The sequence below is a fragment of the Asticcacaulis endophyticus genome (assembly GCF_014652575.1).
GTDB lineage: Bacteria > Pseudomonadota > Alphaproteobacteria > Caulobacterales > Caulobacteraceae > Asticcacaulis > Asticcacaulis endophyticus.
The window spans coordinates 229,467-286,005 of record NZ_BMZB01000003.1 but is presented as its reverse complement, the minus strand read 5'-3'; the positions used below and the strand labels follow the sequence as shown (position 1 = coordinate 286,005).

At 53.7% G+C, this 56,539-nt stretch carries 55 protein-coding genes and 4 tRNA genes (2 of these 59 only partly in view); 20 read left to right on the top strand and 39 right to left on the bottom strand.

Annotated elements, in window-relative coordinates:
• The 3 genes from ntrX to dusB all read right to left on the bottom strand — a co-directional run.
• A protein-coding gene (ntrX, locus tag IE102_RS12435) for a nitrogen assimilation response regulator NtrX (protein WP_189487127.1) crosses the window boundary here: on the bottom strand, positions 1-365 show its beginning. 1,039 nt of this gene lie to the left of the window's left edge; 365 of the gene's 1,404 nt are visible here — the first part of the coding sequence; the start codon lies at positions 363-365; the stop codon falls past the left edge of the window.
• A complete protein-coding gene (locus IE102_RS12430; RefSeq protein ID WP_229807736.1) occupies positions 365-2,575 on the bottom strand; it encodes a sensor histidine kinase NtrY-like in 2,211 nt (736 codons plus the stop codon). Before IE102_RS12430 ends, ntrX begins: the two co-directional genes overlap by 1 nt.
• A gap of 210 nt (positions 2,576-2,785) precedes the next feature.
• A complete protein-coding gene (dusB, locus tag IE102_RS12425; protein WP_189487125.1) occupies positions 2,786-3,781 on the bottom strand; it encodes a tRNA dihydrouridine synthase DusB in 996 nt (331 codons plus the stop codon).
• Between the two features lie 97 nt (positions 3,782-3,878).
• Between dusB and IE102_RS12420 the strand changes: the two genes are divergently transcribed.
• The 4 genes from IE102_RS12420 (at position 3,879) to IE102_RS12405 (ending at position 6,864) form a co-directional block, all read left to right on the top strand.
• Positions 3,879-4,307 carry a GNAT family N-acetyltransferase gene (locus IE102_RS12420; RefSeq protein WP_189487122.1) on the top strand — a complete coding sequence of 143 codons (429 nt, stop codon included), beginning with the start codon at positions 3,879-3,881 and terminating at the stop codon, positions 4,305-4,307.
• A gap of 3 nt (positions 4,308-4,310) precedes the next feature.
• Entirely contained in the window at positions 4,311-5,459 is a 1,149-nt protein-coding gene (locus IE102_RS12415) for a bifunctional 2-C-methyl-D-erythritol 4-phosphate cytidylyltransferase/2-C-methyl-D-erythritol 2,4-cyclodiphosphate synthase (RefSeq protein ID WP_189487119.1), read from the top strand.
• Positions 5,460-5,612: 153 nt separating this feature from the next.
• Positions 5,613-6,224 (top strand): superoxide dismutase, encoded by a 612-nt coding sequence (locus tag IE102_RS12410; protein WP_189487117.1) that lies wholly within the window; start codon positions 5,613-5,615, stop codon positions 6,222-6,224.
• A gap of 112 nt (positions 6,225-6,336) precedes the next feature.
• Positions 6,337-6,864, top strand: a complete 528-nt coding sequence (locus IE102_RS12405; RefSeq protein ID WP_189487113.1) for a CinA family protein — start codon at positions 6,337-6,339, stop codon at positions 6,862-6,864.
• Between the two features lie 9 nt (positions 6,865-6,873).
• On the opposite strand, the gene IE102_RS12400 is transcribed toward IE102_RS12405, so the two are convergent.
• Both IE102_RS12400 and lipA read right to left on the bottom strand, forming a co-directional pair.
• Positions 6,874-7,341 carry a type II toxin-antitoxin system RatA family toxin gene (locus IE102_RS12400; RefSeq protein ID WP_189487110.1) on the bottom strand — a complete coding sequence of 156 codons (468 nt, stop codon included), beginning with the start codon at positions 7,339-7,341 and terminating at the stop codon, positions 6,874-6,876.
• Between the two features lie 10 nt (positions 7,342-7,351).
• Entirely contained in the window at positions 7,352-8,350 is a 999-nt protein-coding gene (lipA, locus tag IE102_RS12395) for a lipoyl synthase (protein WP_229807735.1), read from the bottom strand.
• A 258-nt stretch (positions 8,351-8,608) separates the two neighbouring features.
• Here lipA and IE102_RS12390 point away from each other — a divergent pair, with 258 nt between their 5' ends.
• From IE102_RS12390 to IE102_RS12370, 5 genes are all read left to right on the top strand, one after another.
• On the top strand, positions 8,609-9,544 hold the full coding sequence (locus IE102_RS12390; RefSeq protein WP_229807734.1) for an alpha/beta hydrolase: 936 nt from the start codon (positions 8,609-8,611) through the stop codon (positions 9,542-9,544).
• A gap of 97 nt (positions 9,545-9,641) precedes the next feature.
• Positions 9,642-11,201, top strand: a complete 1,560-nt coding sequence (locus tag IE102_RS12385) for an AMP-binding protein (protein WP_189487104.1) — start codon at positions 9,642-9,644, stop codon at positions 11,199-11,201.
• A gap of 65 nt (positions 11,202-11,266) precedes the next feature.
• A complete protein-coding gene (locus IE102_RS12380; RefSeq protein WP_189487101.1) occupies positions 11,267-11,689 on the top strand; it encodes a hypothetical protein in 423 nt (140 codons plus the stop codon).
• A gap of 63 nt (positions 11,690-11,752) precedes the next feature.
• Entirely contained in the window at positions 11,753-13,816 is a 2,064-nt protein-coding gene (locus IE102_RS12375) for a TonB-dependent receptor family protein (RefSeq protein WP_189487099.1), read from the top strand.
• Position 13,817: 1 nt separating this feature from the next.
• Positions 13,818-15,170: a PepSY-associated TM helix domain-containing protein gene (locus IE102_RS12370; protein ID WP_189487097.1), complete on the top strand. Its 1,353-nt coding sequence runs from the start codon at positions 13,818-13,820 to the stop codon at positions 15,168-15,170.
• 54 nt (positions 15,171-15,224) lie between these two features.
• On the opposite strand, the gene lpdA is transcribed toward IE102_RS12370, so the two are convergent.
• The 8 genes from lpdA to rpmF form a co-directional block, all read right to left on the bottom strand.
• Entirely contained in the window at positions 15,225-16,625 is a 1,401-nt protein-coding gene (lpdA, locus tag IE102_RS12365; protein ID WP_189487095.1) for a dihydrolipoyl dehydrogenase, read from the bottom strand.
• 105 nt (positions 16,626-16,730) lie between these two features.
• On the bottom strand, positions 16,731-18,002 hold the full coding sequence (locus IE102_RS12360; RefSeq protein ID WP_189487411.1) for a pyruvate dehydrogenase complex dihydrolipoamide acetyltransferase: 1,272 nt from the start codon (positions 18,000-18,002) through the stop codon (positions 16,731-16,733).
• 8 nt (positions 18,003-18,010) lie between these two features.
• Positions 18,011-19,360 (bottom strand): pyruvate dehydrogenase complex E1 component subunit beta, encoded by a 1,350-nt coding sequence (locus IE102_RS12355; protein ID WP_189487091.1) that lies wholly within the window; start codon positions 19,358-19,360, stop codon positions 18,011-18,013.
• Positions 19,361-19,371: 11 nt separating this feature from the next.
• The gene (gene pdhA / locus IE102_RS12350; RefSeq protein WP_189487089.1) at positions 19,372-20,400 is read right to left on the bottom strand and encodes a pyruvate dehydrogenase (acetyl-transferring) E1 component subunit alpha; all 1,029 of its coding nucleotides are present in this window, start codon (positions 20,398-20,400) and stop codon (positions 19,372-19,374) included.
• A 95-nt stretch (positions 20,401-20,495) separates the two neighbouring features.
• Positions 20,496-20,810 carry an FtsB family cell division protein gene (locus IE102_RS12345; RefSeq protein ID WP_189487087.1) on the bottom strand — a complete coding sequence of 105 codons (315 nt, stop codon included), beginning with the start codon at positions 20,808-20,810 and terminating at the stop codon, positions 20,496-20,498.
• Positions 20,811-21,114: 304 nt separating this feature from the next.
• The gene (gene eno / locus IE102_RS12340; RefSeq protein WP_189487085.1) at positions 21,115-22,392 is read right to left on the bottom strand and encodes a phosphopyruvate hydratase; all 1,278 of its coding nucleotides are present in this window, start codon (positions 22,390-22,392) and stop codon (positions 21,115-21,117) included.
• A gap of 85 nt (positions 22,393-22,477) precedes the next feature.
• Entirely contained in the window at positions 22,478-23,137 is a 660-nt protein-coding gene (locus IE102_RS12335; protein ID WP_189487084.1) for an HAD hydrolase-like protein, read from the bottom strand.
• A gap of 85 nt (positions 23,138-23,222) precedes the next feature.
• Positions 23,223-23,405: a 50S ribosomal protein L32 gene (gene rpmF, locus IE102_RS12330; protein WP_189487082.1), complete on the bottom strand. Its 183-nt coding sequence runs from the start codon at positions 23,403-23,405 to the stop codon at positions 23,223-23,225.
• A 433-nt stretch (positions 23,406-23,838) separates the two neighbouring features.
• On the opposite strand from rpmF, the gene IE102_RS12325 reads away from it, so the two are divergent.
• Entirely contained in the window at positions 23,839-24,306 is a 468-nt protein-coding gene (locus tag IE102_RS12325) for a glycine zipper 2TM domain-containing protein (RefSeq protein WP_189487080.1), read from the top strand.
• A gap of 57 nt (positions 24,307-24,363) precedes the next feature.
• On the opposite strand, the gene rplA is transcribed toward IE102_RS12325, so the two are convergent.
• The 11 genes from rplA to IE102_RS12270 form a co-directional block, all read right to left on the bottom strand.
• The gene (rplA, locus tag IE102_RS12320) at positions 24,364-25,053 is read right to left on the bottom strand and encodes a 50S ribosomal protein L1 (protein ID WP_189487078.1); all 690 of its coding nucleotides are present in this window, start codon (positions 25,051-25,053) and stop codon (positions 24,364-24,366) included.
• 11 nt (positions 25,054-25,064) lie between these two features.
• On the bottom strand, positions 25,065-25,493 hold the full coding sequence (gene rplK / locus IE102_RS12315; protein ID WP_189487076.1) for a 50S ribosomal protein L11: 429 nt from the start codon (positions 25,491-25,493) through the stop codon (positions 25,065-25,067).
• A gap of 220 nt (positions 25,494-25,713) precedes the next feature.
• Positions 25,714-26,286, bottom strand: coding sequence for a transcription termination/antitermination protein NusG (nusG, locus tag IE102_RS12310; RefSeq protein ID WP_189487074.1), 573 nt, complete (start codon positions 26,284-26,286; stop codon positions 25,714-25,716).
• Between the two features lie 12 nt (positions 26,287-26,298).
• Positions 26,299-26,625 carry a preprotein translocase subunit SecE gene (gene secE, locus IE102_RS12305; RefSeq protein WP_189487073.1) on the bottom strand — a complete coding sequence of 109 codons (327 nt, stop codon included), beginning with the start codon at positions 26,623-26,625 and terminating at the stop codon, positions 26,299-26,301.
• A 73-nt stretch (positions 26,626-26,698) separates the two neighbouring features.
• Positions 26,699-26,774 (bottom strand) — tRNA-Trp (locus IE102_RS12300).
• A 185-nt stretch (positions 26,775-26,959) separates the two neighbouring features.
• A complete protein-coding gene (locus IE102_RS12295) occupies positions 26,960-27,829 on the bottom strand; it encodes a GIN domain-containing protein (protein WP_189487071.1) in 870 nt (289 codons plus the stop codon).
• A 105-nt stretch (positions 27,830-27,934) separates the two neighbouring features.
• On the bottom strand, positions 27,935-30,142 hold the full coding sequence (locus IE102_RS12290; protein WP_189487070.1) for a S9 family peptidase: 2,208 nt from the start codon (positions 30,140-30,142) through the stop codon (positions 27,935-27,937).
• Between the two features lie 92 nt (positions 30,143-30,234).
• Entirely contained in the window at positions 30,235-31,389 is a 1,155-nt protein-coding gene (locus IE102_RS12285; protein ID WP_189487068.1) for a GNAT family N-acetyltransferase, read from the bottom strand.
• Positions 31,390-31,572: 183 nt separating this feature from the next.
• Positions 31,573-32,763: an elongation factor Tu gene (gene tuf, locus IE102_RS12280; RefSeq protein ID WP_189487066.1), complete on the bottom strand. Its 1,191-nt coding sequence runs from the start codon at positions 32,761-32,763 to the stop codon at positions 31,573-31,575.
• Positions 32,764-32,811: 48 nt separating this feature from the next.
• Positions 32,812-32,885, bottom strand: a tRNA-Gly gene (locus tag IE102_RS12275).
• A 103-nt stretch (positions 32,886-32,988) separates the two neighbouring features.
• Positions 32,989-33,072: transfer RNA gene (locus IE102_RS12270), tRNA-Tyr, on the bottom strand.
• Between the two features lie 184 nt (positions 33,073-33,256).
• On the opposite strand from IE102_RS12270, the gene rlmB reads away from it, so the two are divergent.
• Both rlmB and IE102_RS12260 read left to right on the top strand, forming a co-directional pair.
• Positions 33,257-34,135, top strand: coding sequence for a 23S rRNA (guanosine(2251)-2'-O)-methyltransferase RlmB (gene rlmB, locus IE102_RS12265; protein WP_189487065.1), 879 nt, complete (start codon positions 33,257-33,259; stop codon positions 34,133-34,135).
• A gap of 69 nt (positions 34,136-34,204) precedes the next feature.
• The gene (locus IE102_RS12260) at positions 34,205-34,978 is read left to right on the top strand and encodes a YjbE family putative metal transport protein (RefSeq protein WP_189487064.1); all 774 of its coding nucleotides are present in this window, start codon (positions 34,205-34,207) and stop codon (positions 34,976-34,978) included.
• 38 nt (positions 34,979-35,016) lie between these two features.
• Here IE102_RS12260 and IE102_RS12255 read toward each other — a convergent pair whose 3' ends face one another.
• From IE102_RS12255 to metG, 3 genes are all read right to left on the bottom strand, one after another.
• Positions 35,017-35,478, bottom strand: a complete 462-nt coding sequence (locus IE102_RS12255) for a DUF805 domain-containing protein (protein ID WP_189487063.1) — start codon at positions 35,476-35,478, stop codon at positions 35,017-35,019.
• 92 nt (positions 35,479-35,570) lie between these two features.
• Positions 35,571-35,978, bottom strand: a complete 408-nt coding sequence (locus IE102_RS12250; RefSeq protein ID WP_189487061.1) for a DUF805 domain-containing protein — start codon at positions 35,976-35,978, stop codon at positions 35,571-35,573.
• 67 nt (positions 35,979-36,045) lie between these two features.
• Positions 36,046-37,761 carry a methionine--tRNA ligase gene (gene metG / locus IE102_RS12245; RefSeq protein WP_189487059.1) on the bottom strand — a complete coding sequence of 572 codons (1,716 nt, stop codon included), beginning with the start codon at positions 37,759-37,761 and terminating at the stop codon, positions 36,046-36,048.
• A 176-nt stretch (positions 37,762-37,937) separates the two neighbouring features.
• Here metG and IE102_RS12240 point away from each other — a divergent pair.
• Positions 37,938-38,013: transfer RNA gene (locus IE102_RS12240), tRNA-Thr, on the top strand.
• A gap of 10 nt (positions 38,014-38,023) precedes the next feature.
• On the opposite strand, the gene IE102_RS12235 is transcribed toward IE102_RS12240, so the two are convergent.
• Positions 38,024-38,695 carry an energy transducer TonB gene (locus tag IE102_RS12235; RefSeq protein WP_189487056.1) on the bottom strand — a complete coding sequence of 224 codons (672 nt, stop codon included), beginning with the start codon at positions 38,693-38,695 and terminating at the stop codon, positions 38,024-38,026.
• A 78-nt stretch (positions 38,696-38,773) separates the two neighbouring features.
• Positions 38,774-40,927: a TonB-dependent receptor domain-containing protein gene (locus tag IE102_RS12230; protein WP_189487053.1), complete on the bottom strand. Its 2,154-nt coding sequence runs from the start codon at positions 40,925-40,927 to the stop codon at positions 38,774-38,776.
• A gap of 253 nt (positions 40,928-41,180) precedes the next feature.
• On the opposite strand from IE102_RS12230, the gene IE102_RS12225 reads away from it, so the two are divergent.
• From IE102_RS12225 to IE102_RS12215, 3 genes are all read left to right on the top strand, one after another.
• Complete coding sequence (locus tag IE102_RS12225) at positions 41,181-41,933, top strand: DUF4198 domain-containing protein (protein WP_229807733.1); 753 nt, start codon at positions 41,181-41,183, stop codon at positions 41,931-41,933.
• Positions 41,934-41,958: 25 nt separating this feature from the next.
• Positions 41,959-42,453: a hypothetical protein gene (locus tag IE102_RS12220; protein WP_189487049.1), complete on the top strand. Its 495-nt coding sequence runs from the start codon at positions 41,959-41,961 to the stop codon at positions 42,451-42,453.
• Between the two features lie 143 nt (positions 42,454-42,596).
• Positions 42,597-42,863 carry a hypothetical protein gene (locus IE102_RS12215; RefSeq protein WP_189487046.1) on the top strand — a complete coding sequence of 89 codons (267 nt, stop codon included), beginning with the start codon at positions 42,597-42,599 and terminating at the stop codon, positions 42,861-42,863.
• Between the two features lie 2 nt (positions 42,864-42,865).
• On the opposite strand, the gene IE102_RS17885 is transcribed toward IE102_RS12215, so the two are convergent.
• A complete protein-coding gene (locus IE102_RS17885; RefSeq protein ID WP_229807732.1) occupies positions 42,866-44,008 on the bottom strand; it encodes a VOC family protein in 1,143 nt (380 codons plus the stop codon).
• A 275-nt stretch (positions 44,009-44,283) separates the two neighbouring features.
• Between IE102_RS17885 and IE102_RS12200 the strand changes: the two genes are divergently transcribed.
• Entirely contained in the window at positions 44,284-44,736 is a 453-nt protein-coding gene (locus IE102_RS12200; protein WP_229807731.1) for a c-type cytochrome, read from the top strand.
• Here the strand turns inward: IE102_RS12200 and IE102_RS12195 are convergent, their stop codons facing one another.
• From IE102_RS12195 to IE102_RS12180, 4 genes are all read right to left on the bottom strand, one after another.
• The gene (locus IE102_RS12195) at positions 44,737-45,516 is read right to left on the bottom strand and encodes a hypothetical protein (RefSeq protein WP_189487040.1); all 780 of its coding nucleotides are present in this window, start codon (positions 45,514-45,516) and stop codon (positions 44,737-44,739) included. It lies immediately after the preceding gene.
• A 76-nt stretch (positions 45,517-45,592) separates the two neighbouring features.
• Complete coding sequence (locus tag IE102_RS12190) at positions 45,593-46,075, bottom strand: NfeD family protein (protein ID WP_189487038.1); 483 nt, start codon at positions 46,073-46,075, stop codon at positions 45,593-45,595.
• Positions 46,076-46,090: 15 nt separating this feature from the next.
• Entirely contained in the window at positions 46,091-47,020 is a 930-nt protein-coding gene (locus IE102_RS12185; protein ID WP_189487035.1) for an SPFH domain-containing protein, read from the bottom strand.
• A 66-nt stretch (positions 47,021-47,086) separates the two neighbouring features.
• Positions 47,087-47,530, bottom strand: a complete 444-nt coding sequence (locus IE102_RS12180; RefSeq protein WP_189487032.1) for an NUDIX hydrolase — start codon at positions 47,528-47,530, stop codon at positions 47,087-47,089.
• 77 nt (positions 47,531-47,607) lie between these two features.
• Between IE102_RS12180 and IE102_RS12175 the strand changes: the two genes are divergently transcribed.
• Entirely contained in the window at positions 47,608-49,041 is a 1,434-nt protein-coding gene (locus IE102_RS12175; protein ID WP_189487030.1) for an FAD-binding oxidoreductase, read from the top strand.
• An 83-nt stretch (positions 49,042-49,124) separates the two neighbouring features.
• On the opposite strand, the gene IE102_RS12170 is transcribed toward IE102_RS12175, so the two are convergent.
• On the bottom strand, positions 49,125-49,928 hold the full coding sequence (locus IE102_RS12170; RefSeq protein WP_189487027.1) for a response regulator: 804 nt from the start codon (positions 49,926-49,928) through the stop codon (positions 49,125-49,127).
• A 97-nt stretch (positions 49,929-50,025) separates the two neighbouring features.
• Positions 50,026-50,814: a response regulator gene (locus IE102_RS12165; RefSeq protein WP_189487024.1), complete on the bottom strand. Its 789-nt coding sequence runs from the start codon at positions 50,812-50,814 to the stop codon at positions 50,026-50,028.
• Between the two features lie 196 nt (positions 50,815-51,010).
• On the opposite strand from IE102_RS12165, the gene yaaA reads away from it, so the two are divergent.
• The gene (gene yaaA, locus IE102_RS12160; protein WP_189487021.1) at positions 51,011-51,784 is read left to right on the top strand and encodes a peroxide stress protein YaaA; all 774 of its coding nucleotides are present in this window, start codon (positions 51,011-51,013) and stop codon (positions 51,782-51,784) included.
• Here the strand turns inward: yaaA and IE102_RS12155 are convergent.
• Together IE102_RS12155 and IE102_RS12150 are read right to left on the bottom strand one after the other, a co-directional pair.
• Positions 51,781-52,698: an L-threonylcarbamoyladenylate synthase gene (locus tag IE102_RS12155; RefSeq protein WP_189487018.1), complete on the bottom strand. Its 918-nt coding sequence runs from the start codon at positions 52,696-52,698 to the stop codon at positions 51,781-51,783. The two genes, yaaA and IE102_RS12155, sit on opposite strands and share 4 nt — an antisense overlap.
• A 36-nt stretch (positions 52,699-52,734) precedes the next feature.
• Positions 52,735-54,018 carry a cytochrome b/b6 domain-containing protein gene (locus IE102_RS12150; RefSeq protein ID WP_189487015.1) on the bottom strand — a complete coding sequence of 428 codons (1,284 nt, stop codon included), beginning with the start codon at positions 54,016-54,018 and terminating at the stop codon, positions 52,735-52,737.
• Between the two features lie 216 nt (positions 54,019-54,234).
• On the opposite strand from IE102_RS12150, the gene IE102_RS12145 reads away from it, so the two are divergent.
• Entirely contained in the window at positions 54,235-56,001 is a 1,767-nt protein-coding gene (locus IE102_RS12145) for an acyl-CoA dehydrogenase family protein (protein ID WP_189487013.1), read from the top strand.
• A gap of 6 nt (positions 56,002-56,007) precedes the next feature.
• On the opposite strand, the gene IE102_RS12140 is transcribed toward IE102_RS12145, so the two are convergent.
• Positions 56,008-56,539 carry the 3' portion of a trypsin-like serine peptidase gene (locus tag IE102_RS12140; protein ID WP_189487010.1) on the bottom strand. It continues 377 nt past the right edge of the window, so only the last 532 of its 909 coding nucleotides appear in the window; its start codon lies off the right edge, out of view; the stop codon is at positions 56,008-56,010.

Sequence of the window (56,539 nt, the reverse complement as noted above, 5' to 3'; positions counted from 1 at the left end):
CTTTGAACAATCATGATCAGACGCTCAGTTTTAAAAGGCTTCTCTATAAAATCATAAGCCCCGCGTTTGATGGCCGACACGGCAGTCTCAATCGTGCCGTGGCCAGAAATCATAACTGCCGGAATATCAGGATCAAGCTCACGGATAACATCCAAAAGCTCTAGGCCATCAAGGCCACCACCCTGCATCCATATGTCGAGCACAACCAGCGAGGGCTTGCGTGCCTTCACTGCCCTCAGCGCCGCATTAGAATCGGAGGCGGTTCTGACCGAATATCCCTCATCCTCCAATATGCCCGCAATCAATTCGCGAATATCGGCCTCATCATCGACGACCAGAATATCAACACCCGAAGATACTTTCATCACAGCCTCACCATCTTATTGGTAGTGTCCTGCCTTGCCACAGTATCTGTGGCATCGGTCATAATTTGTGTATGCGGTAACCGCAGAGTCGCGCGCGCTCCGCTCAAATGCGTCGCATCGCTTAAACTGAAATCACCGCCGTGGTCCTCAACAATACGCTTGACGATCGCGAGCCCCAGTCCAGTGCCTTTGTCGCGCGTAGTCACATAGGGTTCAGTCAAGCGGTCGCGATCCTTATCGGGCAGACCGATGCCGTTATCCTCAATGTCGATGCGAACCACGCTATCGCTTATCGACATTTCAACCCGAAGACGCCCCTTGGTGGGCGCGGGCGCAACAAGGTCAGATTGTTCCGCAAGTTTTTGCGCCGCCAGTTGTCGCGATGCAATCGCCTCACCGCCGTTTTTAAGCACGTTCCCTAAGGCCTGAGCCAGAAGGCGTCCGTCACAGACAATTTTCGTGTCCGGTAGAGGCTCAATAATATCGATCTGTATGTCCGGATCGGCAACGCGACGAGCAAATACGGCATGCCGCACCAACTCAGCGGCATCTTCTTCGGCAAAATTTGGCACAGGCATACGGGCAAAGGCCGAAAATTCATCCACCATCCGCCCGATGTCACCGACCTGACGGATAATGGTGTCGGTCAGGCGATCAAAGACTTCCAGATCGCCGTCAATATGGTCACGGTATTTGCGCTTAATGCGCTCCGCCGACAATTGAATCGGGGTCAGAGGGTTCTTGATCTCATGAGCAATACGCTGGGCGACATCTTTCCAGGCCGCATTACGTTGGGCGGCCACCAAACGTGTAATGTCGTCAAAGGTGATAACGGCCCCGCCGGTTTCAAGCCCTGAGATGCGCACACGCAGACGCCGGGTCTCCCCCTTGCGGATAAGATCGACCTCTTGTTCCTCAACCTTTGAGACCGATACCTTATCAAGAAGATCAGCAATTTCAGGAACTAATTCGCGTATATTAAAGCCGATGGCATCCTCGCCTACAACGCTGAGAAAACTCGCGGCATGCCGGTTGATCGCGGATATATGCTCCAAAACATCTATACCTACGATGCCGGCGGAGATTTCCGACAGCACGGTTTCGATAAACCGCCGCCGCGCTTCGGCCTCTTCACCCGCAGACTTTAGGGCCGCCTGCTGACTTTGCAGGTCGCTGGTCATGCGGTTAAACGCTCGTGACAGCACAGCGATGTCTTCTGACTGATGACTGGTGACAACGCGCGCATCTAAATTGCCTGCCGCGACCTTATCGGCTGCCTGCACAAGCCGGGCAACCGGCACCGCAATCGCATCCGCAGCCGATACCCCGACCCAAACGGCACCAACCAGCACTAGAAGAACAGTCTCTATATAGGCGAGCGCAAAAACCCCTTGCACTCGATTAGAGTTTTCCGCAGCTTCGCGCAGATCAACCACAGCCCGCGACACGCTGGACAGACGCGTCATCATGCCCGGTTGCAGCAGCCTGACCCCATAAAGCTGTGCGCCGTCATACATAGTTAGGGGATAGACCACACGAACGGCATCGGGCCCTGAAAACAGCGCCACCCGCGCCTCCCCTCCGGAGACTTCTGAAATAGTATCGCGGGGTGGGGCCAGATAAACCGGCGCATCTTCACTTTCGGCCCGTGCCAGAACCTGTCCGCTTCGATCAATCAGATAAATCGCCGCCAACCCGCCCCGCGATGCCGCCAAATCCTGCAAAGCCATGGCAAACGCCAGACGATTGGGGAAAAGGGCCCGCCCCTCTTCATGGTCGATGCTACGGGCGATGTCTTCAACGGTATCGAGCGCAATCTTCTGTTGTTCATCAACAAATAGCTCGGCAATCTTGGCCCCGTTTTCGACCGAAGACTGAACACGGGCACTAAACCAGGTTTCCACGCCACGGTTGACCAACACGCCAAAGAACAAGGCCACCACAAAGGCTGGTGTGACCGCCGCCAGCGCAAACAGGGTGACAAATCTAAGGTGCAGCCGTGCTCCCGCATCGGCGCCGCGCGATTGCGCAATCTGATAGATTCTGCGAACAACGAAAAAACAAAGCCCCAGCAGTAGCAACAGGTTGAGGCATACCAGAATGAACAAGACACGACTGGCCGGGCCGATAGGGCCTGTCCCCGGCGTAGCAATAATCATCCAGATGATGAACGCGGTAATCAGCGCCGACAAAACATAGGCGGCGGCCATACTAAGGCCCGCAGGACTTGCGTTACGCAGCCCCCTGGACGCCCGCATCAGCGTCAGACCTATTCGTCGTTTTGCCGCTGTGTCCTTCAAGACCCAATTCCGAAATGCCAAAATTTAGCCGTGGCATTTGCGCACTACTGTGTCCATATATCAACATGAATGTTGCTTTAAAGCGTCTATTTTTTCGCTTTTCATCGCTTGTGATGAAACTCAAGCCGCTGAAAGCAAGATTTTCAATTCACGCTCGATGTCCTGTGGGGTTTCCAAGCGACAAATCCGCCCTTTGTCAGCCCGCCGTACAATCGGGTCAGGATTGTAATTTGCGGCTTCAATATACCAGCCAAGGTGCTTTTTAAACATGCGCAGCCCCAATGGCGCACCATAAAAAATGAGGCTATCCTGAAAATGCTCAAGGATAATGTCCAGGCGCTGCTCTAAAGTCGGTAAAGTCAGATGGGTTTGGGCGCTAACAGCATTATCAAGGTAGTTTGCCAGCCACGGCTGGCCATATATTCCGCGGCCGATCATAATTCCGTCGGCGCCTGAGTGGAGCAAAGCTTTACGGGCGCTATCAGGATCTACAATATCGCCATTGACGATGACGGGGATCGATACCGCCTCTTTCACACATTTTACTGCCTGCCAGTCAGCCTCACCTTTGTAAAATTGCTGACGGGTGCGACCATGAATCGTGACCGCTTGCACACCGATATCTTCGGCGCGTTTAGCCAATAGGGCTGCGTTACGCTGCTGGTCGTCCCACCCCAGCCGCATCTTGACGGTTACGGGACGTTTCGTTGCCTTGACCGCGGCCTCCATTAAGCGGGCCGCTTGATCTGGGTCACGCATCAGCGCAGACCCGCACAGCACACCGGTGACTTCTTTGGCAGGGCAGCCAAAATTAAGGTCAATAATGTCGGCGCCCGCCGCCTCAGCCAAAGCAGCTCCGCGGGCAATATAGGCGGGGTCGCGCCCAATAAGCTGGATGATTTTGAGGCCACTGTGCTCACCTAACTGAGCTTTGCGCACAATGTCCGGGCGGCCTTTTTCAAGCTCGGCGCAGGCGACCATTTCGGTGGCGGCGTAACAGGCACCCAGTTTGGTAGCTACTTTTCGAAACGGCAGGTCGGATACGCCCGTCATCGGCGCAATCAGCACCCGCCCGCCGATGTCGACATCACCAATTTTAAGACCTGCACTGAACATAGGGGGCACATACAGGAAATCCCTGCATTTGGAAACATCGTGCAATTGACCCCATTCATAAGCCGCTTTAAACGCTTAGTTAAAATGGGAGGGTCTTATGGCGATAGTCAAACTGGCGCAGAGCGACGATGATATCCGCAGGTGCTTTCCGGTGATGAAAGCTTTGCGACCGCACCTGCAGGACGATGAGGATTTACTGGAGCGCGCCCGCCGCCAAATGTCAGAGAGTGGCTGGAGACTGGCCTATGTCGAAGATGACGGGCAGGTCGTTGCCTGCGCCGGGTTTCGCATCCATGAATGGTTGGTATCGGGCAAAATTCTCTATGTCGATGATCTGGTCAGCGCTCAGGACCAGCGCTCCAGAGGATACGGCAAAGCTTTGCTTGATTGGTTGAAAACACTGGCAAAGTCCGAGGGGTGCACCCAGTTACGCCTGGATAGCGGCACGCATCGCACCCAGGCCCATCGTTTTTACTTCCGGGAAGGGCTGGTCATCAGCTCCTTTCATTTTGAAACCACGCTCTGAGCCATGACATTTAAAGCCATAATAGTTGCGGGCGGCTCTGGCACACGCTCAGGCGGACGGAAGCAATGGATGCCGCTCGCCGGTAAGTCAGTTCTGAGCTGGTCGTTGGAAGCTTTTGAAAATACAAGCGCTTCGCAAGTTGTCATCGTTGTCCCCGAAGACGATGTGGCCAAAGCGCGAGCTAAGTTTCCCAATGCCACGGTGACCCCGGGGGGCGGCACACGCGCCCAATCTGTTCAGGCCGGATTGAAGGCTCTGAACGCCGCGGGTGATGACATTGTGATGATCCATGACGCGGCTCGGCCATTGCTAACGGCACCGATTATTGAGTCTTTGCTGTCGCGTATGCAAACCGCAAGGGCCGTCATATTGGCTTTGCCGTTAACGGACTCGCTGAAAAAGACCGAGCAGAAAATCATCATAGACGCCCCGTCTCGCGAGCATCTCTGGCGCGCCCAGACGCCACAGGTCTTTCGCTACGGCGATATCGTCCGGGCGTATCAGACATGGCCTTCTGATCAGGAACCCACGGATGACGCCATTGTGGCCGATCACGCAGGCATAAGGGTTGAGGTGATCGAAGGCTCTATGCGCCTCCACAAACTCACCTACAAAGAAGATTTTGAGTTATTGGAGGCGTTGATCATGTCTGAAACCCAAACCCAGATGCGTGTCGGTCAGGGCTTTGATGCGCATCGCTGGGGGGACGGCGAAAGCGTGTGGTTGTGCGGGGTGGAAATCCCGCATGACAAAACCCTTATTGGACATTCGGATGCCGATGCCGGACTTCACGCTCTGACCGATGCCATTCTAGGGGCTGTGGGGCTAGGCGATATCGGCGATCATTTCCCCCCCACTGATCCGCAGTGGAAAGGCGCATCATCTGATGTGTTTCTGAAACATGCCGCCACCCTTGTTCGTCAAAAAGGTGGGCGGCTGGTGAATGTTGATGTCACTTTAATCTGCGAACGCCCGAAGGTGAAGCCTCACCGCAAAGCCATGCGCGCCCGTCTGTCCGAAATCCTGTCGCTGCCGATAGATTGCATTAGTGTCAAAGCGACCACAACCGAAAAAATGGGGTTTACAGGCCGCGAAGAAGGGCTCGCGGCTCAGGCGATCTGCCTTATTGAAATGCCTGTTGTTCGGGCTTGATAATTTATAGCGGGTGGTTCTTGCTACCCATTGAATTTATAAGGGTATTATTGAGAAACATTCTCACTAGATAATACCTTGAATTCAAATTTTCCCCTCAATATATGTGTGGGGATATTAGCGTTTTATCCCAACATTTGAAAGCAGGTCGTCATGGCATTCGAACTCCCCCCTCTTCCCTACGCGGCTGATGCGCTTGAGCCTTATATGACGGCCAACACCTTCAGCTTCCACCACGCCAAACACCATAAGGCCTATGTTGATAACCTGAACAAGCTGATCGCGGGCACGCCATTTGAAGGCAAGTCTTTGGTCGATATCGTCAAGGAATCCGAAGGCACCAATGCTGGCGTGTTCAACAACTCGGCTCAGGTATGGAACCACACCTTTTTCTGGTCATCCATGACCCCTAACGGTGGCGGCAAGCCAACCGGCAAGATCGCTGAAAAGATCGACGCTGATTTTGGTGGATATGAGGCTTTTGCCGAAGCGTTTAAAACCGCAGGTGCCACTCAGTTTGGTTCCGGCTGGGCCTGGCTGGTTCTGGGCGCCGAGGGCAAGCTTAAAATCGTGAAGACGGGCAATGCCGAAACGCCGTTCACCAAGGGCGATAAGCCCTTGCTGACGCTGGACGTATGGGAACATGCCTATTACCTCGATTATCAGAACCTGCGTCCTAAGTTCATTGAGACCTTCCTCGATAAGCTGGTGAACTGGGAATTTGCCAACGCCAATCTGGATGCACCGCTGCATCCCGGTGTGTAATCCCTTAAGCACACAATATCTTTACGAGAGCGGGGCCAAAACCCCGCTCTTTTTCGTTGATGGCTGTGGTATGTCTCTAAGATAGCCCAAAGATATCTAAGGATATTTTACGATGACCGAAAATCTGTCTCCGCTCTATAATCTGGCTGGTGATGTGGTGGCCGAAGCCAAGCTTAAGCGTAAGGTGCTGACAACGGCTGAAAGCTGCACCGGCGGGCTTATTGCCGGTGCGATCACCTCAATACCAGGGGCATCCGATATATATAACGAAGGCTATGTGACCTATTCCAACGTCGCCAAAACCAAGCTTTTAGGGGTATTGCCAAAAATTCTGGATACGCATGGGGCGGTCAGTTTAGAGACCGCCTACGCTATGGCCGAAGGCGCATTGAAACACGCCAATGCGGACATAGCGATAAGTGTGACAGGCATCGCAGGCCCTGCGGGCGGGACAGTCTTAAAACCCGTTGGGATGGTGTGTTTTGGCCTAAGCTTCAAAGGTACGGACGGTGAGCCGCAAACCATGAGCCATGTCCATTATTTTGAGGATAAGGGCCGCCATTATATTCGCGAAGAAAGCGTACAATTTGCTTTAAAATGGGCCTATGATCATTTGAAAACACTGGATTTACCGGCGTAAGTCGTAACCTTAAACGGTAGGATACAGCGCTTGGGCGCGGCCTTCAAAACACGCCATCAGCTTAGACACAGCTTTATCAAAGTTGGCCCGCAAAAAACCATCCAGGAATGGGTTTTTAAACTCGAAGTCGATATTGAAATCGATCGCGGCCCCCACCTTGCCATTGCTCATAGCATGGTCTGCAAATTTCCAGGTGCAGTGCAGCCGCTTAAAGGGCCCTTTGAGCAGTACGATATCAATCGTCTTATTTTCACTAAAGCGCGTCACGCGGGTGGTAAAGCGCTCCGTCAGGAAGCTAAAACCCACGGCCACATCTGCATCAAACCGGGTGATGTCGTCGCTGGGACGCGACACATTGAACGTCCGCAGGCTGTTTATCCACGGTACGAACTCAGGATAACGCTCAACATCTCCGACCATCTCAAACAATTTGTCGGCAGAAAAAGGTAAAACGCGGTTTAGATGAAACTTTGCCACTGAAACGTCCTTAGCGACCGGCCAAGGCCGCACGCGCGGTTCTTAGACGTTCGAAATCTTCGCCTGCGTGGTGTGAAGACCGGGTTAACGGGCTTGATGACACCATAAGGAAGCCCTTGGCGCGCGCGATCGATTCATAGGCCTTAAATTCATCCGGCGACACGAAGCGGTCAATGGCGGCGTGTTTACGGGTTGGCTGAAGATACTGGCCGATGGTGATGAAATCGACGCCGGCCGAGCGCATGTCATCCATAACCTGCATGACCTCTTCCTTGGATTCACCAAGGCCAACCATAATGCCGGACTTAGTGAACTGCTGAGGATCGCGTTCCTTCACCCGCTCCAGCAAACGAAGGGAATGATAATAGCGCGCACCAGGCCGGATTTTCAGATAATTGCGCGGCACAGTCTCTAAATTATGATTGAAAACGTCCGGTTTAGCGTCGATGACGATTTCAGCCGCGCCGTCTTTACGAAGGAAATCAGGCGTCAGAATCTCAATCGTCGTTTTTGGCGATTGCAGGCGGATCTGACGGATGACTTCGGCAAAATGCTGCGCGCCCCCATCGCTAAGGTCATCACGATCGACAGAGGTAATAACAACGTGAGACAGGCCCATCTTGGCCACGGTCATACCGACACGGTTCGGCTCATCATGATCAAGCGCCGCAGGCATGCCGGTTTTGACGTTACAGAAGGCGCAGGCCCGCGTACAGGTATCGCCCATAATCATTAGGGTGGCGTGGTTTTTGGTCCAGCATTCACCGATATTCGGACAGGCCGCCTCTTCACACACGGTCACCAGCTTGGCATCGCGCACGATCTTGCGGGTTTCGTTATAACCCGCCGAGCCCGGTGCCTTGACCCGCAGCCAGTCCGGTTTTTTCAGAATCGGTGATTCCGGGCGATTCTGTTTTTCAGGGTGACGCAATTCCCGTACCGCGGGGGCGGCTTCGGTATCCGGAGCGCTTACGGCAGCATTGCCGAGCCGGTTGATGATCGTGACCATTTCGCTCTACACAAACCTTAAGCGGCCACGACACATCTGCGGCCAGTTCATGTTTCTAATTGGTCTTTTTGCTGATCAATATCAAGTCAAATAAGCCTTAAGATAACAGTCATCCGCGATTTGGGATCAAAATGCGTGACAGGATAAAACACTCCGTAACAAACGGGTAGCTTCCCCGGCAGAGTCATGGCTATGATCTAAAGCGGGCAAGGACGCATCATGACATTAATTCAATGCCATCGATATCTGAGGTGGAGCATGGTCATCGCCTTGGCCGTAATGGTCACTGCCTGCTCAAAAAAATCCGATTTTAAAACGACAAGCGCCGCCAGCGAGGTCGTTACCGAAAGCCACATTCCCCCAGGCTTGCCCCCTCAGTATTTTCCGCCACAAGGCTTTGTCTGGAGCGGCTTCAAAAGCGGAAATCTGCCGGTAGCCAGATACGGCGTAGCCGCGCCGCCAAGTAATCCCAAGGCAAACATCCTAATTCTGGCCGATGCCGCCTTTCCGGCCGAGGTGTATTTTGAATTAGCGAACCATTTGATTTCCAGACACTACATAGTTTGGATTTTTGAAGCCCCCGGACAGGGCGGATCAGGGCGTTACCTTATGCAAGGCGACAAAATTCACACTCCCGACTATCACCACAGCGCGCGCACCGCACAGGCTCTAATTGAAACCGTCATAAGACCAGAAACAAACAAGCCGCTCTATCTGGTCGCCAACGGTACAAGTGCAATTACAGCGACCTCCATAGATGTTGCTGCCGCGCATATTTCCGGTGTCATTCTAAATGCCCCCTACCTTACGGCATCGCCTTATCCTGTTGAAGTTTGGCAAAGTGAAGATGTCCCTGACGGTGAAATGGCGCGAATCGGCCATAAGTGGCAGAAAGCCAATCCAGACTTGCGTCTGAGAGCTGTAAGTCAGGCCTGGCAAAATGAAATGGATAAAGCGGCGCGGTCCCTAGTGGCCAATGACCTTACACCCATTGGGGATAAGCGCGAAACCGTCAGAATGTTGGTGATTGCAACGGATTCTTCTCCCCAGACAACCGCATCAATTTGCCGAAAATTTGAAACCTGTAAAATAAATACTACTATTAATAACAATCAATTATATCAATATATTGATGATTTTATTCGACTTGATGCACCGAAACCTGCAGACCCATCTGCCGCACGCGCGTCATAAATCTTTACCCGTGGTGAGGAATGGGGTTAAATCCTTGAAATTACAAGCTGTGCCGCTTAGCGGCATAGGAAAACGACTTTCACGGGAGTTATCGCGCATGGAGCGCAGCTTTAATGCGGAAGAAGCCTCCGCCTCCTTGTTTGATGTCCTGACCAAAGTGAAATCTGTCATGGGCGCGGACCGGGTCATACTCGAAGATCAAGAACGCAAACCCATCTCCTACAAAGAGTTTTTTCAGCGGACTTTCGCATTAGCGCGTCTTATCAAAAAACATATTGGGATTGAGCCCAGAACAGGGCTCATGCTGCCGACCAGCATTGGCGGTGTCATTTCGTTTTTCGCGCTTCATGCCAACGGCACCACGCCGGTGATGATAAATTTTACGGCAGGCCAGGCCAATATTCGTTCGGCAGCTAAACTGACGCGTCTGAAAACCGTCCTGACGTCACGCCGATTCATTGAGCAGGCCAAGCTTGAAGATCTTGTCGAGTCCATGGCCGATTATGTGAATATCATCTACCTGGATGACCTGCGTAAGCATTTGAGCCTTGATGTCAAAGCCTATGCTCTGTGGGGCTCACTGTTCCCAAAACTGGCGGCCCACAAGGCACAACCCACAGATGCCGGGGTTATATTGTTTACATCGGGCTCCTTCGGCACCCCCCGCGGTGTGGTCTTGAGCCAGAGCAACCTAACGTCCAATGTTGCACAACTGGATAAGCATATTAACATCAAACGTGAGTGGATCGCTTTCAACCCTTTGCCTATTTTCCACTCATTAGGACTAACCGGCGGGGTATTGCTGCCGCTTTTGTTGGGCTTGAGGTCGTTTCAATACCCCTCACCGCTGCATGTGAAGCAGATCCCAGCCTTGATCAAGGACACCAAGGCCTCGCTGTTTTTCTCGACGGATACCTTTCTTAATCAATATGCGCGTAGTGCCGAACCGGACTCATTTACGTCGCTGGATTTTATCGTCTGCGGTGCTGAAAAGGTGCGCGAAGAAACGCATCAACTGTTCACAACTCAGTTTGGGGGTGCTGAGATCCTTGAAGGGTACGGCGTGACCGAAGCGTCTCCGGTTGTTGCGGTCAACAATCCTGAATATAATCGTCACGGTACGGTCGGCCGGCTATTGCCAGGCTTGAGCTACCGCCTTGATCCGGTAGAGGGCATCGCTGTTGGCGGGCGTTTGTTCATCAAGGGGCCCAATGTCATGGCGGGTTATCTTGATGAAGCCAATCCCGATGTAGTAGATGCCCCGACTGACGGCTGGCACGATACCGGTGATATCGTAAATATTGACGATGAGGGCTGCGTCCATATTTTGGGACGAGCAAAGCGCTTTGCCAAGATTGCCGGAGAGATGGTCTCATTAACAGCCGTTGAGCGGATTGCCGAAGAGGTTTGGCCGCAAAGCCGTCACGCCGTTGTCGCCGTATCTGACGATAAAAAAGGCGAACGTCTGGTGCTGATCACCGACAACTCGACCGCAGACGTGACGACCCTGACCGACTGGGCCAAGGAAAACGGCGCGCCCATCTTAGCGATTCCGAAAAAGATCTTGAAAGTCAACGAAGTCCCCGTTCTCGGTTCCGGTAAAACGGACTATGTCACCTTGCAAAGATTAGCCGATATTGAGGTGCGTGCGGCGTAAGGTCACAGTGGCAATCGGACCATGTCCGTCTTGACACCGACACCAGACCCTGCCTAAACGCGGTTATGGCCAGATCACGACTACATCGCGGAGCTAATACCGCCTCAGATACCCGTTTCTGGGCGTCTTTCGGTGTGGCGATCGCTCTGTTTTTGCAAGTCGTGTTCCCCACCCATGTGATGGCCATGTCGCGGGGCGGCGAAACCGTTTTCGTGATGTGTTCCGGCGATGGGGTCAATGCGCAACCGGTTGTTGATTACAACCTTACCGCCACACTTAAGGCCGAAGTCTCAACTAAGACCCAAGGGCTGAAATGTCCGGATTGCGTTTTGGCGAGCCTAACCGCCATAGTGCCTGACACGACACGTTATGAGGTCGTTCAGTATCCGCCTATTGCGGCCATCGTTCCGTTAAACCTGGAGCATGAGCGACCACAGTCTCAGGCCCCGCCCCGCCCTCACTCCTGCGGGCCACCCCACCACATCTGAAATCCATAACCTGCGTCCGGTCTTGACCGCGCGCGCCTATTCCCGTTTCAGATGTGAAATCCCATGACAAAATTATCCTGTGCGCTGCTGGCCAGCGCATCCCTGCTTGCTCTGCCGGTCTATGTTCATGCCGCAGAGGCCGACACCGACATCCCGACCGTTATCGTCACCGCCAACGCTTCATCCGAAGACCCCAGTGTCGTCAAAACCACTCGTGAAAAGCTGGCGCGCACGCCTGGCGCCGTTTCGGTGGTTGCCAATGAGACCTATAGCAACAGCTATGCGATGGGCCTGTTCGATACCCTCAAAAATGTCTCCGGCGTGTTTGCCCAAAAGAAGTTCGGGGAAGATAGCCGCTTTTCAATCCGTGGCTCAGGCATCGGCAACAATACCCATAATCGCGGCACATGGCTGAGTGTTGACGGCATCCCACTCAATCAGGCCGACGGCTCCGGTGATTTTCAGGAAATCGATCCGTTATCCGCGCGCTACATCGAAGTTTACAAGGGCGGCAATGCTCTGCGCTTTGGGGGCTCTCAACTCGGCGGTGCGGTCAATTATGTCACCCCTACCAGCTATGACGCCGGATACCGTAGCCTGTTGCGTGTCGAAGGCGGCTCATTCGGCACGACCCGCGCCCATCTCGCCTATGCCGATGTCATTGGTGATTATGATCTTTATCTGGCGACAACGGTACTTCGGGCCGATGGCTGGCGCGACAATGCCGATCAGGAGGCCACGCGGCTGACCTTAAACCTCGGCCGCCGCTTTGGTGATAATCGGTCTGTACGATTTATCTTTCAGGGCAATGACCTTGATCAGCGTATTTCAGGTGCCCTTAGCCAGTCAGAGGCTCTGACGACACCGGAAATGACCAGCGCGCCCAACTACGCCGCCGTCAAATACGGTCGCAATGTTAAATCGGCGCGTAGTACCTTGCAAACTGACTGGCAGATCAATCAGGATTGGAGCTTTGAAGGCGGTATCTATGCGGCCTGGAAACACCTGATCCATCCGATTTCAATTCACATAGATCAGCAGTCCCAAAATTACGGGGCTTTTGGCCGCTTTGATGGCAAGGGCGAAATCGGGGGTAAGGCATACGACCTGTTTATCGGTGCCAACTACCGCAAAGGTCTGGTCGACAGCCACATGGCTACCAATGTGTTGGGCTCACCCGGCATAGTCACGGGCGAAGCGTTACAAAACGCCGATAGCTGGGATGTCTTTACTGAGGGCCGACTATTTGTCACCGATGAACTGGCGCTGATTACGGGTGGTTCTTACGGCTGGTCTAAGCGCGATTATGTCAACCATCTGAATAACGCTAACAATGCCACTAAGGATTTCGACTGGTTCGCACCGCGCATCGGATTTATCTGGCAAAATGCAACTGGCAATCAGGTATTTGCCAACATCACCAAATCGGTCGAAGCGCCCAACTATGGCGCTCTGGTGCAAAGCCCACTGCCGCAGTTTGTTGATGTGCAGCCGCAAGAGGCTGTCACCGCTGAAATCGGTACACGCGGACGCAGCGCACATTTCGTCTGGGATGTGTCGCTTTATCGCGCTGAAATTGATGGTGAAATGCTGACCTATATTCCGGTGGACGCGGGACTGCCTGCGGCAACCTTCAATGCGCAAAACACAATCCATCAGGGCCTTGAGACCGCACTGGACTGGAAAATCGGAACTATTGGCGGGTGGTCGACCGTCCTTCGCCAGACCTACACCTGGTCGGATTTCAAATTCGACGGCGATAAGGTTTATGGCGACAACCGGTTACCCGTCGTGCCTGAGCATTACTATCGTGGTGAGTTATCCTTCAGCCATAGTCATGGCTGGCGGGTCGCGCCGTCGGTCGAGTGGGTGCCCGAAGATGTGTGGGTTGATTTCGCCAATACCACTAAGGCGCCGGGCTACACAGTCTGGAACCTGTCGCTATCCAAACGCCTGAGCCCCTCGATCGAAGTTTATGCCGATGCCCGTAATCTTGGCGACGAACGCTATATCTCAAGCGTCAATTCCGTCACAGACTTTGCCAAGGTCGCCGCCTCTGCCCGGAGAGTCTTCTGGCCCGGCGAAGGTCGGGCAATCTTTGTCGGCATCAAACTGATGAGCCGATAGGATGGAACCGGCGGCAAACAACAAAGCGCGCCGCCGGATCATCGATTACCGGATGATCTGGAGGTGGCATTTTTATGCAGGTTTGTTCTGCATTCCGTTCATTATTATTCTGACGCTCACGGGCACCACCTATCTGTTTAAGCCGCAGATCGAGGCCGCTTTAGAGGCCAAATACAATAATCTGGCTTTCGACGGCGCTCCAAAACCTGTCAGTCAGCAAATCTATACGGCCATGCACGCGATGCATGGAGCCTCGCTCACTCAGGTTGAAATCAGGGATGATCCCCATGATGCCTTGAGAGTTACGCTGAATGATAATGGGGAGCTTTACCGTCTGTATGTCCATCCTCAGAGCTTGGACATCCTCAAGGCGCAGCCACTCGATGAACGTTTCATGGCCGTGATCAAAAACATCCACGGTGAACTAACTATAGGGGGTCTTGGTGAGGTCATTGTCGAACTGGCGGCCTCCTGGGCTATCGTCATGATCATGACCGGACTTTACCTGTGGTGGCCGCGTCAGGCATCGGGTTGGGCGGGCGTATTATGGCCACGCTTGAACGGCGGCACGCGGCTGTTCTGGCGGGATATTCATGCGGTGACTGGGATCTATATTTCCACGTTCGCATTAATACTCCTGCTCTCAGGGCTGCCGTGGACTTCGGTGTGGGGCACAGGCTTCAAGGCGGTGGTGGCCGCCACCAAGCCCGCCGCCGCCAAGGCCGAATGGAGCAGTAGCCGCGCCGAAGACAAACAGCAGACAAAAGACGACCACGCTCATCATGGTCAAGGAGCCCCCGCAACGGGCATGGGGGCTGATATGGGCACTGATCTGACTGGTATAGATGCTCTACTGCCGGCTGTGCGGGCGCTTGACCTGCCGACCCCAGTCGTCATCAAACCTGATGGAGATCGTCTCTGGCAGGCAGGCTCCACTACACAAAACTTGACCGCCCGTCGCACGGTGACCTTAAGCGCGGATACTGGCGAAGTCGTCAAACAAACCGGATTTACCGAAAAAGCCGTTATGGACAAAATCGTGCTGACCGCGATTTCATTGCATGAAGGCCATTTGTTCGGTTGGTTCAATCAATTATTGGGACTTCTTACCGCATTAGGTCTGCTGACCTTAAGCGTCAGCGCCGTCATCATGTGGTGGTCTAAGCGCCCGGCTGACCGGCTAGGGGCACCTGTCAAATTTGACGGAAAAACTAGCCGTGGTCTACTACCCATTATAGTGTTCACGGCAGTTTTCCTGCCGGTAATGGGCATAAGCCTTATCCTCATCGCCCTGCTGGAACGGTTTGTTTTGAGGCGCATTGCCCCGGTCAAGGACTATTTGGGACTTAACTGAAAACAAAAAAAGCCCGGCAGATTTGCCGGGCTTTTCGTCTCGTTTAAATGTCGTTTAGGTGTTGATGACCCGACCATCGGCATCTAGCGAGGCTTCGAGAATAGCTTCCGACATGGTCGGGTGCGGGAACACCGTGCCCTGCAAGTCTTCTTCGGTGGCTTCCATGGTGATCGCCAGACAAAAGCCCTGCACCATTTCGGTCACGTTTGCACCGATCATGTGCGCCCCTAAAAGCGCGCCAGTCTTCTTCTCAAAAATGACCTTCACAAAACCAAGCGTTTCAGACGACGCCACCGCCCGGCCATTGGCGCGGAAGGGGAAGCGTCCGATTTTAACGTCAAGCTTTTGTTCCTTGGCCGCCTGCTCGGTGATACCGACAGAGGCGACTTCGGGGGTGGCGTAGGTGCAGCCCGGAATCGGCGGATTGAGATTGGACAGCTTGCGACCGGCCATATAATCCGCTGCGTGCACCGCTTCGTGAGACGCCTTGTGCGCTAACCAAGGCGGCCCGGCGCAGTCACCAATGGCATAAAGACCTTTGACGTTGGTCTTGCCGTGGCTGTCGTTTTTGACATGGCCGCGGTCCATGACCACACCCAGCTTTTCAAGGCCGATGCCGTCAGTATTAGCCACGATACCCACTGCGACAATGCAGCCTTCGGCGGTCAGAACTTCTGACTTTCCAGCCACTTCGACATGAACCGCCACGCCCTTGGCGGGCTTTTCGATCTTGGTGACCTTGGCGCCGACGCGGAAATTGATGCCACGCTTTTTGAAAGCTTTAAGCGCCTCCGCCGACACTTCATGATCTTCGACCGGCAGGATGCGGTCCATGGCCTCAACGACCGTAACCTCAGTCCCCAGCGCCTGATAGAAGCTGGCAAATTCGATCCCAATAGCGCCTGAACCAATGATAATCAGCGACTTAGGCTGAGACTTTGGTGCCAAAGCGTTACGATAGGTCCAGATACGTTCACCGTCGGAGACCGCACCGATGGCCGGAATTTCCCGTGCACGCGCGCCGACGGCCAGCATGACGTTCTTGGCTTCAACCGTCTGGGTGCCTCCAGCTTTGAGCGTCACAACAACCTTGGGTGAATCTTTACCGGGCTCTAATACCGCTGAGCCTTCAATGACGTCGATTTTGTTTTTCTTCATGAGATAGGCGACACCGCCGCTCATGGTCTTGGTCACGCCGCGCGAACGCTGAATGACCTTTTCAAAATCATAGCCCGGATTAGAGGCCGACAGACCGTAATCCTCAAGATGATGAAGCTTATCATAGACTTCGGCCGATTTAAGCAGCGCTTTGGCCGGAATACAGCCCCAGTTCAGGCAAATACCGCCCAAGGCTTCACGCTCGACAATCGCGACCTTAAGGCCATTCTGAGAGGCACGGATGGCACCTTCGTAACCGCCTGGGCCGGAACCGATAACAACGAGATCATAAGACATGGAGAGAGTTCCTCCTAAGCATCGCCCGAAACATGTTTAGCGGTTTTCGGATCAGCGATGCGACAAATAAAATGTAAAAACAGGCGCACCATCGTGCGCCCGTTTTTATGCCAGCATCTTAATCGGATCTTGCAACAGATCCTTCAGAGCTGTGATGTACTTAGCACCGATCGAACCATCGACCACGCGGTGATCGCAGGTCAGTGTCACCGTCATGACGGTGGCTACCGCCAACTGACCACCCTTGACGACCGGGCGCTGTTCGCCAGCCCCGACAGACAGGATGCAGCCTTGTGGTTCGTTGATGATCGAGGCGAATTGCTTGATTCCAAACATACCAAGATTGGACACAGAGAAGGTCCCACCCTGGAATTCTTCGGGTTTCAGCTTGCGATCACGGGCACGCCCCGCCAGATCCTTGGTTTCTTTGGCGATCTGAGCCAGAGATTTCGTCTCAGCCTTGCGAATGATCGGTGTGATCAGGCCGCCATCAATCGCCACGGCCATAGCAATATCGGCATTGTGATGCATGGCGATGCCTTCGGGTGTGAAGGACGCATTGGCTTCCGGCACTTGCTTAAGTGCCAGCGCTACCGCCTTAATGACGATGTCGTTGACCGAAACCTTAACGCCTTGCGATTCCAGCGCCGTGTTGATCTTGGCGCGCGCCGCCAGCAGATTATCGATCTCAATATCGATCGTCAGCGGGAAGTGAGGAATATCGCGGAAGCTGTCGGTCAGACGGCGGGCGATAACCTTGCGCATGCCATCCAGCGGCACCAGATCGTAGGAACCCGGTGCGATGCCCAGTTGCTCCAGAGATTGCACCTTACGCGGTTCACTGGCCGCGGCGGCAGCAGGTGCTGACCCGGCTTTACCGACCCCGGTTTTCAGGGCTTCTTCGATATCGCGTTTGATCACACGGCCATGTGGACCGGTGCCTTTGAGCAGTTTGAGATCAAGCTTATTGATCTCAGCCAGACGCCGCGCCAAGGGCGATGCCGCCACCCGCGCACCAGATGATGCCGCCGGAGCTGATACCGGGGCAGGCGCCGCTACTGGAGCCACTTCCGCCTTTGGGGCTTCAGCTTTGGCTGGCTCAGCCGCCTTTTGAGGCGCCGGCGCGGCAGAACCTCCCTCACCGGCTAAGCGTGCGATCGGCGTATTGACCTTGACGCCTTCGGTGCCAGCCTCAATCAGGATGGCTTCGATAGTGCCTTCGTCGACGGCTTCGACTTCCATCGTCGCCTTATCGGTTTCGATCTCAGCAATCACGTCACCGGCGGAGACCGTGTCCCCAACCTTAACGTGCCACTTCGCCAGAATGCCCTCTTCCATCGTAGGCGAAAGGGCCGGCATCAGAATATCAGTCATGATGTATTCCCTTACTTGTACGAGACTTGTTTGACGGCCGCGATGATTTTCTCAACGCTCGGCACCGTCAGGGCTTCGAGGTTGGCAGCATACGGCATGGGCACGTCTTCCTGATGAACGCGCGCAGGCGGCGCATCCAGATCGTCGAACGCATCCGCCGTCACGCGGGCAGCGATTTCAGCACCGACGCCGCAAGGGCCCCAGCCTTCTTCTACCGTGACCAGACGGTTGGTCTTCTTAACCGAAGCAATAACCGTGTCGGTATCCAGCGGACGCAGGGTACGCAGGTTAACGACTTCGGCTTCAATGCCTTCAGCCGCTAATTGTTCAGCGGCTTTCAGGGCAAAACCGACCATGCGTGAGTGGGCAACGATAGTAACATCCTTGCCTTCGCGTTGGATCTTGGCCTTGCCGATCGGCAGGACAAAGTCTTCGACGGCAGGAATTTCGAACTCAAGACCGTACATCATTTCATGTTCAAGGAACACAACCGGGTTCGGATCGCGGATAGCTGCTTTCAGAAGGCCCTTGGCGTCGGCCGCGTCGTAAGGGGCTACGACCTTAAGACCGGGGATGTTCGCATACCAAGCCGAATAGTCCTGAGAATGTTGCGCGCCTACGCGAGCGGCGGCACCGTTAGGGCCACGATAGACGATAGACGACTTGATCTGACCACCCGACATATAGAGCGTCTTGGCTGATGAGTTCAGAATATGGTCAATCGCTTGCATAGCGAAATTGAACGTCATGAACTCGATAATCGGCTTAAGGCCTGCCATAGCGGCCCCGGCACCAACACCGGCAAAGCCCATTTCGGTGATAGGCGTATCGATCACGCGACGGTCACCAAACTCTTCCAGCAGACCGCGTGAAACCTTATAGGCCCCCTGATACTGGGCGACTTCCTCACCCATCAGGAAGACCTTTTCGTCACGGCGCATTTCTTCGGCCATGGCATCGCGCAGGGCGTCACGGACGGTGATTTTCACCATCGGCGTACCTTCGGGGAACTCAGGATCGCGAAGCTCCGGCTTGGCCGGTGCTGCCGCTTCTGCAGGTTTATCCTCAGTCACGGCTTGTACTGTGGGAGCCTCTGACTTCGCCGGGGCAGGTGATGCGCTTTCACCACCCGCCAGACGGGCAATAGGGGTGTTGACCTTCACACCTTCAGTACCGGCGTCGATTAGAATGGCTTCGATCACACCTTCATCGACGGCTTCGACTTCCATCGTCGCCTTATCGGTTTCAATTTCAGCAATCACGTCGCCGGCAGAGACGGTATCGCCCGCCTTAACCAGCCACTTCGACAGCGTGCCCTCTTCCATAGTCGGTGAGAGCGCGGGCATTAAAATATCAGTCATATGTTTAAACCTTACGCCTCAAGATAGACATCTGTGTAAAGCTCGGACGGGTCCGGCTCAGGGCTGGTCTGGGCGAATTCCACAGCTTCCAGGACGATGGCCTTGATCTCGTTATCAATGACCTTAAGTTCGTCCTCGGTAACCCCAGCCTGCTCGATCATTGTTTTGATATGATCAATCGGATCGCGGTTCTTTTTAACGTCATCGACCTCTTCCTTGGTGCGGTATTTGGCCGGATCGGACATGGAGTGGCCGCGGTAGCGATAGGTCTTCATCTCAAGGATGTAGGGGCCATTGCCAGAACGGGCATGCTCAGACGCGCGCAAACCGGCCTCATAGACGGCAAATACATCCATGCCGTCAACCTGCTCGCCCGGAATGCCAAATGACGCACCGCGCATATAAAGCTCAGTGGTGGCCGATGCCCGTGCAAGGCTGGTGCCCATGGCGTATTCGTTGTTCTCGATCACATACACGACCGGCAGCTTCCATAGCTTGGCCATGTTGAAGCTCTCGTAAACCTGGCCTTGGTTAGCCGCCCCGTCACCGAAGTAGGTGTATGAGACATTGCCATTTTGCTTATAGAAGTCAGCAAAAGCCAGACCGGTCCCCAGCGAGACCTGAGCCCCGACGATCCCATGACCGCCAAAGAAGCCGGTTTCGATGTCAAACATGTGCATCGAACCGCCCTTGCCTTTGGACGAACCCCCAATACGGCCGGTCAGTTCGGCCATGACCTCTTTCGGGTCCATGCCTGCGGCCAGCATATGACCGTGGTCACGGTAGCCGGTGATAACCTGATCCCCGTCAATCGAGGCGGACTCCATACCGACGGCAACCGCTTCCTGACCGATATAAAGGTGGCAGAAGCCCCCGATCAGGCCCATGCCGTATAGCTGACCGGCACGCTCTTCGAAGCGGCGGATCAGCAGCATTTCGCGATAATATTTTAAAAGATCATCTTTGGACGTATTACGGTTCACAGATGGGGTGGAGTTGGAACCTTGGGTTCCGTCACTTGCCTTAGCGGCACGCGCCATGAATACCTCCCTGAGCATCATGTTAAAAAGTCAGAATAAATTAGACGCTATCCATTTATGAGAAGGATGGCCCCTCGTAAAGGCCCCTTGCTGTGTCAGGAATTAGCGCTTTTGTCGATTTGATCGCGGATCACATATTCGTTAGCTTCACCGAAGCCGAGAATAACGCGCGCACGCTCTTCAAGTAAATCCTTTGAAAGATTATCTGTGCGTAGATAACGCGCCCTTGCCTCAAGATCCTGACGTTCGGATTTGAGCTTTTCAAGTTTATTTTCAGCAACCATGAGGTCTTTTTGTCTGTTATCTTGTGAAAACAAACCTTTATCGCCAGTCATAAACTGAACGCAGCAATAGGCCAACAATATAGATAGGATTGCGGTAGGCAAATAAGGTCTCAGGTGTAAAAACACGACTTACGCCCTTTCTGGACGGCGGACAGCATTAAGGCTCAATTTGACGCCCGCCCGTTAACAAACTGTTACCAATGATGTCTTTGATCAACAAAGAATTTATCACTTTTCCCAACAAAAATCGGCGCAAGTGTTAGATTTTGCGCGCCCACTTCATTCGTTTTTGGCGGATATGTAAAAAATCTTTCCCAATGCGTAAAGTTGATTGATTTTGATCAGGCGTTTACGGCGATTCCATAGGCACATAAAATAACGGCGGGAAAGTTGCCCTTCCCGCCGTCACAATATTTATGGACATACGTCTTTAAGAGCGAATAACACTCAGGCCCGCATAGACCGCTTCGATATCAAGCTGAGATTCAATGCGCAGCAGTTGATTATATTTTGCAAGGCGGTCAGAGCGTGCCAGAGATCCCGTCTTGATCTGCCCGCAGTTCAGCGCCACCGACAGGTCAGCAATCGTCGAATCCTCAGTCTCGCCCGAACGGTGCGACATGACCGAGGTGTAGCCCGCACGGTGGGCCATATCGACCGCATCGAGTGTTTCGGACAAGGTGCCGATCTGATTGACCTTAACCAGGATGGAATTGGCCAGGCCTTCGACGATGCCCATTTCCAGACGATTTGGGTTGGTCACGAACAAATCGTCACCCACCAACTGAAGGCTGTCGCCCAGACGCTCTGTCAATGCCGCCCAGCCTTCAAAATCGTCTTCGGCCATGCCATCTTCGATCGAACAGATCGGGAAGGCCTCAGCCAGCTTGGCCAGATAGTCCACCATGCCCATCGCATCGACGGTCTTGCCTTCGCCTTCCATGACATACTTGCCGTCCTTGAAGAACTCAGTCGACGCCACGTCCATAGCCAGCCAGAAATCCTGTCCGGCCTTGTAACCGGCCTGCTCACCGGCCTTCATGATGAAGGACAATGCCTCTTCGGCCGACCCAAGGTTCGGCGCAAAGCCACCTTCATCACCGACGTTCGTATTATGGCCGGCGGACTTCAGGCCTTTTTTAAGAGCGTGGAAGATTTCCGCACCCATGCGCAAAGCCTCAGAGAAGGTCTCGGCGCCTGCCGGGACAATCATGAACTCCTGAATGTCGATGGGGTTATCAGCATGGGCACCGCCATTGATGATGTTCATCAGTGGCACCGGCAGGACGCGGGCAGAGATACCGCCCACATACTTATAGAGCGGCAGACCCGATGACAGCGCCGCCGCGCGGGCAGTCGCCAGAGAGACGCCCAGAATAGCGTTAGCGCCCAAACGTGACTTGTTTTCCGTACCATCCAGATTGATCAGGGTCTGATCAAGGCGGCGCTGATCGCGCGCATCGAAACCTGACAGCGTGTCAAAGATTTCCGTGTTGACCGCATCAACGGCTTGCAACACGCCCTTGCCCAGATAACGCTTGGCATCACCATCGCGCTTTTCGACCGCTTCGTGGGCGCCGGTTGACGCACCTGACGGAACGGCTGCGCGTCCGAACGAGCCATCTTCGAGGGTCACATCGACTTCAACGGTCGGATTGCCTCTGGAATCGAGAATTTCACGCGCAACTATATCAATGATTTCCGTCATGGGGAGCGTCCTTAAAAGGCTTCATCTAACGGCTTGGGATTAGAGGAGAACCGCCCGCTTCGCAAGTCGTGATAACGCTAACGCTTCATATATTGGGATGAAAACCTGACGGCGGCCTGAGAGCCGTTAATATGTCTTGCGGGCACTCAAACAAATGATCAGGGTTTTCACGCCGTAATCGGTCGGCATTGGCAAAGCCCCAGCTTACGGCCCCAACCTTAAAGCCCGCAACGCGCGCGGCTTCTATATCGCGGATCTCATCCCCGACCGACAAGACACAGCTTGCCTCCGTGCCCGCCGCCTTTAGCAAAGCCTTGAACTTCGCCGCCTTACCAAACAGGCTAGCCCCGCAGGCATAGTGGTCGATAAGTCTTGCGATATCTGCCCCCAGTACGGTTTCCACATTTTCACGCGCATTAGAGGTGACAACCGCTACCTTAATCCCCTGATGTTTGAGCGTGGTGATCACCTCGCCTATACCGTCAAACAGAGTAATACGATCTATATGCTGTCCCTGAAGCTTGCGAACATGGGTCATGATCATGGGTAGCTTCCACATCGGTACCCGATGATGCGCCAGCAATTCACGCGCGCCCATATCCCTCAGCGCCCTCAGATTATTGCGATCCCCGCGATCATAGCCGAACTTATCGGCCACTTCGTCAAAGATATCGAGGAACCAGCCAAACGAATCAGCCAGCGTCCCATCGAAATCAAAAATCACGAGCGTGTAGGGAATCGTCATCCCCAGACCATAACCGCAATTCAGACATAAAAAAACACGGCCCATTATGAGCCGTGTTTTAAATCTTGATCGTAATCCGAAAAAGTTAGTCCTTTTTCGGCGTCAAAACCTGACGGCCCTTGTACATGCCGGTCTTCAGGTCGACGTGGTGCGGACGGCGCAGCTCGCCCGTATCCTTGTCTTCGGTGTAAGGATTGGCGCCGAGTGCATGGTGCGAACGACGCATGTTGCGCCGTGAAGGCGATACTTTCCGCTTAGGTACGGCCATTTCCGTCTCTCTTCTTTAAAGTTGTGCTACCGCTTCGTTGCCTTAAGCATCTAACGATATCGCCGAAAGCTTTATGTCCAGCCCTCAAGCGCGAATAGGGGAAGGCATCTCTTATGATATGCCAGAAGGCGGGCCTTATGCCTCAAGACGGACGTATGATCAAGGTCATTTTCACGAATATGGTGAAAATATCAGGCTTTGATCACACATACCGGCACATTCGCTTTATTCGGCACTTATAAACATTAAAGGTATCAACATAAACAGGCCATAATCCATTCAGTTACCATTCAGGTTCACTGCGGCAATCTGTTTCCATACTGACACATTACGTCAACGCACGGTGAAGAGTATGGAAACGCAAACACATTCAAAAAACCCATTAATACGCCACCTTCCCAAGGCTGCGATCGCTTTAGGGCTAGGGCTGGCCATGGCACTGCCCTCGGTGGCCTCAGCCTATGATGGCTACTGTTACGCCCGCCAAAGAGAGGCCCAGACTAACGGCACGGTGATCGGTGCCATAGCCGGGGCCGCTCTGGGCAGCAATATTGCCGGACGCGGCGACCGTACCGAAGGTGCGATTGCCGGTGCGGTTCTGGGCGGCGTTGTAGGCAACAGTGCGGGGCGCAACAGCGTTGATTGCTATGAGGGCCGCTATTACTCATACGATGATAGCGGCTATTACGATCCCCCGCCGCCACCGCGCGGCTATGTCGCTGTCTATTATAATGACCGCCCGCGCTATGGCTATCGCAACGTCTACCGCGAACGCTATTACGGCCACTACGGCCCGCCGCCCCGCGCCTATTATCGTGATCGTGACCGGCATAATCGATACGATCGCCATGACCGTCACGATCGTCACGATCGAGGCCACCACGGACATCGCGACCGTTAATAATAAAAAAGCCGCCCTGCAAAACAGGGCGGCTTTAATTTTAGCATCAGTCCGATGTTAGCCTTGGGCCGACGACGTATCGACCTTCACGCCCGGGCCCATGGTCGAAGACAGCGAAATCTTACGAACATAGAGACCCTTGGCACCCGACGGACGGGCTTTAACCAGAGCGTCAACCAGAGCGCGGACGTTCAACTCAAGCGCTTCGGTGGTGAAGGACACCTTGCCGACGCCAGCGTGAACAATACCGGTCTTTTCAACGCGGAACTCAACGGCACCGGACTTAGCGTCCTTAACAGCCTGAGCAACGTTTGGCGTAACGGTGCCGACCTTCGGGTTCGGCATCAGACCGCGCGGGCCAAGCACCTTACCCAGACGACCGACCAGAGCCATCATGTCCGGAGACGCGATAACGCGGTCAAAGTCCATGAAGCCGCCCTGAATCTTTTCGACCAGGTCTTCGGCACCGACGACTTCAGCGCCAGCGGCCAAAGCTTCTTCAGCCTTCTTGTCCTTGGCGAACACGGCTACGCGAACGTCCTTGCCGGTGCCGGACGGCAGTTGAACGACACCGCGAACCTGCTGGTCAGCGTGGCGAGGGTCAACGCCCAGATTGATGGCGATTTCAACGGATTCGTCGAACTTGGCCTTGGCGTTGGTTTTCACAACATTCAGGGCGTCGGTGACAGTGTGCAGCTTTACGGAATCAACATCCCAAGCCTTGATGCGCTTTGCAATTTTGGTCATCAGAATTCCCCTTAATCGACGATCTTCAGACCCATCGAACGGGCTGAGCCCTCGATGATCTTAGCGGCGGAAGCGATGTCGTGAGCCGACAGATCCTTCATCTTCTTTTCAGCGATTTCACGAAGCTGAGCTTGCGTGATCTGGCCAGCGCTGTCGCGACCGGGCTTGGTCGAACCGGACTTAAGGCCCAGAGCTTGCTTGATGAAGAAGGTCGCAGGCGGTGTCTTGGTCACAAACGTGAACGACTTGTCCTGATAAACCGTGATGATGGTCGGCAGCGGTGTGCCTTTTTCCACGTTTTCAGTACGGGCGTTGAATTCCTTACAGAAACCCATGATGTTCACGCCGCGTTGACCCAGTGCGGGGCCGATGGGGGGCGAAGGTGTGGCCGAGCCAGCCTTCACCTGGAGCTTGATGTAGCCCAGGATTTTCTTAGCCATTGGATATCTCCTGTAATCCCGATATATTGGGATATTGTGAGCCGTGGTATGGATGGCCTTAGCTATCGGCCTCCCACGGATTTAACTCCGCATTACGCGAAGAGCGGGCGCTATAGCCGGTTTCCCAGACATGCGCAACCGCTTCAAAATAAAAAAGCCAGGTTTTGCAACGGAAAACCCTGCAAAACCTGGCTTTGAACTTAATAATCCGGATTGTGGATTATGCGGTCTTCTCAACCTGTGAGAACTCCAGATCAACCGGCGTGGCGCGACCGAAGATAGACACCGAAACCTTAAGGCGGGCATGATCCTGATCGACGCTTTCGACCACACCGTCGAAGCTGGCGAACGGCCCGTCAATGACCTTGATCTTTTCACCGATATCGAACGACAGAACCACCTTGGGCTTTTCAGCGGCGACATCAGCCGTGCCGATGATGCGCTGAACTTCCTTTTCAGTGACCGGGATAGGCTTTTGGCCGGAACCTAAGAACCCCGTGACCTTCGGTGTATTTTTGACGAGGTGATAGGCCTCATCGGTCATTTCCATCTTCACCAGCACATAACCGGGGAAGAACTTGCGTTCGCTGTTGAACTTACGACCGCGGCGGATCTCGACCACATCTTCGGTCGGCACCAGAATCTCAGAGAACTTGTCTTCAAGCCCTTGCGACTTAGCCTGATCACGCAGAGATTCAGCAACCTTCTTCTCGAAGTTTGAATAGGCGTGAACGATGTACCACTTATGGCGCGGATTCGGAGCCAGGGCAGCGTCGAGTGTGTCATTTGCCATGAGCAATGGTCCTTATCTACCGATGTTCGTCAGCCAACTGACGCTGAAGCCCAAAATGCCGTCAACCACAAAGAAGAACGCTGCAGCGACAACCACCATGATCAGAACCATGACGGTCGTGATCCAGGTTTCCTTGCGCGACGTCCAAGTGATCTTACGGGCTTCCTGACGGACTTCCTGAATGAATTTGGCGGGACTAGTCTTTTTCTTAGGTGTCACCGGTGCCGAAGACGCGCTGCTCCCCGCCCCTTGCGCAGACATCTGAGGCTTGGCCACATCCACAGCCCCGGACTTAACCGGCGATACCGTAGGGGTCTTCGAGGTAGGTTTCTTCGCCATAAGAATCGACGTTCCGACTTCTAAACAACAAAACGGAGGCCCAAAAGAATCGTTTTGAGCCTCAGAAAAAAAGTGGCAGGGGCAGAGGGACTCGAACCCACGACTTCCGGTTTTGGAGACCGGCGCTCTACCAGCTGAGCTATACCCCTATGTGATGGCATATTGTACGCAAACCAAATGTTTGCAAGATATGCCTGATACTCAGAATCTCAGTTATTATGACAACTTTCGACCCTTAAGAGCCGTGCGGTGTATCAGCGCTTAACGCCTAGGGCAAGGGGATTTGCAGCTTTCAACTTGATTTTATTGTGGTCAATCGTCGGCTGGCAAGACTTCAGTTACCAAGACTTATGTTGCCCGACCCCATCACAGAGCGCTGTATATTGCCGGTCACTTTTTTAAGATAGACATTCCCGGAGCCGACAATACTGATGTCGACATCTTTTACGGTGCCGCCGTAGTGAAGCTTACCCGAACCGGCAATATTGAGTTCCAGCTTAGGGGATGCGCCATCTACGATCTTAACATCACCCGATCCGGCAATAGCCACTTCACCCGGACCATTAAGCCGCAGAACCGTTATGTCGCCATTTCCGCCGATAGCGGCTTCAAGCTTAGAAATATTTCCGGTGCGCACCGTGCCTGAGCCGCCAATGGCGATACTGGCTGAGCGGGCGTCTCCGATCGTGACATCACCTGAGCCACCGATGCTTATGTCAACCGTCTCAGCGACATGACCGACATGCCAGGTGCCACAGCCAGAAACCGATAGCTCAAGCCGCTGCGCCGTTCCCATTTCACCGTAAACGCCGCCATTTGAACTGATGACGACATCGGCAGGCATTTTAACATAGATGATCGGCAAGTCCTTGACCGGTACCGTCGCCCCGCCCATGCCGCCAAGCGTGACATCTCCGTTTTTGCCATTGACGCATCGTATCGCCTTGGCCTTAAGCCCACCATCCGCGATCAAAGAATCTCCGGACGTTCTGACCATAATCTTGGGGACGCTGGACGAACCATAGGCGACTTTGAGATCAATATCGCTGCGCCCGGAATCAGGTACGATGACAACTCTGGCCGCCATATTACGCAAATCAAGTTCGGACGCCATCAGGGCGTTAGCAGGTGCCGCTGCGGCCGCTATTGCAAGTCCTGAAATCAGACTTGCGGTAGTATAAGCGACCATATGGGTTTGGGTCATTTACGCTTTCCAGACAACATTTTGAGCGCGGCTAAAGAGGCCACAGGTCAATTGTGTGGCCAGCGGTCGCCAAAAACAACTTAATTACTTGTCATGAAAGGATTGTCACGGTTTCAGCTTGCGATCAAAGAAGTCCAGATAAAGCTTGTAACGAAACAGATTCTTGGCATTGCCCCGGACTCCGTGACGCTCTCCGGGGTAAAGCATAAGTTCAAACGGTATCGATTTTTGCTGCAAGGCTTCGATCACCCGCGTTGTATTGGCCAGAATAACATTATCATCGGCCATACCGTGCATCAGCAGCAGGCTGTTGGGTTTCAGATTATCGAGGCGATTTACAACATCATACTTCGCGTAGTTCTCCGCATTGGCCTGCGGTGTGGACATGTAGCGTTCAGTATAGGCCGTATCGTAAAGCCCCCACTCGGTAGGCGGTGCGCCCGCCGCCCCTGCAGCAAACGGGGTGTCTTTGGCGGTCAGCGCCATCAGGGTGACAAATCCACCCTGCGACCAGCCCATCATGCCAATGTGTTCGCCATCAACATAAGGCAGGGTTTTCAACCAGTTGGCGCCCATGATCTGATCATCGATATCAGGCCCGCCGAATTGCTTATAGATCGCCCGCTCAAAAGCCACTGACCGATTAGGCGTGCCACGATTATCCAGTGAAAAGACAATATAGCCCGCCTCCTGGAACAGACGATCCGCTGGATTAACCCACGTTTTTTGCACCATCGCCTTAGCTGGTCCGCCGTAGATGGAGACAATAACCGGATATCTCCTGGACGGATCGAAGCCCTTGGGCTTTAGCATTGACCAGTGCAAATCCTGACCATCAGACGCCTTGAGTGTGCCAAATTCAGGTGCGGAATATTCATCTTTAAACGCGAAGTATGGGTGATTTTGGTCTAGTGCATTTTCTTCGATCCAACGGATCAGCTTGCCCCGCGCATCATAAAGGCCCGTTTGTGAGGGTGTTTTCGGGTCAGAATAGGTGCCGATAAATACCTTGCCGCCATCGGATACAGATGTGACCCACCAGCCACCCGCTGAGGTCACCGCGACCGGAGCGGTTGGGATTTTATAATTGACTTTATACAGGCGGCTTTCGATCGGGGTATCTTTTGACGCCTCAAACCATACGTCTCCCATCGCCTCGTTGACCGAGGCAATATGATCGACCGGCCAATCGCCTTTGGTAACCTGATGGATCAGTTTGCCATCAGCCCCGTAAAGATAGATATGGTTGTTGCCATCGGCCTCGGAGGACCACAAAAAGCGACCATCTTTCAGAGGCTTGAAATCGTTATTGAGATCAATCCAGCTATCGGATGTTTCCGACAAAAACACGGACGCGGCACCGGTCGCCGGATCGACCTTTAACAGATCAAGTTGTTGCTGAGTACGGCTTAAGCGTTGCACATAAAGCGTCTTGCCATCCGCCGCCCAGTTGACACGCGCCAGATAGATATCGCTGTCGTCACCCAGATCGACCTTGATCGCTTCACCGTTCAGAGTTTTGACGTAAAGCTCGACGACTGCGTTTTTAGTCCCCGCTTTAGGGTAACGCTGTTCAATCAGTTTGAACGCCGATCCACCGATTTCAATACGTGGGACAATATCGACCTGGCTTTCATCAACCTTGGCATAGGCGATGCGGGCGCTGTCCGGCGACCACCAATAACCTGTGTAGCGCCCCAGTTCTTCCTGCGCGATAAATTCGGCCACACCGTAGCTTAAAGTGCCATCACCTTTAGGTGTCATGGCCGTCTCGGCACCAGACGCCATGTCTTTCACATAAAGGGTATTGGCGCGCACATAAGACAGGTGCTTGCCCGATGGGCTAAGCTTGGCATCGACTTCATCGTCGGGCGTATCGGTGACCTGAGTGATTTTGCGACTGGCCCGATCGACGCGGTAAATGTCGCCGTCCAGCGGCACCAGAATGGACTTCGATGATCCATCCCAATCATAAGCCACCACACCACGCGCCGATACGCGCATACGCTCACGGCGGGCCTTTTCGGCTTCGGACAACACCTTGCTTGCGGATGACAATTGATCAGCGTCAACGATCACATAGGGCGTCCCGGCCCTCACCGGCACAGCCCAAAGATCCTGAACTTGCGCGTTACTGGCCTTGGGTTTTAGCCACGTCAATATTTCACCATCGGGCGATAATTTGGCACCGACCGCTTTGGGCCCGGATAAGGCCGGATCAGAAAACACCCGCTCAGGTGTGAGAATTTCCGCGTGCGCACTTACCGCCAAACACAATATCCACGCCGACACACCAAACCGAAATACTGACATTTACAACCTCAAACCCTAACTCGTCAGGACGCTAACGGGTGCTTATAACGAACGTCAAGATTATAGAGCTTCATGCATCAAAAAAAGTAACATCAGAAACCAGCATAGGTGCCGCGGAGCAGCAATTCGGGTAACGCGACTGAAATCGCCATACTCATCGACAAACGGCTGCGCTTAATGGCTCTGCGCACAATCTGCCAGCCCCCGTGCAATTGTCCGCTAAGTTTCAACTCGCAGGCACGGACGATACGCAACCGCCGCATCAATTGCGCCCGCAGCCCATTCATGCGCCTCAACGGTTGATGACGGAAGGGCACTGCCGACACATGCCCTTCCCAGCATAGCCCAGAATGGGTGGTTAGCGGCGATTTATAGGCTTCATCGCCGCAGCCGAAATCCACGCGTTTCACATGGCCTGATACCGCTTTCATAATGTCCAGCGTCATCAAAATACCGACACCGTAGCGCGCAAAGGTCGGATCATAGCCCGGAAACCATAGGTGCAGATCGCTGCCACTTTTTAAGGCAACCTCAGCCGCGATGATGCGCTCACCGTGCCTGTAAACACCGGCCATGAGAGCGAAATCATCGCTGTTTTGTTTTGCCAGCGCGTGCAGCATATCGCCGGTCCAGCCGCAGGCGAACACATCATGCAGACCGCTTTGGCGATACTGACTTCGCTTGCAATCAACAATCCATTTTAGGGTTTCCGGTGTGACCGCCCCCCAACTGAACACAAGGTCAGGATAGTCCTTATTCAGATTGCGTCGGCAGCGTTCGGTGTTACGGAAAACCTTTTTGTGCTGTTCGTAATTGCCACTGAAATAGGTTTCAAAACCCGCGGATAAATCGGCATATAGACGCTTTTGGGTCTGCGGGCTTTCACACGGAGCGGAAAGATCAATCAGTCCCTGAAACTCAAAGCGCCGCGCCTTTAACAAACTGACAAGATCACTCAGATCAATATTTTCAACAGCGATTACCGCCTGAAAATCTGTTAAAGGGGCACCGAATGCCTGAATTATGCGACCCCGCTTTTGGAAGGGAAAGAAACCCACCAACCGATCACCGCTATATAGTCTGGCGATAAAGGCCTGGGGAACGGTCTTTGCGATAGCCTGAAAATATCGAACGTCAAAATAAGGCCCCCAAAGTTCAGGCCGTTGTTTGAGGCATTGCGACCAAAGCGCCAGATCCGCCGCATTTAGCTGATCGGCGGTTATGACTTCGATGTGAGTTAATTTCATGCGGTCGGTTCCTGCCCCATTAACCTGATTTTTCGCCGCTCTTTTTTATTAGCTTCATTAGTTTAATATTTTGCAAGCCCATACAACCACATACACAAAAACCCCTCCGGTTTGCACCGAAGGGGTTTGATTTAGCCACCGTCATCTCAGCTTGCGCCAAGTTACGGTCCTAGGGGCTTGCCCCTAGGCGATGATCTTCGCGACGACGCCGGCGCCGACGGTACGGCCGCCTTCACGGATAGCGAAGCGCAGCTTCTCTTCCATGGCGATCGGGGTGATCAGCTCAACATCCAGCTCAGCATTGTCGCCCGGCATGATCATTTCCACGCCTTCTTTCAGCTTCACGATACCGGTCACGTCCGTCGTACGGAAGTAGAACTGCGGACGGTAGTTGGTGAAGAACGGCGTGTGACGACCGCCTTCTTCCTTGTTCAGGATGTAGGCTTCGGCGATGAACTTGGTGTGCGGGGTGATCGAGCCTGGCTTACACAGAACCTGACCGCGCTCAACGTCTTCACGCTTGGTGCCGCGCAGCAGAACGCCGACGTTGTCACCAGCTTGACCCTGGTCCAGCAGCTTGCGGAACATTTCAACGCCCGTGCAGGTCGTCTTTTGAACCGGACGGATGCCGACGATTTCGACTTCTTCACCGACCTTAACGATACCACGCTCGACGCGGCCGGTCACAACCGTACCACGGCCAGAGATCGAGAACACGTCTTCAACCGGCATCAGGAACGGCAGGTCGATTGGGCGCTCAGGCTGCGGGATGTATTCGTCAACCGTCTTCATCAGGGCGATGATCTGGTTTTCACCGATTTCCGGGTTCACGCCATCGGTGGCGGCCTTAGCCGAACCCATGGTGATGGGGATATCGTCGCCGGGGAACTGGTAGGACGACAGAAGTTCACGAACTTCCATTTCAACCAGCTCAAGCAGTTCAGCATCGTCAACAAGGTCAACCTTGTTCATGAACACGACCAGAGCCGGAACGCCGACCTGACGGGCCAGCAGGATGTGTTCACGCGTTTGCGGCATCGGGCCGTCAGCGGCCGAAACCACCAGAATAGCGCCGTCCATCTGAGCAGCACCGGTGATCATGTTCTTCACATAGTCGGCGTGGCCTGGGCAGTCGACGTGGGCATAGTGACGGTTGGCCGTCTCATATTCGACGTGGGCGGTGTTGATGGTGATGCCGCGTGCTTTTTCTTCAGGGGCTGCGTCGATGTCGGCATATGCCTTAGCGACCGCGCCGCCGGACTTGGCCAGCGTCATCGTGATCGCTGCCGTCAGCGTCGTCTTGCCGTGGTCAACGTGACCAATCGTGCCAATGTTGCAGTGCGGCTTAGTACGGTTGAATTTTTCCTTGGCCATAGGTCAGGCTCCGTATTGCCCAGTCGGGCTAAGGTTTTGAAATGAAATTGGAGCGGGTAGACGGGATCGAACCGACATCCTCAGCTTGGAAGGCTGCTGCACTACCATTGTGCTATACCCGCGCACGAAAGCATTCTGCTGTTCAGCAAAACACTTTCGTAAGTTCGATCGGGGACTACAGTTTTTCAAGCCTTTAAGACCTGTCGCGGCAGACAGGTCGTGCGATGGTGGGGGAAGCAGGACTCGAACCTGCGAAGCTTACGCAGGGGATTTACAGTCCCCCCCCTTTGCCGCTCGGGACATTCCCCCATGCGCACGTCTGATTTTCAAGGCTTGAAAACCTGCTGCTTTAAACTCGACCTTTGAAAAAAGGACAAGCCCAAAAACAAAAAAACTTTCTGGTTTCTGTGGATGTCCTCTCTACACATATGTAAAGACAACATCATAATTAGCCAAAAAGCCTGTCAGGCCTCAAATCGGAGCGCGTCTTATAGTGTCCATTAATCGCGAACGCAACGGTCACAAATCCCGTCAGGGCCAAAAATCGCACTTTTCCGCAAAAAGTGCTCCGACAAAGCCCGAAAGCGGCGGTCGCGAGCGCAGTGAATCAAAGCCTAAAACGCCACAAATTCAACGCCATAAGGTATCAGAAGATGGCTGGATATGGGGTGTTCACGCGGTCGAAGCGGCCTTAAAAAATTCAGCCCGCAAAGGGCCATTTCAGCTATTTGCAACTGAAGACCGCGCCAAAGCCCTCCCGCAGGCCCTGATCAGACGCAGTGATCTCAACTTTCGCCCCACGCCGATGGCCGATTTTATGCGCATCCTGCCGCAGGGCGCGGTGCATCAGGGAATCGCCCTCAATGCTCCACCTCCGGAAGGTGACGACCTAGAAACCTTGATGCGTGACCATGGCGTGCTGCTGATGCTTGATCAGGTCACCGACCCTCAGAATGTCGGTGCCATCTTCCGCTCATCGGCGGCATTCGGTGTTCAGGGCCTGATCATGCAGGATCGCCATTCTCCAATCATGCAGGGCGTGCTGGCGAAAACCGCCGCCGGTGCCATGGATATGGTGCCTTTTTCTAAGGTCACCAACTTGTCCCGTGCGCTGGAAAGCTTACGCGATGAGGGCTGGATCAGTATTGGCCTTGCCGGAAATACCGATGACACCTTGCAAGGGGTTCTCGAAACCCTGCCCCAACCGCGCAAGGCGGTGCTGGTGCTGGGCTCCGAAGGCGATGGTCTGCGTCGTTTGGTGGCCGAACACTGCGATCATCTGGCCAAAATCCCGATGCCAGGCGGGTTTGAGAGCCTAAATGTGAGCCACGCCGCCTCTATCGCACTTTATGAAGCCTGCGCCCGCAACTGATCGCTGGACAAGGCCCGTCATTACCGATTAGGAACGGACGAAACCATTAAAATATAAAATGAGCGCCTTATGGATTTTCTGTCCAATCCTGAACTTGCCTCGCAAGCCTCTGCCTTGCTTCAGGTCGTTTTCATTGATCTGGTTATGGCTGGTGACAATGCGGTGGCCGTAGGTCTGGCGGCGGCTGGGCTTGCGGCCGCCCAACGCCGTAAGGCCATATTATATGGTCTGATCGCCGCTGTCGTGATGCGAATCGGCTTTGTGCTGGTAACCGCGCAACTGCTGCTGATCATCGGCCTTCTATTTGCCGGCGGTTTGCTGTTGCTGTGGGTAGCTTGGAAAATGTGGCGCGAACTGCGCGAATCCCACACCCACGACGAAGCCCGCGCCGAAGCTGCCTTAGAAGACGCCACCGGCGCTGATATCAATGCTGATGGCACTATGGGCGGCGCTACCGTTCCGGCAGCCAAGGTCAAAAGCTTTAAAACAGCCGTGATCCAGATTTTGATTGCCGACCTTTCGATGTCGCTCGATAACGTGCTGGCCGTTGCCGGGGCGGCTCATGAGCATCCGTCGATCATGGTATTTGGCCTGATTCTCGCCATTGCCCTGATGGGGGTAGCCTCGCACTTTATTGCCAAAATCCTGCACAAACACCGCTGGATCGGCTTTTTCGGCCTGTTCGTTATCCTCTATGTGTCGCTCAGCATGATGTGGGAAGGCCACCGGGATATCGTTGTCGACCTGAATAAGGTCAGCGAATACAACCGGATTGTGCCCGACTTCATGGATATCACACCCAAAGATATTGAGCATTTCAGTCACAAACCACCAGCACATTAAAACAATAAAGGCTTCAGAGCGATCTGAAGCCTTTATTTTTATGGCATGTCTTCAAGGGCTTCGTCGTAGCCTGCGTAACGGTCTGGCTCACTTACATAAGGCGGATGTCCGTACCGGTTAGCATGGCGTTGGCCGGGAACGAGACCACATATCATCAAGGTCAACACCGTCCCTATGACCGGAACAAAACTGATAACGACCAGCCATCCGGTTAGCCCCATGTCGTGCCAACGCTTAACCGTCAGGCAGAAATAGATCCAGCTTACGGGAATAAGCAAAAGCCACATCAGCCGCCGCGGCCTGGCTACCCAGGGCTCAAGCTCAGCCGTAAAGACCGGATAGAGCGTGAAGGTGCGCCAGTCATCAAGCCAAGCCTCACCCATATAGAGAAAAAATGACAACAGGATCGCTAGTCCAAAGGCAATGCCCAAGGTCCAGCTCCAGAAGGTCGCCCGGTTGATGCGCCCATTCGGATTAAGCAAGGTATCGACGATTGTCATGGCCCGCCCCTGTGAATTATATTTGTACCATTATAGGCACAAAACAGGGTTATGGTAAACGGCGTCTAATAGGTTACCAACTGAAGTCAGGCCTAATCGAATGTGGCGGCAACAGCTTCATGATTAGCTCTTTTGGGGGAATTACCATATTTATTCTGTCCCTTAGTGCCATCAAGACAACCCAGTTCCACAAACGACCATATCCACCCTATGATGGGGATAAGGTTGATAAAAATCCATACCCAAGATTTGTCGCGATCATGCCAGCGTTTTATTTGTATGCACAGGCTCGGCCATATCATGGCAATTGACAATATAGCCTCGGTTACATCCAAAATTGGGCTGGTCGTATCACTCGCCAAGGTATCCAAGGTTCCTGTAGCCACCGCAACGCCGAAATATATGGCCAGATAAGCCACGGTTAACGCGATGGAATATAGCCAATAAGTCCGCCGACGGATTCTGCCTTCGGTGCTGAACAATATTTTTGCAGGTTTCATTTTACCCCCCTAACTTATTTCAGGCTAAGTGATTTGCGTCATCGCAGCAACCTTTAACTAAGCAAACCTACCCTTCATTCCCGCCAAACCGCTCCGCCCATTCGGCCACCTGTTCGTCCTCAATTTTTTTGAACAGAACCTCACCGGATTTTACCGGCGCCCCTAAAGGCAGTTTCGACAATTCCGATTTGGCATCGGTTGACGGCCAGCCCAGCGGCAAGGTCACACTGACACTATCCGCGATCGATTGCGCCGCAAAGGGTATCAAGGGCTGGGCCAGTACCGCATACAGGCGCACCAGATTCAGGCCGTGACGTACAATGACGGCGGCCCGATCTGCATCGGTTTTAAACGCGGTCCAGGGTGCGGCTTCTTGCAGGTACTCATTGCCCAGAACCCAGATCCGGCGCACGGTCTGCGCGGCTTTGCGCATTTCCATCGCATCGAACGCTTCGGTCGCTTCGATTAAAAGTGCCGCCAGATCGGCATAAAGCTTCTCTTCCAGCGGGCCCACCGCACCACCTTCTGGCACCGTGCCGCCAAATTTCGACTCCGTGAATTTGACAATCCGGTTGACGAAATTACCCAAGACATCCGCTAAATCTTTGTTGATCGTGTTCTGAAACTGATCCCAGGTGAACGATGAATCCGAGCCTTCCGGGGAATTCGCAATCAAATACCAGCGCCAGTAATCAGCGGGTAGAATCTCCAGCGCCTGATCCATGAACACGCCCCGGTTCATTGAGGTCGAGAACTTCCCGCCATACCAGTTCAGCCAGTTAAAGGCTTTTAGGGTATCGACCATTTTCCACGGCTGCCCTGATCCAATAACCGTGGCAGGAAAACTTACGGTGTGGAAAGCGACATTGTCCTTGCCCATGAACTGGATATAGCTGACATCGTCCGCCCCTTGATCCAGCCGCCACCACTTTTGCCACCCCTCTGGCTCGTTTCGGGCATTAAAATATTCCTGAGTGGCGCCAATATACTCAATCGGCGCATCAAACCAGACATAGAAGACCTTGTTTTCAAAGCCCTCTCTGGGTTTGCCATTTTTGGCAACCGGCACGCCCCATTTCAGATCGCGTGTAATCCCCCGGTCGATCAGCCCTTCTTCCAGATGCTTATTGGCGATCGACTTAGCCAGTTGCGGCCAGGCGGACTTGGAGTCAATCCAGGCCCGCAGTTGCAGCTCGACCTTAGTTTGCAGCAGATAAAGGTGTTTGGTATCACGCACTTCCAAGTTACGCGAACCAGACACCGCCGAATAGGGATCAATCAGGTCAGTTGGGTCCAGCAGGCGACCGCAATTATCGCATTGATCGCCCCGCGCCTTCTCAAATTTACAGTGCGGGCAAGTCCCTTCGACATAACGATCCGGCAAAAAACGGCCGTCATCGATGGAGTACACCATCTTGTCGGTGCGTTCTTCGATCAGGCCGTTTTCATCCAGCGCATCGCAAAACATCTGCGTAAGCGCCCGGTTTTCCGGCGAAGATGACCGTCCGAACCAGTCATAGGACAGGCCAAACGCTTCACCGGCGTTTTTCTGGATCAGGTGCTGCTCATCGCAATAGGTCTTAACATCCTGTCCCGCCTTAGCCGCGGCGAGTTCAGCCGGCGTCCCATGCTCATCGGTCGCGCAAATATAAAGCACCTCATGACCTTGAGCACGCTTAAACCGCGCATAGACATCAGCCGGCAACATAGACCCGGCCAGATTGCCGAGGTGTTTGATGCCATTAATGTAAGGCAAGGCTGAGGTAATGAGGATACGTGACATGGCGCAGATGAGCTTCCTATAGACAGAGGCCCCTCATATCGCATTTCAAGCGACAAAACATAGATATGATACGGTTTTAAACAAAAAAGTGGGATATTTCCTCCCGAAGCCGTTGCCTTTGTGAAGAGTGATAGGCATAAGGGCCACCTCATACGCTATTGCGTATCGCTCTGTGTGCCGGTTTAGCTCAGCTGGTAGAGCAGCGGTTTTGTAAACCGAAGGTCGCGGGTTCGATTCCTGCAACCGGCACCATTTTACTTGGTCAATTTTGAAGACTGAACTCAAGCTCAGTTGTCATTTCGAGTACATCACCCTTGACGTCTTTTGGGGGTTTGGGCATGGGCTCCGCGCGCTTTAGTACATCCAAGGCTTCACGATCAAAGGCTGCAATCCCGGACGATTTTACCACACGGCTCGACAAGACACGTCCCTGTCGATCAAGGGAGAAGCTGATGGTGACACTCCCCTCCTGACGCAGACGTTTGGCACCGCGCGGATAGGTTTTATGGCTCTCAATCCAGGTCCGCACCTGCGCCAGGTAGGACTTGGTGTGGCTACGTCCTGAACTGGCTACGGCAGGCTGGGTGCTCGATGCTGCTGGCTGACTTGTTGTCACATATGTCGGGGCTACCTGATTTCCTGAAGTCTGCTCAGGCGCTTTAACCGGACCATCATCGTTCAATGAAGTTGCACCGACGTCAGGTCCGCTGGCCATATCCAAGGGGGCTGATTTGATTGAAACCGGCGCAACTGAGTTTGGCGAAGGGGCAGTCTTGGCGATGTCTTCAGGCGGGGCTTCGGTTGCTCTATCATCAGCCGCGTACGCCCCCTCTGCAGCATCAGTCACATCAGATTCAGGGGCAACCATAGTGATAGTTATTCCGCCGTCATCCAACACCGTCAGATCAGGCTTTGGTGACAACCAAAGCGCCATAGCGAGTAAGCCTCCGTTCATTAGAACGGAGGCTCCGGCTGACAAAACACGAGTTCTTATCGACGCAGACATTGAGGATTAGAATGTCTTGCCGACGCTAAGCTTCACAGTTCGGCCTTCCGCGGGCAGGGAGGATAGATGCCGTTGGAAATATTCATCCCCCACATTATCGACGCTCAAGCGCACATCGACCCCGCGCAGAACCGCTTCGCCCTGCGGCTTCCAGACGGCATAGAGACTGTGGATATTGTAGTCGTCGGTTGTGTCAGTGACCGCGCCGGTGGTGGCATTATATTTGTAGGCTTCTTTGGCGAACTCACCGCGCCAGCCCAGTGTCAGGTTCCACGAGGGAATGACATAACCGGCATTGAGCGTCAGTTCATCGGCGGGAACGGTGTTCAGGCGGATCGCTTTGGCACGACTAAGGTCTTCACCATCCACTAGCGATAGAGCGGCACGGGTGAAGAACCGGCGGGTGGCATATTCGGCTTCAAGCTCAACACCTTCAAAGCGCGCCTTGCCGAAGTTGCGGAAATAATATGCCCCACCGGATTCGCGGGCGATGAGATTATCCACGTCGTTTCGGAAAACCGTGAGCTTGGCGTGAAGCTTATCGCGATCGGTAAATAAGCTGCTGAAAGCCAATGCACCACCGATCTCGATATTATCCGACTCTTCATTATCCAGATTGAGATTCGCCATCTGAGAGGTTGTGCCCGTAGCCGAATAAATCTCATCCAGCACGGGCATACGCACGGTGCGCGACACCGACCCGAAAAGATTGAAATTATCGTTGAGACTGTAGAGCACAGCAATCTTCGGGGACACTCCCGTATTTTCTACAGTTTCCGGTTTTGACTGGGTGGCGATCAGGTAATCCGACTCCAGCTTAACGCGGTCCACGCGCACGCCGGGGATGATGGTCAGTTTTTCTTTCCAGATAAACTCACCCTGAATGAAGGCGCTGTAGCGGGTCAGGTCGCCTTCCGGGTGGGTGGTGGCGCCCGGATTGATGTAGCTGCCGTCCTGTCGGTAGCGCGGATTGCGGCGTTCCTGCTTATAGGTTTGCAGGCCCGTCGTCACAAAGGCGTTCCAGTCCGGCCCGAAGGTCAAGGTCGAGGTGTTTTCCAGCCGCCCCTGCACGGTTTTATAGACGTAGGACGAGTTGTATCCGACGCCATTGGGGCTGAAACCGGCATTTTCAGTCTGGTCGACCTGCATGTTGGAATAGGCCAATTGCGCCTTCACATCCAGCCAGTCATTGCCGTCAAAGGCGTTGTCGTAACCAATGATATAGCTCTCATTGACAGTCTTACGGCGCACCGGCGTGGTGGCAAAGGCTTCGGCCTGATCATAGACCTGATAGGAATCGTTCTGCCAGTTTTCGGCCGACGCCCACACGCTGTGGCCTTTGTCGCCACCCACATAATAACGCGCCTTGGCCAGCACGGAATCGCCTTCAGCCTTGGACGGGACGACCACATCGCCGTTGCCATCCGTATAGTCATCACTGACGCGCGACGACAGGCTGAGCAACAAATCAAGGTTATCGGTCGGACGTCCGGCAATGATCACCGATCCGGCGCGGGCATCGGCATTAGACTCCCCGCTGCCCTTAACGCGCACCATCAGGTGGTCGTCACCGCGCAGGAAATCCGAGGCATCCTTGGTCTGGAAATTGATTACGCCCGCCAGAGCGCCCGCCCCGTAAAGCGTCGAAGACGACGGCCCGCGCAGCACTTCGACGCGCTTATAAAGCTCTGGCTCCGAGAAGAAGCCGCCCATCCGGTATTGCTCGAAAAACTTTGAGACGCCATCGACATTGATCAGGATACGGCTGTCGGAATCGGCCACGCCGGTGCCCATGCCGCGGATGTTAAAGCCCTGCCCCAGACCGCTGACGCCGCCAACAGCCGACACGCCCGGAATCCCTTCCAGCAAGTCACCTATGGTCGAGGCCTGGGCATTGTCGATGTCTTCCTGATCAAGCGTCGTGACCGATTGCGGCGTGTCGATAGCGACCTTATCAACGCCGGTCGAGACCACAATCTTACCCAGCGACAGTTGCGAGACCGCGCCATTATCTTCGGTGGAGAGATCGGTTTTGGAATCGGCATCCTGCGCCAACGCTGCGGGTGCTGCGACCTGAGCCCCCGCCGCCAGCGCTAACGCCAATCCCAAAACCGATACATGTGAGCCCTTTGGCCCACGGCGCCCTGAAAACTTCGACATGCCCCATACTCCTTGAAAATCGACGCCCCACGTGACGTCACAGAAATTAGATTAATATTGCGAATAATTCGCATTAACGGCGTGGTAGGCGTGCAAATCACCCCTGTCAAGCCACTTGCAAATAATAATGATTCTCATTAATAGAAAGTGATAATTCAGCCACGCCCGAATTATTCAGCGTCGCTTATGAAAAGGAAACTTGATGTCAAAACCCTTATGGCTCAAAGCCAGCCCCTTGCTTTTTATAGGCTTAATGGCCAGTTCCGCCCTGGCTCATTCCCCCTATCTACGCCCAAACCACTTCACGCCTGACAAGGCCCGAAAGCATGTCACCGTCGAGGCTTCGTTTGCAGAAGGCCAGATCAGGCCAGATGTCGCCATGAAATCGGACGCCTTCAACCTCACGGCCCCCGATGGTGCGACCACGCCCCTGACCCCGGTGGCGACCTTGAAAGATGCGGTTCTGCTTGAGCCCGCCCTGCCTGTTGAGGGCACCTACCGTATCTCATCGGGGGTACGTACCGGGCGCGTCGCCAAGGCCACCATCAAGGACGGCAAGGTCGTCTTTGGCGAAGGCCCGGCCTCAGCCCCGAAAGCGGGGGATAAGGTCGTCGATGTCCAGAGCCTGACCCGCGCCGATGTCTATGTCACCAAGGGCGCGCCCACGACCGGTGCCTATGCGAAGCCGCAAACCGGTGTGGCCATCCAGCCTATCACCGCCCCCAACGATGCCTATGCTCGTGAAGCCTTTGTCTTCGCGGTGCTCAATTCCGGCAAACCCGTAGCCAACGAAGACATCGAAATCGTTCGAGACGGCGAAATCTACGAAGCTCAGAAAAGCGCACCCGTGCACCTGAAAACCGGCGCTGACGGCAAGGTCACCTTCACGCCCGCCAAAACCGGCGTCTACCTGATTCAGGTGCGTGTCAGAAGCCAAAGCCAGACCAAGGTCGATCTGTGGCTATCGGAAACCGCCACACTCACCCTCGAAGTTCTGCCGCAATAAGCCCCTATAAATATTGGATAATATTATGAAAATTCTCACCGGATTAGCCGTCCTTATGGTCTTGACGGCCGGATCACAGGCCTTCGCCGCCTCGCATCAGACGACGATATTCATCGAAGAACAGGACACCAATAAGGACGGCCAGGTCACGCTGGCAGAGTTCGACGTGGAACGCGCCGACCACTTCAAGCGCATGGACGCCAATGGGGACGCAAGCCTGACCGAAGCTGAATATGTCGGTGAATACGAGGCCCGCCTGAATAAGCAACTCGAATCCGTCACCGACGCTGAAAAGAAAAAAGAGCAGTACCAGCGCCAAATGCGTCAGGCCAAGGTGCGCTTTGGCGTACTCGATACCAACAAAGATGCCGCCATGACGTTTGAGGAATATCAGGTCTCAGGCCATGCCATGTTTAACCGCCATGATGCCGATAAGAGCGGCATCATAACGGCTAAGGATGTTGAGCTGCTAACCGAACAAAAGAAAGACAAAAAAGGCGACGATTTCGTCAATCCGTAAATCTGGCCTGCATAAGCCTGCGCCATACCCGCGCAGGCTTATGTCTAAGGGCTCACATTTTCTTTATGTGCGCACACGTCGCATCGCATCCCAAAACAATATGGCGTAAGCTACGCTCTGTAGAGCCTTCACGGGAGACGACCATGACCACCTACAGCCATCGTTTCTTCGATAAAAATACCGGCGAAGAAATTTACGCTTCAGATGATTTTCGCTTTACAGCGGTGCCAGCCATAAATCACCGAATCTCAGACCCTGAATTTCGCGAACGTTATGGCGGCCCGGCTATTGTTAATCGCGTTGAGGCCGGTGACGCGGAAGACGACGATATAGAATTGCTCGTCTACGTCGATGGCGCCGAGGAAATCCTAAACACTCAGGATCAGGATGATGGATACCGCCGGTCTTAACCTTATGGCAGATTGAGTTGCCAGGAGACACCGAAGCGATCCTTCACCCAGCCGAACTTGCGACTAAAGCCGTAATCTGCCAGTGACATCAAAGACTCCCCGCCTTCTGAAAGGTCGCTATACAGCCGATCTATCTCGACCTCATCCTCGCAGGTCATATATAGCGATATGGCCGGGGTGAATCCGAATTCATGACGTACACTCGAATCGATGCACATGAACGGCACACCGTTCAGGGTAAAGCTGGCGTGCATTATGCCGCCTTCTCGTCCGGCTTCGCTGGCGCTATATCGGGTCACCGAATTGACAGCAGAGTCTCTGAACAAAGACACATAAAAGGTCATGGCCTCTTCGGCCTTGCCATCAAACATTAAAAAAGTCGCTAACCGTGCGGGCTTTGCTGCCGTTAATGGGTTTGGCACTACAGCAGCACCGCCTGTCTCATCGTCTGGAACAATCAGGTCTGTGTAACTAATGTTCTCGCGGGTCGTCCGCCCCGCTGAATGCGCGGCATCGGGCAGTGCATTCAGAATATCCTGCTGTTTGGCTATACGCGCCTGCTGATGACGTAGCAGTTCAAAATTTTGCTTCAAATCGGCATAAACCAGTACATTTTCCATTGCCACAGATACGGTATCGGACAGTGCCTGTAAGATCATCATCTCTTCTTCCGATGGCTGCTGAGTTACCGCCCAATAAGCCCCGATAGCACCTATGGGGTCGTCACGGCGTATGGGGGCCATGGCAAGGCTTTGGACGAAAGTATGCCGGTACGCTTCGTGAGGCACCCGCGGATCGGTATAAATATCCTCGATAATGACCGGCTTACGGTTGGTCATCACCCAACCGCTGACGCACAGGTGCATAGGGAAGCGCTTACCTTTCCACAAAGGGGCGATGGCGTTTTCATCGGCGTAAAAGCACTTATCCCCCTCACGCAGCACAAACGTCGTCCCATCCGCATCCAATAACTCTCGTGCGGCATCGCGCGCGATACGAATTACGGTGTTGAGATCGCGGGCATTGGAAAGGGCTTGAACGACCTGAACCAGTTTTTCCATAGCTCGCGTATACATGGCCGAATGCTCGATCATAGTTCGAGGTAAAAACGGCGAATCGGTCGGCAAGGAACGTGTGGCGGACATCAAGTTTCTCCATCACTACAGTCAGGCAAATCAATCCTGGGTGGAAATGATTAACTTGTGTTCAAGTAAAACTGACTTTAGGCGCAAAACCCAGCTATCGAAAAGCCCGTAACCGCCGGTAACAGATCACATTATTGAGAAATGCAATGACTACACTTTCGCGCTCGCCAAAGCCCGAACTGTCTTGTAGAAACCATATAATTCATAGGTTGGGATGAGGTCAGGACATGCACTTCGGGGTAAAATCAAGAGTTTTAACGGTGGGCCTTGCATTGATGCTAACCGCCTGTGAACCGGCGCCAAAATCTGCGCAAAATTCAGAAGCTTCGGCACCAGCCCCCGTAGAACCGTTGACCGAAGCTGAAAAAGCTCAGGTACTGGCATCACTGCCCGCACCATATAATACCGCCAACCTCGAAGAAGGTAAAAAGCAGTTTGGCAAATGCCGTTCGTGCCATGTGCTGATTGAGACGACCGCGACCACGACCGGCCCTCATCTGTACGGAGTATTGGGTCGAAAAGCCGGCACCGAAGGCAGCTATCCTTATTCAGACGCTATGAAAGCCCATAATGTGACTTGGGATTTCGCCACGCTCGATGCGTTCCTAACCAAGCCGCGCGACGCGGTTCCAGGCACCAAGATGGCATTTTTAGGCATCAAAGACGCTAAGGACCGTGAGAACCTGCTGGCCTATATAGCGGTCGAAACGGCTAAGAAACCACAGTAGCTAAAATCGCTTCCATATTGATAAGGATAAAGCTTTTACCTGTGGGACATTTTCACCCGACAGGGTTTGGCGTGCGCTCAGTTGTACGCTGATATCCTGCCTGCCTCCGAAATGGCGCACAACGCTTACCTCGGCGTTTGTCCATTTGGCGCGCCCCCAGGCTTCCTTATCGGTTTGCCCGGCATAGACTTGCGCCATGACCATCCATTTCGGATCGGGTTTAATACCAACCGTCGCATCGACACGCACCTGATCGGCTTCTTTTTCGCGCCAGCGTTTCGCCACCTGCACATCAAGGAAGGCGTCCTTGCCTGCGATCTTGAAACTCTTGCCACCATAGGCGCGCATCTCGGTATCGGTACCTTTGGATGTTGCCTGATCAAAATCACTGCGCCGGCCCTTGCCCAGCCCTTCGACACCCGCGCCCACCGCTAATATGGCGGTATCTGTCTTCGCCACAGTTATGCGGCCACCAATCTCAACAGACCCCAACCCCGAATAGGACGTGCTATCGGTTTTAAAGTCCTGATAATCAGCCTTAGCATACACAGTTACGCGATCATTAAGACCATAATCGCTGTAGACCGAGACATTGCGCGTATCCCACTTGCCAATAGACGCCTTATTGCCATCACCATCAAAGCCTTTATCGGCCGTGGACGGCTCCAGCTTAATTATGACCTGTCCGCGACCGCTTTCATGCGGCCAGGCACCGGCGACACTTAGGCTGGGCGCAAGCAAAAGTGCAAATACCGCAAAAACTTTATAGAAAAGCCTCATTCCCGCCCCCGAAGCCAGTTCACTCGATAAATCGAGCTTTGGACGAATCGGTAAAAAGTTCCCTAATGACGCGCATTCAGGCGGCGCGTGAAATCACCAGCTTGCCTTCACTGACTTTCACGATTTTCACAGATTCGCGCGCCTTGAGCTTAGCGTCCTCATCCCCTTCAATGACCGCTGGCCACTCTACGCCGTCATAGATCACGCGGCCTTCATGTGAGCCACCAAAGCCTTCAAGCACAGTGGCTGTCTTACCGACTAAACGCTGGCCGGGATCATTAATATCACCCGCCGGCGCGTCCTTTTTCATAAAGCGACGCGACAATATCGACAGGGTAAGTGTCAGGACAGAAAAGATAATTACCTGAAACACAAAACCGATAGGCAACCCTGTCAGGGTCAGCAAGGCCACAACCCCAGCTGAGGCCGCAGGCCAAAGCAGCCATTCCGTACCCAACATAATCTCAAGACCAAGCACAATGACACCCAGGGTCAACCATACCCAAAAGGCCTGCATGCCCAGCGTCTCAGATGTCAAAAGCGTTGCAAAATCAGGCATGTTAATCTCCTGTCCTTACTTTTTAGCTGAAGCTTGATCATTGGTCAGGGACTTAACCAGTTCGGTAACCCCACCTACGGTCCCGGCCAGACTGGACAGCTCGGTCGGCAGGATGATGGTCTTAGTGTTCGGGGACATTGCAAACTTGCCGAACGCCTCAACGTACTTTTGCGCAATGAAATAGTTGATAGCGTTGACATCGCCCTTAGCGATCGCTTCGGACACCATTTCCGTCGCCTTGGCCTCAGCTTCGGCAGCGCGTTCGCGGGCTTCGGCATCACGATAGGCGGCCTCCCGTCGCCCTTCAGCCTCAAGCACCGTTGCCTGCTTATTGCCCTCAGCGCGGGTGATAGCAGCCTGTTTGTCACCATCCGCTTCAATGATCTGGGCACGGCGCTCACGTTCAGCTTTCATCTGGCGGGCCATCGAATCTGTGATATCAAGAGGCGGTTTCAAATCTTTGATTTCAATGCGATTTACTTTTACACCCCACGGGCTGGTCGCCTGATCAATTACGGTCAGAAGACGCGAATTTATGGAATCACGCTGAGACAGTACCTCATCCAGTTCCATGCCACCTACCACGGTCCGCAAGTTCGTCATGGCCAATTGTGTGACCGCATTATCAAGGTTATCGACGCGGTACGCCGCAGCCGCCGCATCCATCACCTGCGTAAAGACGATGCCATCGACCTTAACCACCACGTTGTCCTTAGTGATCACCTCCTGTTGGGGCACATCGACCACGCGCTCCATCATATTGACCCGCCGGCCAATGCTTTCAACGAAGGGCGTCAGGAAGGAAATGCCGGGCTTCAAGGTGCGGGTATAGCGGCCAAAACGCTCAACCGTAAACTCGCGCCCCTGCGGCACGATCTTGATGATGCTGAAGGCGATGACGATCGCCAGAATAAGGATGACTGCGGAAAATGCACTTACGAACATTCAGGGGTTCCCTCTTGCCTTGTTTTGCCCGCCTCAACTCTACCCTAAATCACACAATTTCAAAGCCTAATCGGTCTGCCGAGCCCCCATCAGTGCATGCGATTTCAGCAGCACATCCTTAAGGTCATCTTCAACGACCAAATTCAATGCCGCCTCAAGGGTCACAAAACATGCCTGATCCGCATCGTCACCGGCCACAGGCTCTCCAGCCAGCCAGCGCGCCAGATAATCAATAAGCACATAGTGAAACCCATCCTGGCACGCCTCGGAGGGCGGTTCCATAATCTCATAAACTTCGATCAAGGGGCCAAGTTCAGCCTCAATGCCGGTTTCCTCACGCAATTCCCGCAACGCGGTTTGAGAGATCGGCTCAAACCGATCCATCTTGCCACCGGGGATCGACCATTGGCCTTGGCGAGGAGCTCGCCCGCGACGGATCAGCAAGACCTCATCACCTCGCCAGCATACAACGCCTATCGCCGGTATCGGATAGTGAATTTTGACTTGCACTTACAGATTCTCCGTATAAACCCCAACCCTTATAAGCCAAACACTTACAACAGCGCTGCTTTTAGGGATACCTTGCCATGACCGCTGCCGCCCAATTTGCTGAATGTCCACCGGTTGCACCCGAAATTCTGGCAGAGATCAAGTCCGTACTGGGCGAAGGTGGCTATAGTGAAGACTCTTTACGCGTCGAAGCCAAATTGACTGAATGGCGCGGCAAGTGGAAGGGACATACCCCCCTTCTCGTTTTGCCGAAAACGACAGAGGAACTCTCTAAAGTCGTCAGGATTTGCTATGAGCATGGCGTGGCCATTACCCCGCAAGGCGGCAATACTGGGCTGGTCGGCGGTCAGATTCCATTTGGCGAAATTCTGGTGTCGCTGGAGCGCATGCGCACCGTCCGTGATGTCGCGCCAACCGATGACACTATGGTGCTGGAGGCTGGCATCACCCTGTTGGAAGCACAACAGATAGCTGAGAAAGCCGGACGTCACTTCCCGTTATCTCTGGCGGCTGAGGGTACGGCCACGATCGGCGGCGTCATCAGCACCAATGCGGGCGGCACAGCCGTTCTGCGCTACGGCGTGACCCGCGATCTGGTGTCCGGTCTTGAGGTGGTTTTGCCCAATGGTGATATTTTCCGTGGCCTCAAGCGCCTGCGCAAAGACAATACCGGCTACGACCTTAAGCAGATGTTCATCGGCGCCGAAGGCACATTGGGTATCATCACGGCGGCGTCGCTAAAGCTGTTTCCGGTTATGAATTCGCGTTCGGTGGCTATTGTCGGGTTTGAAACCTCACAAAAAGCCATTGATCTTCTGGCCCGCGCCAAACAGGAAACGGGCGGTCAGGTCGAAGCGTTTGAACTGATGGGCCGCTACGGCCTGTCGCTGGTGCTCAAGAACATCCCAGACACCCGCGAACCGCTTGAGGGTGTGTATCCGTGGTATGCCCTGATCGAGGTGGCATCCGGCGATCCTGAAGGAGCCGAAACCTCAATGGAGCGCCTGCTGGGGGCAGCATTTGAGGAAGAACTTATCCTTGATGCCGCTATTGCGCAAAATGATACTCAGGCGGCGGCGTTCTGGCGTCTGCGCGAAGAACACTCGGCTGCCGAAAAGGTAGAGGGTGCGGCCTGGAAACATGACATTTCCGTACCGTTGTCACGCATGGCCGAATATATGGAAGAAGGCGCCAAGGCGATCGAAGCCTTTCTGCCCGGCGCCCGACTGGTGGCGTTCGGCCACGTTGGCGATGGCAATGTTCACTTTAACGTCATAGTCCCGGAAGATATGGACGCCAAAGCCTTCAATGACTTACGTGACGAAGGTTCCAAAGTGGTTCATGATCTGGTGCACCAGTATGAAGGCTCAATTTCGGCTGAGCATGGTCTTGGCCGCATGAAAACTCAGGAAGCACTTTTATACAAAGATCCTACCGCCGTTGCCGTCATGCGCGCGGTACGTCTGGCGCTCGACCCTAAGCGGATCATGAACCCGCATGTACTGTTTTAATTCTGAAATGCGCTTTATTTTAGCGCGCTAACGCTTCGCTTTTTGAGCGCGGGCTTATCATGAATCCGCACGTCTTGTTCTGATCAGCCTTCAATCAGCAAGGCGCTATCGCTGAAAACCTTATCGACCAGTTGCGCAAGATCAATCGGTCGGAAAGGTTTAGTCAGAGATGCATTAGCCCCGTTATTCACCGCCTGCTTTAGCGCACTGGCCTTCTCATGTTTTTGAGCCGAATCGACAGAATCCTCACCGGACATGGCGATAATTCGCGCTTGCGGCCAGGTGTCGTGAATAACCGAAATGCCTTCGATGCCGCCCATGCCGGGCATAAAAATGTCGGTGATAATCATGTCAACATGGGCAATATCAATGCGCACAAACGCCTCTTCGACCGTTTGCGCTTCCGAAATCTGATAGCCTTCTTTCGACAGGGTTGATGCTACCAACTTACGCGTCGTGCCGGAATCGTCGATCACCAGAATATGCCGCGACCTTTGGGGCGCATTACGTAAAATATTGACCTTGTCGATGATGGCTTTGATGTCAGAGATTGCGAACGGCTTACCGATAACAAAATCTGCCTGAGCCCGACGGGCCATGTTGAGGGTTGCCTTCAAAACCTGACCACCTGCGCCGCCAGCACTCATGACCGCGATCGGCACACCGGCACTGAGTTTGCGAAAATCCGGCATGAGCATAAGGGTATTTTCGGTGCCGATATAGACATCCAGCAGCATCAGATCGACCGTTCTGTGCCTTAGCGCCTCAAAAACGGCGTCATGGTCAAAGCACAACAGTGTCGACCACCCCAGCTTTTCCATCATTTTGGAAATCAATTGCGCCTGCGTGCGGCTATCTTCGAGCACAAGGACCGTACCGGCTGACATCACGCAACACTCACACAAAACAGGGGGCATGGATGCCCAGCGCCTTAAACTACATCAACAGGCTTAGCTTGAAGTTAATCCAGATGCCCACCAGACTTTAAGCCGCTAAAAACTTTTCAGATAAAACGGCATCAACCAACATCGTCAAATCTGACGCGGTAAACGGTTTAGGCAACTGCGCCGTTGCCCCAATTTTGCGGGCCGCTGATAAAGCTTTCATGCAGTCAAGCTGTTCAAGTTCAGCGCCGGCCGACATGGCGATAACGTGAACTTCAGGCCATTGGCTGCGGATGATGTTGATCCCTTCCAGCCCGCCCATGCCCGGCATGAAGATGTCCGTTATCACCACATCAACGTGGGCGATATCAACGCGTTCGAGTGCCTCTTCCATAGATGCTGCCTCACTGACGCGGTAACCTTTGTCATCAAGCGCTGCGGTCACCAGCTTTCGGACAACACGGCAGTCGTCTATGACCAGCATATGACGCCTGCGTAAGGGGGTCGCCTGAATAAGCTTGGTCTGAGTAAGGATATTCGCGATGGCTTGTGGCGTGAACGGCTTGGCCAGCACAAAATCGGCCTTTGCCTGACGCGCCATAGCCAGAGTTTCCTCAAGCACAGCCCCGCCAGCGCCGCCCGATGTCATAATCGCCACCGGCACATCAGGCGCTCGATCTCTCAGGTTAGGCATATATTTCAAAGTATTGCCGTCGCTGACATAGACATCCAGCAGCATTAGATCGACCTTGAAATCCCGTATCATGGAATAGGCCGTCTTCAGGTCATGGCTTACAAGGGTTAAGCACCCTAATCCCTCAAGTATGCGGGAAATCAACTGAGCCTGTACGCGACTATCTTCTAAAATCAGTACCGTCCCCAGAGACATGTGTAAAAGCTCCCCGTGCGCAGCTTGAAAAAGCTACGCTTTATCTGTGTGTATATGATTAATACGCCAAAACTACGCAGACAGGGCGCCAAACTCAGGGTGGCCAGCTCAGGGCGGCAAAATAAAGCCCGGAAAATACGGTCTGCGTTTAAAAACTAAGATGACGCATTAGGTCAAATCAGTATAAAAAGTGTTCATGCTCATACTGTTATCCCCAGCCAAATCGCTCAATACATCCCCTGTAGCCGATTGGGTTAAACCCACCTCACCGCGATTTTCCGCTCATACCAAAGATCTTCTGGCCGTTATGAAAACTAAAAGTCCGGATGATTTGCGCGGATTAATGGACATATCGGATGATCTGGCGGAGTTAAATTACCGCCGCTATCAGAGGTTTACGCGTCAGGAGGTACTGCCTGCCGCCATGATATTTGATGGCGACGTCTACGATGGTCTCAAGGCGCGCGAACTTAATCAGACCGACCTGATATGGATGCAGGATCATGTTCGCATATTATCCGGTCTTTATGGCGTACTGAGACCGCTTGATCAGATGCGTCCCTATCGCCTCGAAATGGGGACATCCCTGCCGACAGATAAGGGTAAATCTCTGTATGCCTACTGGGGCGATGATATTGCCAACGCACTTCTTAAGGATGCCAGGGCCGTAAAGGCGGACACGATACTTAATCTGGCAAGTCAGGAGTATGCTAAGGCCGCGCTTACCAAGGCGATGAAGCTTACGGTTATCAATACGCGGTTTCTAGATGAAAAAGACGGCAAGGCGCGCATCGTGTCATTCTTTGCCAAACGCGCACGCGGTTTGATGGCGCGTTACGTCATCGACAATCGCATCGAAGACATCGAACAGGTCAAGGCTTTCGATACCGATGGCTACAGGTTTCAGGCCGATCAATCGACACCAGCGGAGTGGGTGTTTTCACGCCACCAACCGCCACTAAAATCCTAACCAATAAACCCAGATGCGCGCTTCAACCGATCATTAATAGCTTCACCGAGTCCGTGATCCGGGATGGGGGCGACGCAAATTTTAGAGGGATTAAGTTTGTCTGCATCCCTTAATGATTTAAAAAGGTTAGATGCCGCTTCTGATAGATCAGATGAAGCGCTAAGTTGGAACACCGGGCCAGTATAACTGGTCGGACCAAATGCCAGATACGCGCAGCCCGGTTCGGGAAGAGTGACGTTAATCTCAACCTTAGCATCAGGGGCGTAATGCAGGGTTAGACGTCCGGGGGAGCGGTGCCCATCATGATCATCGCCTTCCAGAGGCCCAATAACCGATTCTATTTGCTGGCGCGTCACAGCGCCGGCCCGCAGATAACGAACACCGTCCATCAGACTGACAACCGTGGATTCCAAGCCAATCTGGCAATCACCGCCGTCGATCGCCGCCGCCACATAAGCGCCGGTTTCCTCAACGGCATCACGGAACCGGGTTGGGCTAGGCCGACCAGAGCGATTGGCAGAGGGTGCCACCACGCCACCACCAAAGGCCTGCAATATCTCAAGAGCCAGAGGGTGGCTGGGCACCCGTACCGCCACGCTATCCAGACCAGCCCGCGCCAGATCACTGACCCGCCCATTATCTCTGGCGGGCAAAACGAGCGTCAGGGGGCCTGGCCAAAACACCCCAGCCAACGCGCGCGCGCGGTCGTCAAAGTAAGCAAGGCTTTCGGCTATCGCCAGATCAGCGACATGAACAATCAGAGGGTTGAAATGCGGACGGCCTTTTGCAGAATATACCTTGGCAACGGCCGCTGCATCCCCCGCACTTGCCCCAAGACCATAAACGGTTTCGGTCGGCAAAAAGATGAGATTTCCGGCATTTAGGGCGGTCACGGCGTCGCGAACAGAAGTCATAGCGTGCCCATACCAAACCGCCCTGATGGCCTCAACCTATTTCACGGCAGACGCACTCAAAGTGAAGTCCAGCTTCACGTCGGCAGGGATCTGATCGGTGGATGCCCAGTCTCCGGACCCCACACCAAAACCAAGCCTGTCCAAATCAGCCTGTGCTGTGACATTGGCCACTTTCTTTACGCCAGATTCGGTGATTTTAAGATTAAATGGCAGGTCAAAGGACTTTGTCTGTCCATGCAGGGTTAGCTTACCTTTGGCCACAAAGCGTGTTTCAGAAATTTTTGTGAACGATTTGGCTTCGAATGTAGCCTTTGGGTGGCTGGCCACATTGAAAAATGAATCGCTTTTAAGCGTGTTGTCGCGCTCAGCATCATCTGTACTCACAGAGTTCAGGTTGATGACGACCTTGATCGAAGACGTGTCAAGTGCGACCGGGTCGAAACGAATGTCAGCGCTGTAGTCGCTGAAACGTCCACGGATATTGCCCCCCTGAAATGACGTTACAAAATCGAGACGGGTTTTGGCCTTATCTACCGTCCATTTTGTAACTGCGGGTGCCGTCACCGACAGGCTTGACACTTCTGAGGCCGCGACAGCGCTCACCATTTCCGAAGCTTCAGAACTTGAGGCAATGCCTTCAACAGGCGCGACATCAGCCGTAACCGCCTCAGACGTCGGAGGCGTCTCAGGTTTAGCGCCGCCAAAGATTAGCGCGCCCGATATGATGGCGATCCCAACCGTAGCCGCCGGTATAATCCAGCGCCAATTCAACAACGGCTTCGGTGTTAGTCCCGGAACCATCCGGGTGATGGTATTATCCTTATCAATGACATGATGTTTAAGGGCGGCCCCTATGTGCAAAGGTATCAACACATAGGTGATCAGTTTGGCCAGAATGCCATGCGCCGCTTCCCACGCATCATGAGCTTGCTCAGATGCCGGCACCGGTAAATGCGGCCACGGCATAATGCCATAAAGCACAGTTTTGATGGCCATCGGGCTTGCAGATACCATGGCCCAACCCGTCAGCGGCAAACCAATCATGGCAACATAAAATCCCCAATGGACAGCTTTTGCGGCCGCCATCTGCCATTTCGGGCCATCGACTTCTGGCGGGGCCTTATAGGCAAAACGTAGTCCCAGCCTGATAAAGCTCAGAAAAAGTATGGTTATGCCGATAGATTTATGAAGTTGAAAGCGGGCAAAGCGCCCCGCATCTTCATCCTCAAGCCGCCAACCCAGAATGATCATAAAGATAATCAAGCCCGCAATCAGCCAGTGAAGCCAGCGGCTGTAACGATTATAGGTTTCAACAGGCATGGTCATCCTCATTGGCAGAGCGCTTAGTGAAGCTCATATTGAACAATGAGGCCCATAAATCAAGACCAATATGTAATTATATATGTTACATATTAAGGTGACGCGAACGTAAACTTATCTTGATCTTTTTATTATGTGGCTCATACTACGGATGAGGTCAGATCTAAGCGTTAGTCAAGACGCACCTGAGACCCGCCACATCCGAGGAAGCCCAAAATGTCATATCGTCCCAGCATCAAAGATATCAGCTTTTGCCTGCAACAGGTTATAGGCATTGATGAATTCTACCAAAGCAAAGGCTTCCCCGACCTTGACAGCGATATTGTGAACGCGGTTTTGGAAGCTGCGGGCGATCTGGCGCGTGATGTTCTGGCCCCAATCAACGTCATTGGCGATCATCATGGCGCACGTCTGGAAAATGGTCAGGTCATTATCGCTGAGGGTTTCGGTGAGGCTTTGAAAGTTTATGCTGAGGGCGGCTGGAACGGTCTCACGGCCGAACCTGAACATGGCGGTCAGGGCTTGCCTAAAACGCTGGAGCAAGCCTGTTTTGAGCTGTTTCATTCTGCAAATATGGCCTTCACGCTTAACCCCACCCTCACCCTTGGCGCCATCGAAGCGCTCAGCGCCTATGGCAACGCCCGCCAAAAAACGATTTATCTGCCCAAGCTGGTTAGTGGTGCGTGGTGCGGCACCATGAACCTGACCGAACCTCAGTCTGGCTCAGACCTGTCGACCCTGACCACTATAGCGCACCCGACTGGCGAGGGCCTTTATCGCTTGACGGGACAAAAAATCTTCATCACCTGGGGTGATCACGAAGCCTGCGATAATATCGTGCATCTGGTTCTGGCGCGACTACCAGACGCCCCTGCCGGCACCAGAGGCATATCATTGTTCCTGTGCCCGAAATATCTGATCGATGAAAACGGCCATATTGGAGAGCGTAACACCGTTCGTGCGGTCGGACTTGAGCACAAGATGGGCATTCACGCGTCTCCCACCTGCGTCATGGCCTATGAAGATGCTCTTGCTGAAATGGTAGGGCCGCCCAATGAAGGGCTGGCCGCCATGTTTGTGATGATGAACGCGGCCCGACTGGCCGTTGGCACGCAAGGCGTGGGGATCGCTGATCGGGCCTGGCAGCAGGCACAAACCTATGCCCATGAACGCCGTCAGGGCAAGTCCGCCCTGACGGGTGCGTCAAACGCCCCCATCTATGATCACCCTGATGTCAGGCTGACATTGGCGATATCAAAGGCTAAAATCGAAGCCGCACGCGCCATATGCTTGCTGACAGCGCAAGCTTTTGACCGCGCCCGTAAGGGGCCTGAAAGTGAGCGTTCGCGCGCCAAACGCAGAGAAGATTTTCTGGTTCCAATTGCCAAGGCATGGAGCACGCAGGTCGGCTGCGATGTCGCCTCCGCCGGCGTTCAGGTACACGGAGGGATGGGGTTCATCGAAGAAACCGGCGCCGCCCAGCACTATCGTGACGCCCGGATAGCGCCCATTTATGAAGGCACCAACGGCATTCAGGCTGCAGATCTGGTCGGTCGAAAACTGTCTCAGGATAATGGTCTTGCGGCTCAGGAGCTTATTCAAGACATAAGCCATTTCATAGAACATAATGAATCTAAATACGTATTCCATATCAAAGCCGCTCTGGAAATTTTCAAAACCGCCACAAAATGGATTATTGAAAATAAAACCAGTGACGGCGCATCGGTTGCTACCGCTGCAAACCGTTATCTTATGCTGAGCGGCGATCTTATCGGCGGATGGTTGCTGGCAAAGGCGGCGGTTGCCGTTAAGACACTAATTGACCAAGGCCACGATGACACGGACTGGCTCAACACCAAGATTGCATTGAACGAAATCTATGCCTCGCAAATATTAAGCGCAGCCTCTTCGCATATGACGGCGATCCTCATGACGGCGGCACCGCTCCAGAGCCTCAGTTATGAAGCGGTGTTTCCGGAATAACCGCGTTTAAGGCTTTGAGGTTTTTACACCTGATGGCTTGGCACCGCTATTCGTCGGACGCGTCGGATCGGGCACGATATCGCCAGTAGAATTATCCGGCGTCTTCGGCGGCCCTGATGAAACCGGGCGAACAACCAATCGTTGGCGCAAGGCTTCTTCATCTTGCGACTTTAAAAGCTTGTCGATTGTAGAGCGCACAAAGACCGCATGGGTCACCAACCCAAGCTCAAGCCGACGGTTATCCTGCTCGACCTGCTTGGTCAAAATCCCGGCAATAAAGGTCAGGGATGGCTGCTCGGTCCCTGGATGACGAATCGTGCGGTCGGTCATGAACACCGGGCCACCCGAATTTCCGGGAATAGCTGTTAGATCAATGAGAAATGTCGGATAGTTCGTGCTGGGTGTCAGCGGATAGGATGCCACCCGCCCGGCCCGCAGAATAGGAAAACCCGCCGGATTAGCCGATAAGCCATGGGGATAACCCAGCGTCATCATCTCATCACCGGGACCGATGTGGTATTCCGTAAAGGTCTTCTCA

What these genes read in the sequence shown, in the direction of transcription:
- IE102_RS12390 (WP_229807734.1), top strand. Translation starts at nt 8,609, where the DNA reads ATGGTCATCGCCTTGGCCGTAATGGTCACTGCCTGCTCAAAAAAATCC.
- IE102_RS12410 (WP_189487117.1), top strand. Translation starts at nt 5,613, where the DNA reads ATGGCATTCGAACTCCCCCCTCTTCCCTACGCGGCTGATGCGCTTGAG.
- IE102_RS12285 (WP_189487068.1), bottom strand. Translation starts at nt 31,389, where the DNA reads ATGAAATTAACTCACATCGAAGTCATAACCGCCGATCAGCTAAATGCG.
- IE102_RS12145 (WP_189487013.1), top strand. Translation starts at nt 54,235, where the DNA reads ATGTCATATCGTCCCAGCATCAAAGATATCAGCTTTTGCCTGCAACAG.
- IE102_RS12185 (WP_189487035.1), bottom strand. Translation starts at nt 47,020, where the DNA reads ATGTTCGTAAGTGCATTTTCCGCAGTCATCCTTATTCTGGCGATCGTC.
- rplK (WP_189487076.1), bottom strand. Translation starts at nt 25,493, where the DNA reads ATGGCTAAGAAAATCCTGGGCTACATCAAGCTCCAGGTGAAGGCTGGC.
- lpdA (WP_189487095.1), bottom strand. Translation starts at nt 16,625, where the DNA reads ATGTCTTATGATCTCGTTGTTATCGGTTCCGGCCCAGGCGGTTACGAA.
- IE102_RS12190 (WP_189487038.1), bottom strand. Translation starts at nt 46,075, where the DNA reads ATGCCTGATTTTGCAACGCTTTTGACATCTGAGACGCTGGGCATGCAG.
- IE102_RS12405 (WP_189487113.1), top strand. Translation starts at nt 6,337, where the DNA reads ATGACCGAAAATCTGTCTCCGCTCTATAATCTGGCTGGTGATGTGGTG.
- IE102_RS12430 (WP_229807736.1), bottom strand. Translation starts at nt 2,575, where the DNA reads ATGGCCGCCGCCTATGTTTTGTCGGCGCTGATTACCGCGTTCATCATC.
- IE102_RS12165 (WP_189487024.1), bottom strand. Translation starts at nt 50,814, where the DNA reads ATGTCTCTGGGGACGGTACTGATTTTAGAAGATAGTCGCGTACAGGCT.
- nusG (WP_189487074.1), bottom strand. Translation starts at nt 26,286, where the DNA reads ATGGCAAATGACACACTCGACGCTGCCCTGGCTCCGAATCCGCGCCAT.
- IE102_RS12215 (WP_189487046.1), top strand. Translation starts at nt 42,597, where the DNA reads ATGACCACCTACAGCCATCGTTTCTTCGATAAAAATACCGGCGAAGAA.
- IE102_RS12250 (WP_189487061.1), bottom strand. Translation starts at nt 35,978, where the DNA reads ATGAAACCTGCAAAAATATTGTTCAGCACCGAAGGCAGAATCCGTCGG.
- metG (WP_189487059.1), bottom strand. Translation starts at nt 37,761, where the DNA reads ATGTCACGTATCCTCATTACCTCAGCCTTGCCTTACATTAATGGCATC.
- IE102_RS12420 (WP_189487122.1), top strand. Translation starts at nt 3,879, where the DNA reads ATGGCGATAGTCAAACTGGCGCAGAGCGACGATGATATCCGCAGGTGC.
- IE102_RS12380 (WP_189487101.1), top strand. Translation starts at nt 11,267, where the DNA reads ATGGCCAGATCACGACTACATCGCGGAGCTAATACCGCCTCAGATACC.
- IE102_RS12255 (WP_189487063.1), bottom strand. Translation starts at nt 35,478, where the DNA reads ATGACAATCGTCGATACCTTGCTTAATCCGAATGGGCGCATCAACCGG.
- IE102_RS17885 (WP_229807732.1), bottom strand. Translation starts at nt 44,008, where the DNA reads ATGTCCGCCACACGTTCCTTGCCGACCGATTCGCCGTTTTTACCTCGA.
- IE102_RS12295 (WP_189487071.1), bottom strand. Translation starts at nt 27,829, where the DNA reads ATGACCCAAACCCATATGGTCGCTTATACTACCGCAAGTCTGATTTCA.
- IE102_RS12235 (WP_189487056.1), bottom strand. Translation starts at nt 38,695, where the DNA reads ATGGCGCTTTGGTTGTCACCAAAGCCTGATCTGACGGTGTTGGATGAC.
- lipA (WP_229807735.1), bottom strand. Translation starts at nt 8,350, where the DNA reads ATGGTCACGATCATCAACCGGCTCGGCAATGCTGCCGTAAGCGCTCCG.
- IE102_RS12150 (WP_189487015.1), bottom strand. Translation starts at nt 54,018, where the DNA reads ATGCCTGTTGAAACCTATAATCGTTACAGCCGCTGGCTTCACTGGCTG.
- IE102_RS12225 (WP_229807733.1), top strand. Translation starts at nt 41,181, where the DNA reads ATGGCCAGTTCCGCCCTGGCTCATTCCCCCTATCTACGCCCAAACCAC.
- IE102_RS12290 (WP_189487070.1), bottom strand. Translation starts at nt 30,142, where the DNA reads ATGTCAGTATTTCGGTTTGGTGTGTCGGCGTGGATATTGTGTTTGGCG.
- IE102_RS12170 (WP_189487027.1), bottom strand. Translation starts at nt 49,928, where the DNA reads ATGTCAGCCGGTACGGTCCTTGTGCTCGAAGATAGCCGCACGCAGGCG.
- IE102_RS12335 (WP_189487084.1), bottom strand. Translation starts at nt 23,137, where the DNA reads ATGACGATTCCCTACACGCTCGTGATTTTTGATTTCGATGGGACGCTG.
- dusB (WP_189487125.1), bottom strand. Translation starts at nt 3,781, where the DNA reads ATGTTCAGTGCAGGTCTTAAAATTGGTGATGTCGACATCGGCGGGCGG.
- IE102_RS12415 (WP_189487119.1), top strand. Translation starts at nt 4,311, where the DNA reads ATGACATTTAAAGCCATAATAGTTGCGGGCGGCTCTGGCACACGCTCA.
- IE102_RS12195 (WP_189487040.1), bottom strand. Translation starts at nt 45,516, where the DNA reads ATGAGGCTTTTCTATAAAGTTTTTGCGGTATTTGCACTTTTGCTTGCG.
- IE102_RS12325 (WP_189487080.1), top strand. Translation starts at nt 23,839, where the DNA reads ATGGCACTGCCCTCGGTGGCCTCAGCCTATGATGGCTACTGTTACGCC.
- IE102_RS12355 (WP_189487091.1), bottom strand. Translation starts at nt 19,360, where the DNA reads ATGACTGATATTTTAATGCCCGCGCTCTCACCGACTATGGAAGAGGGC.
- tuf (WP_189487066.1), bottom strand. Translation starts at nt 32,763, where the DNA reads ATGGCCAAGGAAAAATTCAACCGTACTAAGCCGCACTGCAACATTGGC.
- rpmF (WP_189487082.1), bottom strand. Translation starts at nt 23,405, where the DNA reads ATGGCCGTACCTAAGCGGAAAGTATCGCCTTCACGGCGCAACATGCGT.
- IE102_RS12370 (WP_189487097.1), top strand. Translation starts at nt 13,818, where the DNA reads ATGGAACCGGCGGCAAACAACAAAGCGCGCCGCCGGATCATCGATTAC.
- IE102_RS12260 (WP_189487064.1), top strand. Translation starts at nt 34,205, where the DNA reads ATGGATTTTCTGTCCAATCCTGAACTTGCCTCGCAAGCCTCTGCCTTG.
- IE102_RS12385 (WP_189487104.1), top strand. Translation starts at nt 9,642, where the DNA reads ATGGAGCGCAGCTTTAATGCGGAAGAAGCCTCCGCCTCCTTGTTTGAT.
- eno (WP_189487085.1), bottom strand. Translation starts at nt 22,392, where the DNA reads ATGACGGAAATCATTGATATAGTTGCGCGTGAAATTCTCGATTCCAGA.
- secE (WP_189487073.1), bottom strand. Translation starts at nt 26,625, where the DNA reads ATGGCGAAGAAACCTACCTCGAAGACCCCTACGGTATCGCCGGTTAAG.
- rplA (WP_189487078.1), bottom strand. Translation starts at nt 25,053, where the DNA reads ATGACCAAAATTGCAAAGCGCATCAAGGCTTGGGATGTTGATTCCGTA.
- IE102_RS12375 (WP_189487099.1), top strand. Translation starts at nt 11,753, where the DNA reads ATGACAAAATTATCCTGTGCGCTGCTGGCCAGCGCATCCCTGCTTGCT.
- IE102_RS12200 (WP_229807731.1), top strand. Translation starts at nt 44,284, where the DNA reads ATGCTAACCGCCTGTGAACCGGCGCCAAAATCTGCGCAAAATTCAGAA.
- pdhA (WP_189487089.1), bottom strand. Translation starts at nt 20,400, where the DNA reads ATGGCGCGTGCCGCTAAGGCAAGTGACGGAACCCAAGGTTCCAACTCC.
- IE102_RS12220 (WP_189487049.1), top strand. Translation starts at nt 41,959, where the DNA reads ATGAAAATTCTCACCGGATTAGCCGTCCTTATGGTCTTGACGGCCGGA.
- IE102_RS12175 (WP_189487030.1), top strand. Translation starts at nt 47,608, where the DNA reads ATGACCGCTGCCGCCCAATTTGCTGAATGTCCACCGGTTGCACCCGAA.
- yaaA (WP_189487021.1), top strand. Translation starts at nt 51,011, where the DNA reads ATGCTCATACTGTTATCCCCAGCCAAATCGCTCAATACATCCCCTGTA.
- IE102_RS12155 (WP_189487018.1), bottom strand. Translation starts at nt 52,698, where the DNA reads ATGACTTCTGTTCGCGACGCCGTGACCGCCCTAAATGCCGGAAATCTC.
- IE102_RS12230 (WP_189487053.1), bottom strand. Translation starts at nt 40,927, where the DNA reads ATGTCGAAGTTTTCAGGGCGCCGTGGGCCAAAGGGCTCACATGTATCG.